Source organism: Stenotrophomonas sp. DDT-1 (assembly GCF_001580555.1).
In the GTDB taxonomy this organism is placed as follows: domain Bacteria; phylum Pseudomonadota; class Gammaproteobacteria; order Xanthomonadales; family Xanthomonadaceae; genus Stenotrophomonas; species Stenotrophomonas sepilia.
In genome coordinates, this window is record NZ_LEKR01000005.1 from 1 (window position 1) to 55,752 (window position 55,752).

The window sequence follows — 55,752 nt, forward strand, 5'->3', positions numbered from 1 at the left end:
TTCTACAATCCAGCCCGGCTACACTCGGCGCTGGGCTACCACTCGCCTAACAACTACGCCCGGCAGCTCCGGGCTGCCGCCTGAAACGGCTTCATGGCGTCCGTTTTCAGGGGGCCAGATCAGACACTCCCGCGAACCCAACCCGCCCGCCCTCTGACAGTTTCCTGCGGCCGCCCGCCACGGAAGAAAGAAAGAAGAGCAACAGCGGGTCGCGCGCTTCGCTTGCTTGGAGCGGAGCATGGCTCCGCTCTACAGAAAGCACTGCAGGATCAAACAAAAAGGACGCGGCAAACGCCGCGTCCTTTTTGTTTTTCTTCAGTTCGTCAGTAACCCACGCTCTCGCCCACCGTCACCGGGAAATGATCGGAGGCGGGACGGGTACAGATGGCGGGACCGTCCACGGCATGGATGCCGTGGCCGAGCCCCCAGGGACGGGTTTACGGCGTGTCCCGCCATCTGTACCCGCCCCGCCAAGCCATCAGCAACCCAGAGCCGCTTTGGCTTTGGCTTTGGCTTTGGCTTTGGCTTTGGCTTTGGCTTTGGCTTTGGCTTTGGCTTTGGCTCTGGCTCTGGCTTTGGCTCTGGCTTTGGCTTCTGCCCGCAGCAGGCGGACCACCGCGCGTCAGCGCGGCGCCTCCACATCCAACCCGATCGGGCAGCTCACGCCGGTGCCGCCGATACCGCAGTAGCCGTTCGGATTCTTCGCCAGGTACTGCTGGTGGTAGTCCTCGGCGTAGTAGTACGCCGGTGCCGGGTACACGATCTCGGTGGTGATCGGGCCGTAGCCGGCCGCAGCCAGCTGCGCCTGGTAGGCCTCACGGCTGGCCAGCGCGGCCTTGTACTGGGCCTCGTCGGTGGCATGGATCGCCGAGCGGTACTGGGTGCCGGTGTCGTTGCCCTGACGCATGCCCTGGGTCGGGTCGTGGCTTTCCCAGAACAGCTGCAGCAGCCGCTCCAGGCTCACCACCGCCGGGTCGAACACCACCTGCACCACTTCCGTGTGCCCGGTCAGGCCCGAGCAGACCTCTTCATAGGTCGGGTTCGGGGTGATGCCACCGGCATAGCCCACCGAGGTGCTGTACACGCCCGGCTCGGTCCAGAACTTGCGCTCGGCGCCCCAGAAACAGCCCAGCGCAAAGCGGATCTGCTGCAGGCCGGCGAAACGGTCCTTCAGCGGATGGCTGTTCACGAAGTGCTGGTTGCTGTGCAGCGGCAGCGGTTGGTCACGCCCCGGCAGCGCCTCTTCCGGGCGCGGCAGGCGCTGCTTGAAGGCGCCGATGCCGAGGATGCCCTGCCCAATTCCCAACATGATGCGCTCCTACGCCGGAAGGCCGGCAATGTCGTCTGCATCGGAAATGGGGTCGGACGGGGCCTGGCCCAAGTCCAGCGCCGCCACGATGCCCTCGGCCTGCGGCCGCGCCGCATCGGGGATGCCGACCCGCAGCACGCCAAACAGCGGCAGCTCGCCCATCCCACCCAGCAGCTGCTCTCCGAACACGAACGCGGGGATACCGGCGTCTTCCAGCGCGTGCTTGACCAGATGGGCGTCGAACAGATTGTCGGCCTTGTACACGATGTGCATGCGGCGGCTCCTCGGGACAAGGGTCCAGCATACGCCTGGGGGCTGAATGGTGGAGAGGGCGGGATCCGAGAGTTGCCGGCCAGCGGCCGGCACTACCGGAAGACGCCGGGTAGTGCCGGCCGCTGGCCGGCAACCCCGGCAGTTCTGCCCGGTACGCGCTAGACTGTTGGTCTTTCTGCCTTTCTTTTCGCCGACTCATGTCCGAGCACACCCCCGCCAGCCCCGAGACCCCCGCCGACAGCCACGAGAAGCGCGATTTCATCCGCCAGATCGTGCGCGAGGACCTGGCCAGCGGAAAGCACCAGGCGATCAAGACCCGCTTCCCGCCGGAGCCGAACGGCTACCTGCACATCGGTCATGCCAAGTCGATCTGCCTGAACTTCGGCATCGCCGGCGAGTTCAGCGGCGTCTGCAACCTGCGCTTCGACGACACCAACCCGGCCAAGGAAGATCCGGAATACGTGGCCGCGATCCAGGACGACGTGCGCTGGCTGGGCTTTGAGTGGAACGAGCTGCGCCATGCTTCGGACTACTTCCAGGCCTATTACCTGGCCGCCGAGAAGCTGATCGAACAGGGCAAGGCCTATGTCTGCGACCTGTCGGCCGAGGAAGTGCGCGCCTACCGCGGCACCCTGACCGAGCCGGGCCGTCCGTCGCCATGGCGCGACCGCAGCGTCGAGGAAAACCTCGACCTGTTCCGCCGCATGCGCGCCGGTGAGTTCCCGGATGGCGCGCGCACCCTGCGCGCGAAGATCGACATGGCCAGCGGCAACATCAACCTGCGCGATCCTGCGCTGTACCGCATCAAGCACGTCGAGCACCAGAACACCGGCAACGCGTGGCCGATCTACCCGATGTACGACTTCGCCCATGCGCTGGGTGATTCGATCGAGGGCATCACCCACTCGCTGTGCACGCTGGAATTCGAAGACCACCGCCCGCTGTACGACTGGTGCGTGGACAACGTCGATTTCGCCCATGACGACGCGCTGACCCAGCCGCTGGTCGATGCCGGGCTGCCACGCGAAGCGGCCAAGCCGCGGCAGATCGAGTTCTCGCGCCTGAACATCAACTACACGGTGATGAGCAAGCGCAAGCTGATGGCGCTGGTCACCGAACAGCTGGTGGACGGCTGGGAAGACCCGCGCATGCCGACCCTGCAGGGCCTGCGCCGCCGTGGCTACACCCCGGCCGCGATGCGCCTGTTCGCCGAGCGCGTGGGCATCAGCAAGCAGAATTCGCTGATCGACTTCAGCGTGCTGGAAGGCGCACTGCGCGAGGACCTCGACAGCGCCGCGCCACGCCGCATGGCCGTGGTCGACCCGGTCAAGCTGGTGCTGACCAACCTTCCGGAAGGCCACGAAGAACTGCTGACCTTCAGCAACCACCCGAAGGACGAGAGCTTCGGCAGCCGCGAAGTGCCGTTCGCCCGCGAACTGTGGATCGATCGCGAGGACTTCGCTGAAGTGCCGCCGAAGGGCTGGAAGCGCCTGGTGCCGGGGGGCGAAGTGCGCCTGCGCGGCGCCGGCATCATCCGCTGCGACGAAGTGATCAAGGATGCCGACGGCACCATCACCGAACTGCGCGGCTGGCTCGATCCGGAATCGCGTCCGGGCATGGAAGGCGCCAACCGCAAGGTCAAGGGCACCATCCACTGGGTCAGCGCCGTGCACGGCGTGCCGGCCGAGATCCGCCTGTACGACCGCCTGTTCTCGGTGCCGAACCCGGACGACGAATCGGAAGGCAAGACCTACCGCGACTACCTGAACCCGGAATCGCGCCGTACTGTCACCGGCTATGTCGAGCCGGCCGCAGCCAGCGCCGCTCCGGAACAGTCGTTCCAGTTCGAGCGCACCGGCTATTTCGTTGCCGATCGCCGCGACCACACCGAAGCCAAGCCGGTGTTCAACCGCAGCGTGACCCTGCGCGACACCTGGTCGGCCTGAGGACCTGCGCGGGCGCCGGGATGGCGCCCGCACGACCGCGACGATGATCACCGCCCTGTCCGCCCTGCTCTGGTTCATCTCGCAGCATCCGCTGCTGACGTTCTTTTCGGCAATGGTGCTGGCCGGGCTGGTCTCGTGGTGGCGGCGCTTTCCGGGCTACGCCATCGTGGTGTTCCCGCTGGCGATGCTCAACATGTTCCTCGGCCACTTCCTCAATGCCGCCTTCCTCAACGTGGTGGGCGAGCGTGGTGAAGCGGTGATCGTCAAGGCCGAGCGAACCAGCTCGACGCTCAACGAACAGTACATCTGGCGCTACGAAGGGGTGCTGCGTACCGCCGAGGGCCGCGATGTGGAAGTGGTGTTCCACACCAACACCGCCTCGCTGTGGCCGCTGGAAAACGCCATCCGCATCCCGGCGCGCGACCAGCCGTTCGTGGTCAAGTACACGCCGGGTTTCCCGCGCAACTTCGTCATCCTCACCAACGAATCACCCCACGGCATTGCCCAGGCCCAGGCCAGTGCGCGCGAGCGCGTGGAGGTAGCGGCGCGCAAGCTGCACTTCAGCCCGGGCAATGCCGAGTTCCGCGCGGACTATCGCCGCGAACTCGAAAGCTGGCTGCGCGACCACGGCAACGACCCGCAGCAGCAGTCCGACGCGCAGCGGTATCGCGCCGAACTTGACGCGCTCGACCGCTAGCACCAGGCCCGGCCTGGATGCTCCACCCGATCCATCCACAGGCCCGACATGACCACGACGTCCACCGCCCTCCTCCCACTGCTGCAGCAGGCGCTGCAGGACGCCAGCGTCGCCAGCCGCATCGACGGCAACGCGCTGCTGCTGGACAGCGGACTGCGCCTGACCCCGCATGCGATGGCCGCACACGCGCGCGACAACGGTGGTTGGCAGACCTCCACCGTCATCGAAAGCCAGCATCCGCTGCTGTTCGCTGACGGCCTGTTCGAGTACCAGCACGCCAACGGTACCGATGAACAGGCATCGCTGCTGGCCGGTTTCCAGGCCTGGGCCCGGGTGGACCTGGTGACCCTGCAGACCGCGATCGGCGCCAAAGACGCGCAGGGGCTGCCGATGATGGGCCTGACCTATCCGGCCGGCGCTGACGGCCAGGAACTCGAACGCACCGTGGTGCTCGGTCCACTGGCGCATTACCGCGAGCATGAGATGGACACCGGCCCCCGCAGCGAAGACGATCATGGCTCCTGCCCCTGCTGCCTGTTCACCAGGAGCATGGACGCCTTCGACGAGCTGCTGAAGGCGCGCCCGTTCCTGGCCATCCGCCTGTTCGCCTCGCGCGATGCCGATGGCCTGTGCGAGGCCGATTGCCGGGTCAATGGCCACGACTTCGCCGCCGCCCTGCCATTGCTGCGCGCGTATGCCGCCAGCTGGCCGCAAGCCGGGCTGGAGTTCCGCAAGCAGTACGTGGTGATCCGCACCGGCTCGCCCGGCTGACCCACCGCCACACCCGATACAGGCCGGTGCGGCTACACTGCGCGCCGGTTTCCCTACCAACCGCATTTTCTTCCATCCCTACGAGGCACCCCCGCGATGCTGTACGCGCAAGTCCACCTGACCCTTCCCGCCTGGATCCACGACCAGATCGACCTGGATCGTCGATATCCGGGCGATGAGGCCAAGGTCGCGCTGGCGATCGAGCTGTCGCGGTTGAACGTCGAGCACGCCAGTGGCGGCCCGTTCGGCGCCGTGGTGTTCGGCCCGGATGACAAGGTGATCGCCGCCGGCGTGAACCGGGTGATGCCGCACGCCACTTCGCTGGCGCATGCCGAGAACATGGCCTACATGCTGGCCCAGCAACGCCTGCAGACCCCGCGCCTGAACGCGGTGCTGTCGCCGGTCACCCTGGCCACCAGCTCGCAGCCGTGCTGCCAGTGCTACGGCGCCACCGTGTGGGCCGGCATCGACCGCCTGCTGATCGGTGCCAGTGCAGCCGATGTCGAGGAACTGACGCCCTTCGACGAAGGCCCGCTGCCGGCCGACTGGGTCGGCGAGCTCAACAAGCGTGGCATCGAAGTGGTGCAGGGCCTGAACCGCGACGCCGCGCGCAGCGTGCTGCGTGCCTATGGGGAAAGCGATGGCGCCCGTTACTGAAACCGGCATCGGCCTGCTGTGCCTGTGCCGGCAGGGTTTCGAGCCCGAGCTGGCCGGCGAACTGCAGTTCCGTGCCGGCGAAGCCGGTTTCGCCGGTTATGCGCGTACCCAGCGCAATGACGGCTATGTGCTTTTCATGTGCGACGAGGCCGCGGCGCTGGCACCGCGCCTGCGCTGGCGCGAACTGATCTTCGCGCGGCAGAAGCTGGTGGTGCTGGCCGAGCTGCCACAGCTGGATCCGGCCGACCGCATCACGCCGATGCTGGAGGTGCTGACCGATGCGCCGCGCTTCGGCGACCTGTGGGTGGAGCATCCCGATTCCGACGCTGGCAAGCCGTTGTCCGGGCTGGCGCGTGCCTTCGGCAACGCGCTGCGCCCGGCGCTGCGCAAGGCCGGCAAGCTCAGCGACAAGCCGAACACCCGCCTGCCGCGCCTGCATGTGGTGTTCGTCAACGGTACCCACGCCTTCGTCTGCGTGGCCGACCCGGCCGACAGCGCGCCGTGGGCACTGGGCATTCCGCGCCTGAAGCTGCTGCCCGAAGCGCCTTCGCGTTCGGCGCTGAAGCTGGACGAAGCGCTGCTGACCCTGCTGACGCCGGAAGAACGCGAGACGCTGGCCAAGCCCGGCATGCGCGCGGCCGACCTTGGCGCCGCCCCAGGTGGCTGGACCTGGGTACTGACCCGGCAGCACATGCACGTGCTGAGCATCGACAATGGCCCACTGCGCCAGCACGTGCTGGACACCGGCCTGGTCGAGCACCTGCGCGCCGATGGCTTCCATTGGCATCCGGAGCAGCCGCTGGACTGGATGGTCTGCGACATGGTCGAGCAACCGCGCCGCGTCGCCGAACGCATGGCCACCTGGTTCCGCGAAGGCTGGTGCAGGCATGCGATCTTCAATCTGAAGCTGCCGATGAAGAAGCGCTGGGACGAGACCCGGCTGTGCCTGGACCTGTTCCAGGACCAGGCCGGCAAGCCGCTGGAGGTGCGCGCCAAGCAGCTCTATCATGATCGTGAAGAGATCACCGTGCTGGCCTCGCCCCTGCGCTGATCCGTCATCGGCGGCACAGGTTGCCGGGAGTACGCTCCCGGTACCCTCTGGCAAGGAGCCTGTCATGAACCTTCCCCGTTCCGCCGTGCTGGTGGCCACCCTGCTGGCTTCGGTACCGGCGATGGCCCAGCATGGCCCGTCCACCCCTGCGCAGAGCCAGCCGCTGGGCCCGACCGGCGGCGCCATCCGTCAGCAGCCGCTGGATGCCGGCCGGGTCAGCGGCAGTGTCGATATTCCGCAGCCGGCCGGCGAGGCACAGGTGACCGTGCGCTCGCTGGAACCCAGCAGCGTGGTTGGCCAGTACCGCATCCGCTTCAGCGACCTCGACGTGAATGGCGACGGTTTCATCAGCCGCGAGGAAGCACAGGCCAATCCGGCGCTGGCCGACGAATTCAATTCGCTGGACCGCAGGCACCGCGGCAAGCTGGACCGCACCGACCTGGCCGGCTGGCTGGTGGACTGAAAAAGGGGACGGAGGGGATTAAGTCGTATGTGCACAAACGACTTAATCCCCTCCGTCCCCTTTTTGCTTCAGACGCCGGCGGCGCGCTTCCAGAACGCCTGCACCAGCGGCGGCCATCGGCCGACGCAGCCCAGCGCACGGCCCCGGGCCAGGGTCAGGTGCATCTCGTCGTTGGAAAACAGGCGGTTGATCGCATCGAAGCTGTAGGCGGCGACGTGGTTGTCGCTCCGCCGTTCGCGTGCCCAGCGCTGCAGGCGCTGCGGCGACAGCCGCGGTTGGCCGCGTCGCTCTGCCGAGGGTGCCAGCCACTGCTGCAGGGCGGCGACATCACGCAGCCCCAGGTTCACGCCCTGCCCGGCCAGCGGATGCACCACATGCGCCGCGTCACCCAACGCCAGCACACGACCGGCCACGTAGTGACGGGCCAGCTGGCGGCGCAGCGGGAATGCCGCACGCGGTGAGGCCAGCCGCAGCTCACCCAGGCGTGCCGCGAAGGCGCGGGTCAGTTCGCGGTTGAAGCTGTCCTCGTCCAGCGCCAGAACACGCGCCGCCTCGTCCTCGGGCAGGGTCCAGACGATCGAGCTGCGGCGTTCGGCCACCGGCAACAACGCCAGCGGCCCGCTTGGCAGAAAGCGCTGCCAGGCCGTGGCCTGATTGGGAAGATCGCTGTCCACGTAGGCCACCACGCCGCGCTGGTGGTAGTCATGCTTTTCAACCTCGATCCCGGCCAGCTGGCGCAGGGTCGATTCGGCACCGTCGGCGGCCACCGCCAACGCCGCTTCCAGGCGGCGCCCGTCATCCAGGCGCAGGCGCACGCCGTCCTCGTCCTGCTCCAGCGCGTCCACGCGTGCCGGGCAGTGCAGCTGCACACCCGCCGCCGGCAGCGCCGACCACAGGCGGTCCTGCAGCAGCCCGTTCTCGACGATGTAGCCCAGTTCGCGACGGCCGAAGCGATCGGCGTCGAACAGCAGATCCTCGCCACCGGCAGCGTCCCACACCTGCATGCGCCGGTAGGGCCATGCACGGGCCTGCGCGATCGCCGGCCACACGCCCAGGCGGTTCAGCAGCTGTACGTTGTCGGCAGCGAAGGCGAACACGCGCAGGTCCGGCTGTGCGGCCTGCCACGGCGCCGGTTCGCGACCGTCCACCAGCGCCACCGACAGGCCGGCATCAGCCAGCGCCAGCGCACACGCGGCACCGACCACGCCACCGCCGATGATGGCCACATCAAGACGCGCGCGCCGGCTCATGCCGCTTCTCCACGGCACAGCCGCGGCACCTCGCCGCGGAAGCCCATCGCACCACCGACCAGCATCGATTGCACCGAGGCGCGCTGCGCGGCCACCAGGCCGAGGCTGCGCAGCGGCCGCATCAGCGGCGCCGGGTTGCTGGTCAGGCGCGCCAGCCCGCCGGAGAACGCCACCGTCTGCCGGCGGTCCTCTTCGCGGCGCGCGACATAGGCCTGAAGCAGTGCATCGCTGCCGGCATCCTCATGCGCATCCTCCAGCAGTTCGGCCAGGGTCAGCGCATCGCGCAGGCCCAGGTTGAAGCCCTGCGCACCCAGCGGATGGATGGTCTGCGCGGCATTGCCGAGCAGCACCGCGCGCTCTCCGGCCAGCGCGCGCGCCAGCACCTGGATGAGCGGATACGCACTGCGCGGGCCGGATTCGAGCAGGCGGCCTGCGCGCCAGCCGATCGCGTTCTGCAGGCGTTGCAGCCAAGCCGCATCGTCCAGCGCCATCACCGCATCGGCCTGGTCGCGCGCCACACCGTGCACGGTGCCGAAGTGGCGATCACCACGCGGCAGCAGGGCGGTCGGGCCGGTATCGGTGAAGCGCTCCCAGGCGGTGCCGTCCGGCGCGCGCTGGCTGCGCACGCGGGCCACGTACAGGGTCTGCTGGAAATCATGGCGGTCGACCTCGATGCCGAGCGCGCCGCGCACGCCACTGGTCGTGCCATCGGCCCCTACCACCAGCCGGGCCAGCAGCACGCGCTCGCCGGTCTCGTCGGCCACCCGCACCTGGCGGTAGCCGTCGACCACCTCGCCCAGGCCCAGGAAACGCATCGGCCGGTATCGCCGCAGCCGCGGCAGCTCCTGCAGGCGCGCTTCCAGCGCCTGGCCGAAGTCCCGCGCCACCACCACCTGGCCGAACCACGGCCGGTCGTAGTCGGAAGCCTCCAGCTGCACCCGGCCGAAATCGCCGGCGCGGCTGACGTGGATGCGGCGGATCGGGCCCGGCGCCATCGCCAGCTTCTGCATGACCCCCAGCGCGGTCAGCGCATTGACCGTGGCAGCGGCAAAACTGAGGTTGCGCTGGTCGAACACCGCCGGCAGCTCGCCGGCCGGGCTGGCCTCGAGCAGGCCCACATCGAGGCCCAGGCGGTCCAGGGCGATGGCCAGGCTGGCACCGACCAGGCCACCACCGACGATCAGCACGTCATGTCGTTCACTCATGGTGTTCATGATACGCGCTCGCCCTGCCCGAACACCCAACATCACCCGACCTGCGCCAACCGGCGCGGCGGGCTAGAATGAAACCTGAATCCGCTCCGGGCCCGCTGCCATGTCCGCCACCGCCAACCGCGCCTTCGTCCTGTCCGTCCTCGTGCTGTTGCTGGCGGCGACCCGGGTTAACCACTTCGCGGCGATCCCCGATGCCTCCTGGGCGGTGTTCTTCATCGGTGGCTTCTACCTGGCCACGTGGACACGCTGGGCGTTTCCGCTGTTGATGGTGTTCGCCGTGCTGGTGGACTGGATCGTGATCCGCAGCAGCGGCCTGGATTTCTGGCAGCACTACTGCGTGTCGCCGGGTTACTGGCTGCTGCTGCCGGCATACTTCTCGCTGTGGGCCGGCGGCATGCTGCTGGGCCGCAACTACCAGGGCGCACGCTGGCCGGTGCTGGCCAAGGGTACGCTGCTGCTGGTGGCCTCGGTGGCGGTCTGCCACCTGCTGGCGCAGAGCGGTTTCTACTGGACCACCCGCAACGTGGCCGAGCCGACGCTGGCCGGCTGGGCGCAGAACTACGCACAATGGTTCGGCCCCTACCTGCGCACCACCGCGATCTACGTGGCGCTGGCGGCGGCATTGCAGCTGGCCGTGGAGCAGGTACTGAAGCTCCAGCAGGCCCGCCGCGACATCCGGCACTGAGCCGCGCCATGGGTCATCGCCTCTCGCGCATCTATACCCGCACCGGCGACGACGGCAGTACCGGCCTCGGCGACGGCCAGCGCGTCGCCAAGGACGACGCCCGGGTGGCGTCCTACGGCACCGTCGATGAAGCCAACGCTGCGCTCGGCCTGCTGCTTGCCACCGCGCTGCCCGAGGATGTCCGCGCGCTGGTGGTGCATCTGCAGCACCAGCTGTTCGACCTGGGTGCCGAGCTGTGCATCCCCGGCCACGCCGCTATCCACGCCGCCGATGTCTCGGCACTGGAACAGCAGCTGGACCACTACAACGCCAACCTGCCGATGTTGAAGGAGTTCATCCTGCCGGCCGGTGGCGAGGCCGCCGCACGCTGCCACCTGGCCCGCACCATCGTCCGCCGCGCCGAGCGCGAGACGGTCACCCTGGCCCGCCACGAAGCCGTGCGCAGCGAGGCGTTGCAGTACCTCAACCGGCTGTCGGACCTGTTGTTCGTGCTGGCCCGCGTACTGGCCCGCGCCGACGGCCATGGCGAAGCGCTGTGGCAGCCACAGCAGCGCCAGCGCTGAGTCGGCACGATGCTGGTCTTCACCCATCCGTCCTGCCTGCTGCATGATCCCGGCCCCGGCCATCCGGAGTGCCCGCAACGCCTGCAGCAGGTACTCGATGCCCTGCACACCGCGTTCCCCGGCCAGCTGGACTGGCGCGAGGCGCCGCCGGCCAAGTTCGGCGAACTGACCCGGGTCCACGACAGTGCCCTGCTCGACTTCGTGCTGCAGCCGCAGACCGCGCCGCTGCGCCAGCTGGACATGGATACCTGGACCTCGCCGGGCTCGGCCAGTGCCGCCGTGCACGCCGCCGGCGCCGGGGTGGCCGCGGTCGATGCGGTGATGCTGGGCGAGGACCCGCTGGCCTTCTGCGCGGTGCGGCCCCCGGGCCACCACGCCACCAGCAGCACCGCGATGGGCTTCTGCCTGCTCAACAACATTGCCATTGCCGCGGCCCATGCCCGCGACCGCCATGGGCTGGAGCGGATCGCGGTGGTCGATTTCGATGTCCACCATGGCAACGGCACCCAGGACATCTTCCAGCACGACGCCCGGGTCTCGTACTACAGCACCCACCAGGCCGGCCTGTTCCCCAATTCCGGCCTGCGCCGCGACCGCGGTGCCGGCAACCTGATGAACATCCTGCTGCCCCCGGGCAGTGGCGGTTTCCGCTTCCGCAACGTGTGGGCCGACGAGATGCTGCCGGCCATCGACGACTTCCGTCCGCAGCTGCTGCTGATCTCGGCCGGCTTCGACGCCCACCTGCGTGACCCGCAGGCCGACCTGATGCTGGAAACCGACGATTTCGCCTGGATCACCCGGGAACTTCATGCGCTGGCGCGCCGCCATGCGGCCGGCCGGGTGGTCTCGATGCTGGAAGGCGGCTATGACCTGCAGGCCCTTGCCGAGTGCAGCGTGGCCCATGTCCGGGCCCTGCTGCTGCCCCCTCCCGGCAGCGTCTCCGGATGAACCCGAGCCGGCAGGCTCCGGCGTCCTTCATTGCCCCTATGCAAGGGATGGGGCAAGCTACCGTCCGTTTTCGCCCGAATCCGAACCGCGTGCGCCGAGCCCTCCGCCTGCTTCCCCTGCCTCTGAGCATCGCCATCTGCCTGCCGGCAATGGCCGATGAAAAGCCGCTCAACTGGGGCCTGTGCCCGGCTACCGACGTGATTCCCGCGTTCACCGATGCCCCCACCCCGGTCCCGGGGCAGGACAAGGCCGCCGCCAGCGCTGCGCGCGAGCAGCAGCCGACCGACATCGAGGGTGACCAGCTGCTGGGCACGACCACCGTGCCGCAGTACGAAGGCAACGTGGCCCTGCGCCGCGGCGACCAGTTCGTCGGCACCGACAAGCTCAGCTTCGATACCGAGAGCGGCAACTACATCGCCGACGGCAATGTCCGCTACCAGGACTCCTCGATCCGCATGGTCGCCAAGCGCGCCGAGGGCAACCAGGAAAGCGACACCCACAAGATCACCGACATCAAGTACCAGCTGGTGTCGCGCCGCGGCAACGGCGATGCCGAGTCGGTCGACCTGCAGGGCGCGGTCGGCCAGATGCACCGCTCCACCTACACCACCTGCGACCCGTCACAGCCGGTGTGGAAGCTGTCGGCGCCGCAGATCGAAGTGGACAACGACGAGGGCTTCGGCACCGCCCGCAACGCCGTGCTGCGGATCGGCAAGGTGCCGGTGCTGTGGGCGCCGTACTTCAAGTTCCCGATCGATGACCGCCGCAAGACCGGCCTGCTGTTCCCGCAGCTGGGCATGTCCGGGCGCAACGGATTCGACTACGCACAGCCGATCTACTTCAACCTGGCGCCGAACTACGACGACACGTTGACCCCGCGCTACATGAGCCGGCGCGGCCTGATGCTCGACAACGAGTTCCGCTATCTCTACAACGGCGGCCGCGGTGAACTGCTGACCGCGTTCATGCCCAACGACAAGCTGCGCGACCGCGACCGCGGCCGGGTGATGTTCAGCGGTTACCACAACGTGGACAGCCACTGGCAGGCCCGCGCCAACCTGGCCTGGGTCAGCGACGAGCGCTATGTCGAGGACTTCGCCAACCGCCTGGTCGGGGTGACTGCCTCGAACCTGCAGAGCACCGTAGGCCTGTACGGCACCGGCAGGAACTGGACGGCCGGCATCATGGCCGACCGCTGGCAGCTGACCGACTACACGCTCAATGAAAGCGCGCTGCCGTACAACCGCCAGCCGCGCCTGTACCTCAACTGGGACAAGCCGGTCCTGCCGTGGCTGGAAACCGGCATCTACGCCGAGGCCGTGCGCTTCACCCACGACGACGTCAACTTCAAGTACGACGCCAGCGCCGGTGAGGATCTGCAGTACACGCGCAACGGGTACCGATGGACCGACGGCGTCGGTGTCAGTGGCGGTTCGCGGCTGGATGTGAAGCCCTACGTATCGTTCCCGATCAGTGGTGCGGCCTGGTATGTGACCCCGACCCTGGCCTACCGCTACACCGCCTATCAGCTGGACCGTGGCCTGGTGGATGGTGTGAGAGGCATCCAGGCCCAGATCCTGCGCTCGCAGGGCATCGACCCGACCACGGCCACGCCGGAACAGCTTCGGGGCAACACGTCGCCCAGCCGCAGCCTGCCGATCGGCAGCATCGACGCCGGCCTGTTCTTCGACCGCGAGACCAGCATCCGCGGCAAGTCCTTCCTGCAGACACTGGAACCGCGCCTGTTCTACCTGCGCACGCCGTACCGCAACCAGGATGAGCTGCCGATCTTCGATACCCGTGACTTCACCTTCAGCTGGGGCCAGCTGTTCCGCGACTCGCGCTATACCGGCGCCGACCGCCAGAACGATGCCAACCAGCTGACCCTGGCACTGGGCACCCGCTTCATCGACCAGACCACCGGCAAGGAACGCTTCTCGGCTGCCATCGGCCAGATCCAGTACTTCGACGAGTCGCGGGTGACCGCCGTGCCGGGTGGCCCGCCGGTGGAAAAGGGCAAGTCGGCCTGGATCGCCGATGCCAACTACATGGTCAACGACCGCTGGACCCTGAGCGCGACCTATCAGTGGGACCCCAAGTACAAGCGTGAGGACCTGGCCAGCGTCCGCGCCCGTTACCTGATGCCCAACGATGGCGTGGTCAACCTGACATACCGCCACCGCATCAACCCGGACGGCACCGACCTGCTGAAGCAGGCCGACCTGTCGTTCCTGTACCCGCTGAACCCCCGCTGGAGCCTGGTCGGCCGCTACTACTACTCGCTGGAAGACAAGGAGCCGCTGGAAATCATCGGCGGTGTCCAGTGGGACAGCTGCTGCCTGGCCGTGCGTGCGGTCGCCCGCCGTTACGTCCGCAACCGCGAAGGCGAGATGAACAACTCCATCCAGGTGGAGTTCGTGCTCAAGGGCCTGAGCTCCCTGGGGCAGGACACGGACCGTACCCTGCGCCGTGCTATCCTCGGCTACAACCGCGACGACCTCTATCTCGTGCCGCCGAGCAACACCGGGGCGACCCGGGATGACTACGATCCGAACCTGATCCCATGACCAAGCGCTTCCCCGTTCTTCTCGCCTCGCTGCTGGCGGTGTCCAGCGTGTCCGCCCCCCTGCAGGTGCTTGCCCAGGAGGCGCAGCCGCTTGACCGCATCGCTGCTGTCGTCGACGAGGACGTGATCCTGCAGAGCGAGCTCCAGCGTGCGATCGCCAACATCAAGGCGCAGTACGCTGGCCGTGAAAACCAGCTGCCGCCGGAAGACGTGCTCAGCCGCCAGGTGCTCGAACGCCTGGTGCTGGTCAAGCTGCAGGTGGCCCGCGCCCAGGGCAGCGGCATCCGTGTCAGCGACCAGGAGCTGAACCAGGCGATGAACGCCATCGCCCAGCAGAACGGTTCGAACCTGGACGCGCTGCGCCAGCGCCTGGCCCATGACGGTATCGATTTCAACGATTTCCGCGCGTCGGTGCGTGACGAGATCACCGTGCAGCGCCTGCGCCAGAGCTTCGCGCAGAGCCGCATCAGCGTCAGCGAGGGTGAAGTCGACGCCGCGCTGAAGCAGCAGGCCACGGTAGGCAACCAGTACCACCTGGCGCACATCCTGATCGCCCTGCCTGACGGTGCCAACGCCGACCAGATCGCCACCGGCCAGAAGAAGGCCGATGGCGTGAAGGCCCTGCTGGACAAGGGCGAGCTGGACTTCAACGCGGCGGCCGTGCGCTATTCGGACAGCCCGAACGCACTGGAAGGCGGCGATCTGGGCTGGCGCAGCCTGGATGAAATCCCGCAGGCCTTTGCCCAGTTGATGGAAAAGATGAAGCCGGGCGAGGTGGTCGGCCCGATCCGCGGCCCGAGCGGCTTCCAGCTGCTGAAGCTGGTGGAAGTGCGTGACAGCAGTTCCGCCGCCGGTGAGCAGACGGTCACCGAGTACCACGGCCGCCACATCCTGGTCCGCGTGGACGACAACCAGACCGATGCTGCTGCCAAGGCCAAGATCGATACCCTGCGCGCCCGCATTGCTGGCGGCGCCGACTTCCAGACCGTTGCCAGGGAGTCCTCCGAGGACAACAACAGCAAGGGCCAGGGCGGTGATCTCGGCTGGTTCCCGGCTGACGCGTTCGGTCCGGCCTTCGGCCAGCAGGTGAGTGGCCTGCAGGATGGTGGCGTCAGCCAGCCGTTCCGCACCGACGCCGGTTGGCACATCGTGCAGCGCGTGGCGACCCGCCAGACCGACGTGACCACCGACAACCAGCGTGCCCAGGTCCGCGAGACCATCGGCCGTCGCAAGCTGGAAGACGAGTACAACCGCTTCCTGCAGGAACTGCGTGGCGAAGCCTACGTCAGTTTCCGCAGCGGCGACCGCGCGGAAAACACCGCCACTCCGCCGCAGTCCTGACCGATGCGCCCCGAGCTCGCTCTGGTACCGGGCGAGCCCGCCGGGATCGGCCCGGAGCTGTGTGTCCGCCTCGTCCAGCAGCCGCGTGAAGATTGCCGGCTGCTGGCCTTCGCCGACCCGGACACCCTGCGCGCGGCCGCGGCCGCGCTGAACCTGCCCCTGCAACTGCTGCCCGAGGACGCCGAAGCACGCGCTTCGGGCGATCTGCGCCTGCGCGCCGTCCGCAACGCGGCGCCCAGCCACTTCGGCCAGGCCGATCCGGCCAATGCCAGCGCGGTCATCGGTGCCCTGCTCGGCGCCGGCCAGGCCTGCCTGTCCGGTGAGCTGCACGGTGTGGTGACCGGCCCGGTACACAAGGCGGTCATCAACGAAGGCGGCATTGCCTACAGTGGTACCACTGAACTGCTGGCCGACCAGGCCGGAGTGAAGGTGGTGATGATGCTGGCCAATCACATTGTCCGCGTGGCGCTGGCCACCACCCACCTGCCGCTGCGCGAGGTGGCCGATGCGATCACCGCGCCCAGCCTGGAACACACCCTGCGCACGGTGCATGCCGCGCTGCGCCGCGAGTTCGGCCTGCCTGCGCCGCGCATCGCGGTGCTCGGGCTGAACCCGCATGCCGGCGAAGACGGCCACCTGGGCCGCGAAGAACTGGACCTGGTCATCCCGCTGCTGCAGCGCCTGCGTGCGGAGGGCATGGACCTGGTCGGCCCGCTGCCGGCCGACACCGCCTTCCTGCCGGCCAAGCTGGCCGGTTTCGACACCGTGCTGGCGATGTACCACGACCAGGGCCTGCCGGTGCTGAAGTATTCCGGCTTCGAGCAGGCGGTGAACCTGACCCTGGGCCTGCCCTACCCGCGCGTGGCGGTCGACCATGGCACCGCGCTGGACCTGGCCGGCCGCGGCATCGCCGATCCTTCCAGCCTGCAGGCGGCAACGACGCTGTGTGCGCAGCTGGCGCGGCAACGTACACTGAGCGCATGAATTCCCCGCATTCCCCCTCCGGCCCGGTGTTCACCGCACCGGCCAAGAAGCAGCTTGGCCAGCATTTCCTGGCCGATCGCCACTACATCGACAAGATCGTGATGGCGGTCAACCCGAAAGATGGTGACCGCCTGGTCGAGATCGGACCCGGCCAGGGCGCGATCACCCTGCCGCTGCTGCGCGTGCACCCGAAGCTGACGGTGATCGAGTTCGACCGCGACCTGATCGCGCCGCTGACCGCCGCCGCCGAGCCGCTGGGCGAGCTGACCATCGTCCACCGCGACGTGCTGCGCGTGGACTTCACCGAACTGGCCGACGGCCAGCCGATCCGCCTGGTCGGCAACCTGCCCTACAACATCTCCTCGCCGATCCTGTTCCATGCGCTGGAGCATGCCGCGGTGATCCGCGACATGCACTTCATGCTGCAGAAGGAAGTGGTCGACCGCATGGCGGCTGGCCCCGGGAGCAAGGTGTATGGCCGCCTCAGCGTGATGCTGCAGGCCTACTGCCAGGTGACCTCCCTGTTCGTGGTGCCGCCGGGCGCGTTCCGGCCGCCGCCGAAGGTCGATTCGGCCGTGGTGCGGCTGGTGCCGCGTGACCCGGCCTCGATCAGCATCAACGACCACACGCGCTTCGCCGAGGTGGTCAAGGCCGCCTTCGGGCAGCGCCGCAAGACCCTGCGCAATGCCCTGAACAATGTGGTGTCCGCCGAGCAGTTCATCGCTGCCGGCGTGCGTCCCGATGCCCGCGCCGAACAGCTGGACGTGGCCGAATTCATCGCTTTGGCCAATGCCTCCTGATTACACTGCCGGTATGGAAGACGCTGACGTATATGCCATCTCCGTCGAAGTCGCGCCGCGCTTCCTCGACGATCAATCCGCGCCCGAAGACGGTCGCTTTGCGTTCGCCTACACGATCCGCATCCACAACCAGGGGCGGGTCGCCGCACGCCTGGTCGCACGCCACTGGCGCATCACCGATGCCAATGGCCGTGTCGAGCATGTCGATGGCGACGGGGTGATCGGCGAGCAGCCGCGGCTGCGCCCCGGTGAAGACTTCCGTTACACGTCCGGTGTCATGCTGGGGACCGATCACGGGACGATGCAGGGGCACTACGACATGGTCGCCGACGATGGCACCGAATTTGCCGCGCCGGTCGCACCGTTCGTGCTGGCCGTGCCGCGTACCCTGCACTGACACGGAGGCCGAACGATGAGTGTGTGGGCGATCGGCGACCTGCAGGGCTGCTACGACGTTACCCAGCGGTTGCTGGAGAAGATCCGCTTCGACCCGGCCCAGGACACCCTGTGGTTCTGCGGCGACCTGGTCAACCGTGGCGGCCAGTCGCTGGAAACGCTGCGGCTGGTGCATTCGCTTCGCGAGCACAGCGTGGTGGTGCTGGGCAACCATGATCTTTCGCTGCTGGCCGTCGGTGCACGCACCGAAGAGGAGCAGCGCAAGGTCAACCCAGACCTGCTGCGCATCGTGCAGGCCGAGGACCGCGACGAACTGCTGGACTGGCTGCGCCTGCAGAAGCTGGTGCATGTGGATCGCGAGCTGGGCTGGATGATGGTGCACGCCGGCCTGGCGCCGAAGTGGACCACGCAGATGGCAGAGAAGCACGCTGCCGAAGTCGAGGTGCAGCTGCACGGCGCCGGCTACCGCAAGCTGTTCCGCAACATGTACGGCGACAAGCCAAGCTGGGCGCCGAACCTGTCCGGCTACGACCGTTCGCGCGCGATCATCAACGTGCTCACCCGCATGCGCTACTGCACCCCGCGCGGGCGCATCGGCATCGAGGACAAGGGCACCCCCGGCACGCAGGAACAGGGACTCTACCCCTGGTTCGAAGTACCGGGCCGGGTCGAGCGCGACCTCAAGATCGTCTGCGGCCACTGGTCGGCGCTGGGCCTGACCATCACCCAGGGCGTGCACGCCATCGACACCGGCGCAGTCTGGGGCGGCAAGCTGACCGCGATCCAGCTCGATACCGACGAGCTGCGCGTGGTGCAGGTGCCGGGCCGCGATGTACCGGCACCCGTACCCCACGCCCGCCCGCCGGCGCGACCGGCGCACGAGCGCCCCGCCGCTGCGGTGCAGGGCAAGGAACAGGGCGGCGGTAACGCTCCGGCCGCCACCCCGGGCAATCGCGGCCCGCGCCGTCGTCGCCGTCGAGGTGGTGGTGGTGGTGGCTCTGCGGGCCCCGGCAACAGCAGTCCCCCGCCGCAGGCATGACGCGACGCGGCTGGGCACCATGGAGGGTGCTGCTGCTGACGCTGGCCCTGGCCAGCGGCTGCCAGCCTGCTTCGGCCCCGGCTCCCACCGGCGGCGGAAATGCCGCGGCCACGCCATCGCAGCCACAGGCGCCTTCGCCGCCACTGGTGGCTGCAGCGCGCGCGCAGATCGGCGTCACCACCCGTTACGATCCCGCCTACCAGGTCCTGTCCTATCCTGGCGGCGACGTCCCGCTTGATCGCGGCGTGTGCACCGACGTGGTGGTGCGCGCCTTGCGCAGCCAGGGCCTGGACCTGCAGGCGCGCGTGCATGAAGACATCCGCGGCAACTTCAGCGCGTATCCCGCGATCTGGGGCCTGTCACGGCCGGACCGCAACATTGATCATCGACGTGTGCCGAACCTGATGCGCTGGTTCGAACGGCAGGGCTGGCAGCAACCGGTCACCGCCCTCGCCACCGACTATGCGGCCGGTGACATCGTGGCCTGGAAGCTCAACGGCAACGGTCTGCTGCATGTCGGCATCGTCTCCGACCGGAGGCTGGCCAATGGCACACCGCTGGTGCTGCACAACATCGCACGCGGCACGCGTGAAGAGAACCTGCTGTTCCAGCACGCGATCATCGGGCACTACCGGATGCCGTAGGCCCCTGTAGAGCCGGGCCATGCTCGGCTACGGGAGGTGTCAGGCAACAGCAGCCGAGCATGGCTCGGCTCTACAGGAAACCATCCTCAGCGGCGCACGTAGTGCACGAAGCGGAACGCATAGGCGTGGCGGTCATCGGCCGGATGCGGCTCGCTGCTCACTTCCCGCCAGTCCTGCGCCTCCACCTCGGGGAAATGGGTGTCGGCGGGGACTTCGGCATCGACCCAGGTCAGGTACAGGTCGCTGGCCTGGTCCAGCAGCTGGTGGAAGATCTCGCCGCCGCCGATGATGCACAGCTCGCTGGCGCCCTCGCCTTCGGCAATCGCCTTCGCCTCGTCCAGCGACGCCACCGCGCGCATGCCCGCGAACGGCACCTGGCCGCTGCGGGTCAGCACCAGGTTGGTCCGCCCCGGCAGTACGCGGCCGATCGACTCGGCCGTCCTGCGCCCCATCAGGATCGGCTTGCCCAGGGTGAGCGCCTTGAAATGCTTGAAATCATCCGGCAGGTGCCAGGGCATTGCATTGCCCTGGCCGATGCCACGGTTGCGGTCCAACGCCACGATCATCGAGAGCTTCATGGCACTCACACCGCCACCGGCGCCTTGATCGCCGGGTGCGGGTCATAGCCGTCGATGCGGATGTCGTCGAACCGGAAACCGAACAGGTCGGTCACCTCCGGGTTCAACCACAGCTTCGGCAGCGCGCGCGGTTCACGCGACAGCTGCTCGCGCGCCTGCTCGAAGTGGTTCGAATACAGGTGCGCATCGCCCAGCGTATGCACGAAGTCGCCCACGCCCAGGCCGGTGGCCTGCGCCACCATGTGGGTCAGCAGCGCATAGCTGGCGATGTTGAACGGCACGCCGAGGAAGATGTCGCCGCTGCGCTGGTACAGCTGGCAGCTGAGCTTGCCGTCCACCACGTAGAACTGGAACAGGTTGTGGCACGGCATCAGCGCCATCTGCGAAAGCTCGCCCACGTTCCAGGCGCTGACCACCAGCCGGCGCGAATCGGGGTTGCGCTTGATCTCGTCCACCAGCCACTGCATCTGGTCGATCTCGCGGCCATCGGCGGTGGCCCAGCTGCGCCACTGCCTGCCATAGACCGGGCCGAGGTCGCCGTTCTCGTCGGCCCACTCGTCCCAGATGCGTACCTGGTTGTCTTTCAGGTAGCCGATGTTGGTATCGCCCTTCAGGAACCACAGCAGCTCATGGATGATCGAGCGCAGGTGCAGTTTCTTGGTGGTGACCAGTGGGAAGCCGTCGGCCAGATTGAAACGCATCTGCCAGCCGAACACGCTGCGGGTACCGGTGCCGGTGCGGTCGCTCTTCTCGGCGCCGTGCTCGAGCACGTGCGAGAGCAGGTCCAGGTAAGCCTTCATGCCTTGCCCTCCGCAGCCGTCACCGGTTGCGGCTGCAGCACCGGCGCGCGGCGCGACATCGCCAGCAGCACCAGGCCGAAGGCGATGAGCGGCAGGCTGAGGATCTGGCCACGGGTCAGCCAGTCGAAGGCCACATAGACGCCGTTGTCGGGCATGCGTACGAATTCGACGGCGAAGCGGAACAGGCCGTACATCAGCGCGAACAGGCCGCCGACCAGGTAACGGTGGCGCGGCTTGGCCGACACCGTCCACAGCACCACGAACATCACCAGGCCTTCCAGGAACGCTTCATACAGCTGCGAGGGATGGCGGGCGAACTGGTTCAGCGCGCCGGTGGCGAACTGCGCCTGCAGGGTCGCGTGGTCCAACTGGTTCAGCGGCGCCGGCAGGCCCGACGGGAACACCACGCCCCACGTGCCGTCGGTGTACTTGCCCCACAGCTCGGCGCCGATGAAGTTGCCGATGCGGCCGAAGCCCAGGCCCAGCGGTACCAGCGGCGCCATGAAATCCATGGTGTCGAAGAAGTGCAGCGCGTGCTTGCGCGACCACCACCAGCAGGCACCCAGCACGCCCAGCAGGCCGCCATGGAAGCTCATGCCGCCGTCCCACACCTTGAACAGCAGCAGCGGGTTGTGCAGGAAATCGCCCAGCGCGTAGAACAGCATGTAGCCGATGCGCCCGCCCAGCACCACGCCAAGCATGGCGTAGAACAACAGGTCGGAGAAGCCGTTGGCATCGACGCCCGGCAGGCGCCCGGCGGCGATGCGCGTGCGGCCCAGCAGCCAGGCCGCAGTGAAGCCGAGCAGGTACATGATGCCGTACCAGTGCACCTTGATCGGCCCCAGCGAGAGGGCGATGGGGTCGATGTCGTGGAAATAGATCATGGAAGGTGCCTTGCGGTTGAACGCCTATTCTCGGGCCAGTGCCGCCCCGGCTCAACCAAGAAGCTGGGGCGAGTTCGGCAACGCGTCATCGTTCGACCGCGTCGAGGCCGGGAAGTGCCCTTCGATCAGGCTGGAGACCTCGTCGATGGCATCCTGCAGCGCTTCCACCGGATGGGAACCACGCAGGCCCTCGCGCAGATGGGTGCAGACCCGTTGCCACTGCGCCGGGCTGACCCGGCCATGCAGGCCGCGGTCGGCGACGATCTCGATGGCATGGTCGGCCAGCAGCAGGTAGATCAGCACCCCGTTGTTGTGAGCGGTGTCCCAGGTGCGCAGGCGTGCGAAGGCATGCTCGGCGGCCTGCCTCGGGGTGACCTTGTGCCACAACGCGGCCAGCGGCAGATCGGCCTCCACCGCGAACATCACCTGACCGCCGTGGCGCTGCTCACCGGCCGCGATGGCCTCGGTGATCGCCTGCAGCGTGGCTGGCGGGAACGCGCGACGTACCGACGGCGAACATACATGGCGGAACAGACGTTGGATCATCACCAGCCTCCCGAAGCGCCACCGCCACCGGAACGGCCACCGCCGCCGCCCCAGCCGCCACCACCGCCGAATCCACCACCACCGCCGAAGCCGCCTCCCCCGCCCCAGCTGCCGCCGCCCCAGCCACCACCGCCGGCAAAGCGCCCCGGGTGGCCGGACAGCATCGCCACGATCAGGCCAACCACGCCGGCCAGGCCACTGGCCAGCAGGGTGGAGGTGAACAGGAACGCCGCCAGCGCCGCACCGGCACCGCCGAGCAGGCCGCGCAGCGGTCGCGGTACGCGCGAGAACACGCCGCGCAGGATGCTGCCGGCGAACACGCCGATGAACAGCGCCAGGAACCAGGTGTCGCCGCCACCGCCGGGCTCGCGCCCGCGATGACCGCTGACCGGGGCCGGCAACGCTTCGCCATCGATCAGCTTGACCAGCACCGCAGTTGCATCGGTGATGCCACCAGCGTAGTCGCCGGCGCGGAAACGCGGCACCAGGTATTCCTGGATGACCCGGTTGGCGATGGCATCGGGAATCGCGCCTTCAAGACCGTAACCCGGCTCGATCCGCACGCGCCGGTCGTCCTTGGCCACCACCAGCAGCACGCCGTCATCCACGCCCTTGCGGCCGATCTGCCACTGGTCGAAGACCCGCGTGGTGTACTGCGCGATGTCCTCCGGCTGGGTGGTGGGTACCACCAGCACCTGCAGCTGGCTGCCCTTGCGCTGTTGCAGGTCCAGCGCCTGCTGCACCAGTGCCTGCTTCTGCGCAGCCTCCAGCGTGCCGGTGGTGTCGACCACCGGCGAGTCCAGCGCCGGAATCGGCGCCAGCTGCTGAGCCTGTGCCGCCAGCGGCAGCCACAGCAGCAGGGCCAGCAGCGCAGTGGCCAGGCGCATCGGTCAGTGGCCCGGCTGCGGTGCCGGCTGCTGCTGCGGCGCGTTGCCGAAATCCACCGCCGGTGCGTTGGAGATCTGCGCTTCGTTGTCCACCGTGAAGTTCGGCTTGGTCTTGTAGCCGAAGATCTTGGCGGTGATCACCTGCGGGAACGAACGGATGTAGGTGTTGTAGTCCTGCACCTGCTGGATGTAGCGGCCACGGGCGACGGTGATGCGGTTTTCAGTGCCTTCCAGCTGCGCCTGCAGGTCGCGGAAGTTCTGGTCGGACTTCAGCACCGGATAGTTCTCGGTCACCACCAGCAGCCGCGACAGCGCACTACCCAGTTCGCCCTGGGCCTGCTGGAACTGCTTGAGCGAGGCTTCGTCATCGGCGTTGACGTTGATCTGGCCGACACGCGAGCGGGCGTTGGTGACTTCGGTCAGCACGCGCTCTTCCTGGCTGGCGAAACCTTTGACGGTCTGCACCAGGTTGGGCACCAGGTCGGCGCGGCGCTTGTACTGGTTGAGCACTTCGGACCAGCTGGCCTTGACCGCCTCGTCCTTCTGCTGGATGGCGTTGTAGCCGCAGCCGGACAGCAGGGAGGCCAGCAGCATCAGGGGCAGGACACGGGTGAACAGGCGCATGGCGGAGGTTCCGGGTGGGCTTGGCGCCGAGCATGCCATGGTTCGGGTGAAAGACCGGCCATCGGGCGCCGCCCCCTCCGCGGTGTGGTCCCCAGCTCGGGGTGGGCCGGGAGGGTGGGTCGGCTGGGGGCCGCTGCAAGTACGTCCATGTAAGCTCGATCGCCGCATCCATGCGGCTCACGCCCCCAGCCGACCCACCCTCCCGGCCACGGACAATTTCCTGCGCACCGCGGGAAGATCAAAAGAAAAATCAAAAGCAAAAGCCGGTGCTTCAGGCATTCGTGTCGACCAAGGTCGACACCTACCAAAGCAGAACGCCGTTCCGACCGATCGCGGCAATCTGTCGGAGGTGGGGCGGTGCGGGTTGGCAGGACCGTTGGCGCCATGGATGGCGCCATCGAGCCCCCATGGTGGGTTCACGGCGTGTCCTGCCAACCCACACCGCCCCGCCCAACCCTCAGAAAACCAGCGCCGGCTGTTGCGGTTGCTGTTGCTTCGGCGGTTGCCTTCGCCTTTAGCGGGTGCAGGGCTGCAAGCCCTGCCGGAACTCCATATCACTCAGCAGGCCTCAGCCACCGCAGTGCGGCTACGCCCCAGCCATGCCAGCAGCAGGCCCGACGCGGCCAGCAGGCCACCGGCCACCGGAATGGCGGCGTAGCCCAGGCCCGAGCTGATCACCGCACCACCCAGCGCCGCACCCACAGCGTTGCCCAGGTTGAATGCACCCACGTTGATCGACGACGCCAGGCCCGGCGCCTCGCTGGCCACCTGCATCACCCGGATCTGCAGCGGCGGCACGAGGGCGAAGGTCGCCGCACCGAACAGCAGTACACCCAGCGCCGCGGTGGCGTGGCTCATGAAGGCCAGCGGCAGCACGAACATCAGCACCGCCAGGGCAGCCAGCAGGATACGGGTGGCGCCATCGAGCGACCAGTCAGCCATGCGCCCACCGATGCCGTTGCCGAGGGTGAAACCAATGCCGATCAGGGCCAGCGACACCGCGATGAAGGTATTGGAGGCGCCGGTCAACTCGGTCAGCACCGGTGCGACGTAGGTGTACAGCGTGAACATCGCACCCGCACCAAGCACGGTGGTGGCCATGGCCAGCAGCACCTGCGGCTGCAGGATCGCCTTCAGTTCGCGGCGCACGTCCGGGCGCGGTCCCGGCGCGGACGCCGGCAGCGCGAAGCCCAACGCAGTGATCGCGATCAGGCCCAACGCCGCAGTACCGGCGAAGGACAGGCGCCAGCCCAGCTGCTGGCCGACCCAGGTCGCCAGCGGCACGCCACCGATGTTGGCAATGGTCAGGCCCATGAACATGGTGGCCACGGCAGCAGCCTGCTTTTCCTTTGGCACCAGGCTGGCGGCGACCACCGCACCGATGCCGAAGAAGGCACCGTGGTTGAGGCTGGTGACCAGGCGCGACAGCAGCAGCAGCCCGTAGTTCGGCGCCAGCGCGGACAGCAGGTTGCCGACCACGAAGATCGACATCAGCAGCATCAGCGCGGTGCGCTTGCCGAAACGCCCCATCAGCAGGGTCATCACCGGCGCGCCCAGCATCACGCCCACGGCATAGGCGGTGATCAGCATGCCCGCAGTGGGGATGCCAACGCCGACGCCGTCGGCGATGACCGGCAACAGGCCCATCGGGGCAAACTCGGTGGTTCCGATGGCGAAGGCGCCAACGGCAAGCGCCAGCAAGGCGGCTCTGGAATTCATGGGAGAGTCCTGGGGGGGCGGGAATCGGGAGTGCGTAGCCTGCGCGCTTTGCTGCGCCGGATTAAGCCTCGCCCCGGGAAAACACTGTTGATCCTGGTTCACAAGTGGAGGCCGGAACGCAGCCACAAGTGCAAAAGCCGCAGTGCCGGTGTAGAGCCGAGCCCATGCTCGGCTGCTTCCTGCCGGTCAGCCGAGCACGGGCTCGGCTCTACAAGGCAGAACGAAGAACCCCCGGCGTTGGCCGGGGGTTCGGGGTCATGCGCTTACCAGTTACCGGCGCCCGGCACGTTGTGCTCGCGGGCGCGGCGCCGCATCAGCAGGTTCAGCCACTCCACCAGCACCGAGAAGCCCATCGCGGCGTAGATGTAGGGCTTGGGAATGTGCACGTCCAGGCCATCCAGGATCAGCACCGCACCGATCAGCAGGATGAAGGCCAGCGCCAGCATCTTCACGGTCGGGTTGGCGTCGATGAAGCGGCCCAGCGGGTTGGCGGCCAGCAGCATCACCGCCACCGACAGCAGGATCGCGGCGACCATAACCGGCACGTGGTCAGCGATGCCGACCGCGGTGATCACCGAGTCCAGCGAGAACACGATGTCGATGACCGCGATCTGCGCGATCACGTAGCCGAACACGGCCGAGGTCTTGGTCGTGCTCGGATCTTCATCCTCGCCACCGGTGATCATTTCCTTGATCTCCATCCAACCCTTGATGATCAGGAACAGGCCACCAACGATCAGCACCAGATCGCGGATGGAAATGCCCATGCCGGCCACGGTGAACAGGTTCGCCTGCATGTGCGCCAGGTACGCCAGCGATACCAGCAGGCCGATACGGGTGATACAGGCCACCGCGATGCCGAGCCGACGCGCGAACGGGCGGCGGTGCTCTGGCAGCTTGCTGACGGCGATGGAGATGAACACCAGGTTGTCGATGCCGAGCACGATTTCCAGCGCGCTCAGCGTGAACAGGGTCAACCAGACATTCGGATCGGCAAGAAACTCAAGGGACATGGGAAGTCTTCAACAAGGGGGAATGAGGGATCAGCCGTATTTGCCGGCCATTGCATGCGGGACCACGACCAGCGCCCAGCACAGAAGCACGTTCATCATCAGCACGAACACCGCCGCCGAGCCCATGTCCTTGGCGCGGCCGGCCAGCTCATGGATCTCGCTGCCGTAGCGTTCGATCACCGCTTCGATGGCCGAGTTGGCCAGTTCCATCGCCAGCACCAGCAGCATCGAGCCGATCAGCAGCGCGCGTTCGACCGGCGTCTGGCCCAGCCAGATCGCGATCGGCGTCAGCAGGATCAGCAGGTAGACCTCAAGCCGGAACGAGGACTCGTGCAGCCAGGCAGCGCGCAGGCCCTGCCAGGACCAGCGGGCGGCCTGGAAGATGCGGCGCGGGCCGCGCGGCAGGTGGCCGAACTGATCAGCCACGGATGGAACATCCAGCAACGGGGGCGCGGCGCAGCGACCGCTCAGACGCACGGCAGGGAATCATGGGTGCACAGGAATAGGCAGATGGCGGCCATTTTGCCACAAGGCCGCCAACCGCAGCCCGCGCCGGCCCACTGAACGGCCTGCCAGGGGCAAGCAACGGCCCGGGCATGCTCCTATGATGGATGCCCCCCTTGCCTGCTGGAGCGCCTGATGTCCCGTCGCCGTACCTGCCTGCTGATGCTGGGCCTGCTGACTGCCGCACCGCTGGCCCAGGCGCTGAGCCCGGCCGAGTCGCCGCGGGTGCCCGAACAGGTTTCCAACGTGGCCTGGGCCGGCGACATGGCCCGCTTCGCCGGCGCCGACCAGTCCAACCCGCCGCCGCGCGGTGGCATCGAGTTCATCGGCAGCTCCTCGATCCGCTTCTGGGAGAGCCTGGCCACCGACTTCCCTGGCCAGCCAGTGTTCAACCGCGGCTTCGGCGGCTCGGAAGTGCGCGACAGCACCTGGTACGCCGACCGCATCGTGGTGCCGTATGCGCCCTGCAAGGTGTTCTTCTACGCGGGCGACAACGACCTCAACAGCGGTCGCAGCCCCGTGCAGGTGCGCGACGACGTGGTTGCCTTCGTGCAGCGCGTGCATCGCGACCTGCCGAAGACCAGGGTGGAGTACCTGTCGATCAAGCCGAGCCCGTCGCGCGCGCACCTGCTGCCGGCGATCAACGAAGCCAACACGCTGATCAAGGCTGCACTGGCGAGGCTGCCCAATACCGGCTTCACCGACATCTACACGCCGATGCTCGGCACCGATGGCCAGCCGGATGCGACGCTGTTCCGCGAGGACATGCTGCACATGACCCCGGCCGGCTATGCGATCTGGACCAGGGCGCTGGCGCCGAAGGTCAACTGCAACTGAGGGACTGCGGACGCCGGGCATGGCCCGGCGCTACTGCAACCCCATCCACGCATGGCGTGGATCTACTGAATCACGGGCAATGGGGTCGGAGGATCAGCGGAACACCACCGTGGCCTCGGTGCCCTTGCCCGGCTCGCTGGCCAGGCTGACCTTCCAGCCGAAGCGGTCGCACAGCCGGCGCACGATCGACAGGCCCAGGCCGGTGCCCTGCGGACGGCTCGGCTCGGCGCGGTAGAACGGTTCAAACGCGCGCGACAGCGCCTCGGCGGACATGCCGATGCCGGTATCGCGCACCACCACCCGGTCATTGAGCACGTGCACGTCGATACGCCCTTCGTCGGTGTAGCTGCAGGCATTGCGCACCAGGTTGCTGACCACCACCTGCAGCACCCGCGGCGGTGCGTGCAGCTGTACCGGGCCTTCGCCGTGCAGGTGCACCGATACGGGCCGGTTGCCCAGCAGCTCGTTGGCGTTGTCCACCTCGTAGCGGACGATGTCGTTGACGTCGAACACCTCGATCTGCGGTTCGACATCGGCCTCGCGGGCCAGGATCAGGAACGCGTCGATCACCGCTTCCATGTCACGGCCTGCACGCTGGATGCGCTGCAGGCTGCGGCGCAGGCGCGGCTGCAGGGTTTCATCGCCCAGGGCCATGTCGCTGGCCACGCGGATGACGGTCAACGGCGTGCGCAGCTCATGGCTGGCATCACGGGTGAAGTTGCGCTCGCGCGCCACGTGCGCGCTGACCCGGTTGGCCAGTGAATGCAGTGCGGCCGCCAGCTGGCGGGTCTCGCCCTGCATGTCCGCCGGCAGCTTGTTCGGCTCCAGATCGGCCGCTTCGGGGTGGCCCGGGTCCCAGCGCGAGACGCGCCGCGCCAGCCAGTTCACCGGCGACACCAGTCGTTTGGAGGCACGGTAGGTGACCCAGCTGGCGCCATACACCGCCAACAGGGTCAGCAGCACCGGCACGATGCCGAACCAGAACGCCAGCATCTCCGCGCGCGAGCGCAGGAACACCAGGTACAGGCGACCGGCAGGGCGCACGTCGACCAGCACCAGCTGGTCGTCCTGGGGCAGCTCGTGGAAGCCAGGCTCCAGGGTGCGCAGGTTGGCCGGCAATGACAGTGCCGACTGCCCGCTTTCCAGCAGGTAGCCGCGGATGTTGTGGGTGTTGGGCGGCGGTTGCACCGGCGACGCCTCGTGCAGCGTCCAGTAATAGGCCGCTTCCTCGCGCAGGGCGGCGCCGACCAGGCTGTGCTTGATCACCAGCGAGACCAGCCAGGCACCGAGCAGGATGCCCAGGCTGGCCAGGACTGCCTGCAGGATGAAGGCGATACGGATCTTGCGCGGCAGGCCGTGCGGCATTGCGGGGTCCCGGTCAGAGCGCTGCGATTATAGGCAGCGCGCTGCGCCGTCGTCGTGCACGGAGGATGACCGGCGGCAACGCCGGCCGGTCATCCGTGCCCGGTGCGGGGTCGTTGCCCGGCCGGGCCTGATGCTGCACAGGCCGGGGCCCGATCAGGCCATCGGCTGGGCAATATCGGCAATGCGGTAGCCGGCGCTCTGCACGGTGTGCAGCAGCGGACGGTCGAACGGCTTGTCGATGATCTTGCGCAGGTTGTACAGATGGCTGCGCAGGGTGTCCGAATCCGGCAGGCCATTGCCCCAGATCTCGCGTTCGATCTCCTGGCGGGTGACCACGCGCGGCGATTCGCGCATCAGGATGGTCAGCAGGCGCAGGCCGATCGGCGACAGCTGCAGCTCGGTGCCGGCACGGGTAGCCCGCATGCTGACCGGATCAAGGACCAGGTCGGCGACCTTCAGCACCTCCGAACCGACCTGGCGGCGTTCGCGACGGATCAGCGCGCGCAGGCGGGCTTCCAGCTCCTGGATCGCGAACGGCTTGGTCAGGTAGTCATCGGCGCCGAACCCGAGGCCGGTGAGCTTGTCGTCCAGCGTGTCGCGTGCCGTGAGCATCAGCACCGGCGTGGACTTGCGCGCATCGTTGCGCAAGCGACGGCACACTTCGATGCCGTCCAGGCGCGGCAACATGAGATCGAGCACCACGACGTCATAGCTGTTCTCCGCCGCGAGGCGGTAGCCATCCAGGCCGTCCTGTGCATAGTCGACTTCGAAGCCGCGACCTTCCAGGTATTCCCCGATCATCTCGGAGATGTTGCGGTTGTCTTCGACCACCAGCACCAAGCCGGAGGTCTCCTTCGTCTGACGCATGTGATTCCCTCTAACTTCAGCTTTGTGAAACATGCCGGATCGACGGTGGACGCGATGTGAAGTTCCGTCAAGAGGTACACAAACGGTTCAGAGCAGCGGCCTGAGCAGCGGCCAGACGTTGTCCAGCACCTTCGGCTGCGCCTGCGCCGTGGGGTGCAGGCCGTCGGCCTGCATCATGCCCGGCTGCAGGGCCACGCCCTCCAGCAGGAACGGCAGCAGCGGCACCTTGTACTGCGTGGCCAGCGCCTTGTAGGCCGCGGCCAGGCGCTGGCGGTAGGCCGGTCCGTAGTTGGGGGGCACGTCGATGCCCAGCAGCAGCACCTTGGCGCCGGCCTTCTGGCTGGCCTGCACCATTTTTCCCAGGTTGCCCTGCACCTGCGCCGGGGTCAGCCCGCGCAGCGCGTCATTGCCGCCCAGCGCGATCACCACCACGGTCGGCTTCTCCCTGGCCAGCAGGCCCGGCAGGCGGGTCAGCGCGCCGGCGGTGGTTTCCCCGCTCATGCTGGCGTTGACGATGCGCGCCGGGGTTTTCGACTGCTGCCTGACCCGCTGTTGCAGCAAGCTGACCCAGCCGGCGTCGGCAGGGATATTGTGGGCGGCACTGAGGCTGTCGCCGAGCACCAGCACGGTGCCGGCCGGACCTTTGGCACAGGCCAGCCCCGGCAACAGCAGGAACCCTAGCAGCAGCACCATCATCGCGCCGGCTCGCCGGCTCCATCCCGTCTTGCGCATTGGAGTCTCCTCATCGACAGCCTGTCCCCCCGCAGCGCGCCCGTCGCCATCGCCGTCGACCAGGTCGGCAAATCCGTGCAAGGCCCGGAGGGTGAAGTCCACATACTGGACAACATCACCCTGACCGTCCATGAAGGCACCAGCGCGGCCATCGTCGGCGCCTCCGGTTCGGGCAAGACCACCCTGCTCGGCCTGCTGGCCGGGCTGGACCTGCCCAGCCGCGGCCGCATTGCGCTGTCGGGCCAGGACCTGGGCGACCTCGATGAAGAAGCGCGGGCCCAGCTGCGCGCGCGCGAGGTTGGCTTCGTGTTCCAGAGCTTCCATCTGCTGCCGGCGCTGACCGCCGCCGAGAACGTCGCGTTGCCACTGGAGCTGGCCGGGCGCGAGGATCGCGCGCGGGTCGATGAAGTGCTGGCCCAGGTCGGCCTCTCCCATCGCGCCCGCCACTACCCGCGCCAGCTGTCCGGTGGCGAGCAGCAGCGCGTGGCACTGGCGCGTGCCTTCGTCACCCGCCCGCGCATCCTGTTTGCCGACGAACCGACGGGATCGCTGGACCATGCCACCGGCCAGCACGTCAGCGACCTGCTGTTCGACCTCAACGCCGGCAGCGGCACCACCCTGGTACTGGTCACCCACGACCTGCGCCTGGCGCAGCGTTGCCAGTACATCCACCGCATCGATGACGGCCGCCTGCTGCCGGTCGAGCGTGGGGCACAGGCATGAACGTGCTGCGCCACGCGTGGCGCGCACTGCGTCGCGAGGCGCTGGCCGGCGACCTGCTGACGGTGTTCGCCGCACTGGTGCTGGGCGTGGCGGTGATGACCGCGGTGGGCACGCTGGTGAACCGGGTCAACCTGGCGCTGACCGGCAGCGCGGCGGAAATGCTCGGTGGCGATCTCGGCATCGCCGGGCGTGATGACCCGCCGCAGGCATTCGCCGACGAGGCACAACGGCGTGGACTGGCCTACACCCGCATCGCCAGCTTCGGCAGCGTGCTGTTCAACGGCGATGCCAGCCAGATGGCCAGCATCAAGGCGGTGCAGGCGGGCTATCCACTGCGCGGCACGCTGCGGGTACGGGCCACGCCCGGCGGGGCGCTGATCGCAGACGCCGGCATGCCGCCCAAGGGCCAGGCCTATGCCGACCCACGCCTGCTGCAGGGGCTCGGGCTGAAGGCCGGCGATGATCTCGAGTTCGGCGCCGGCACGCTGCGCATCGCCGGCATCATCGAGGCCGAGCCCGACACCGGTGGCGACCTGCTGACGCTCTCCCCCACCCTGCTGGTCAACCGCGCCGACGTGGACGGCACGGGACTGCTCGGCCCGGGCAGCCGCATCAACTACCGGCTGATGTTCGCCGGACCAGCCGATCAGGTTGCCGCGCTGCGCCAGTGGTTGCTGCCGCAGGTGAAAGGCCTGCGCCTGCTGAGCGTGGATGACACCCAGCGCGGCGTGCGCCAGGCCTTCGACCTGGCCGGCCGCTTCCTCGGCCTGAGCGCGCTGCTGGCGGTACTGCTGGCCGGCGTGGCCACGGCGCTGGCGGCCAACCGCTTCGCCCTGCGCCGCATCGACCAGGTGGCGATCCTGCGCTGCCTGGGTGCGCGCCAGCGCGACATCCTGCTGGGCCTGGCACTGCAGCTGCTGATGCTGGCGGTGCCGGCCTGTGCGCTCGGCATCGGCCTGGGCATGGCCGCGCAGGAAGGCCTGGTGCAGGTGCTGGGCAGCCTGGTGCCGCAACGCCTGCCGTTGCCCGAGGCGATGCCTGCGCTGACCGGCGCCGGCATCGGCCTGCTGCTGCTGTTCGGCTTCGGCCTGCCGCCACTGCTGCGCCTGCGCGGGGTACCGCCGATGCGCGTGCTCAACCGTTCCTTCGCCGCCCTGCCGCCGGCGTCGTTGCTGGCCTATGTGGCAGCGCTGGCGGCCAGCCTGCTGCTGGCGGTACAAGTCACCGGCGACCTGAAGCTGGCGTTGTGGGTGCTGGGCGGCCTGGCCGCGCTGGCGCTGGCCGCCGGTGTGGTCGGCTTCGTGCTGCTGCAGCTGCTGCGCGGCCTGCAGCACCGCCTGCACGGCCACTGGCGGCTCGGCCTGGCCGCGCTGACCCGGCGCCGGCTGCTCGCGGTGATGCAGCTGGTCGGGCTGTCGCTGTCGCTGTGCGCGCTGTTGCTGCTGGCGGTGACCGGCCCCGGCCTGCTGCAGCAATGGCGCGAGCGACTGCCTGCGGATACGCCGAATTACTTCCTGATCAACATCCAGCCCGAGCAGCGCGACAGTGTGCTGGCCGCATTGCGTGGACTGGGCGCCAACGACGCCAGCATCGAACCGATGGCCACCGGACGGCTGATCGCGATCAACGGCAAGCCGCCGCTGCGCGTAGACCGCGAGCCAGGACAGGACGGGCAACCGGCCCAGGGCGGCCAGCGCGATGACGATGACGAGAACCGGCCACTGAACTTCAGCTGGCGCAGCACCTTCCCGCCGGCCAATACGCTGGTCAATGGCACGTTCTGGAAAGCCGACAGCACCGCGCCGGAAGCTTCGGTGGAAATCGGCTGGGCCAAGCGTTACGGCGTGTATCCGGGCGATCGCATCACCATTGCAGTGGGCGAGCAGGAACGCGAGTTCACCGTCACCAGCGTGCGCAAGGCCGACTGGAACACCTTCCGGCCGAACTTCTTCGTGTTGCTGAACCCGAATGCGGTAGGCGACACCCCGCACAACCTGCTGTCGGCCTTCCATCTGCCGGCCGGCAAAGCGGCGGGCCTGGGCGAACTGGTACGCGCGCAGCCGAACCTGTCGCTGCTGGACGTGGATGCGGTGATTTCGCAGGTGCGCGATGTGATGGAGCGCGTGGCGCAGGCGGTGCAGCTGGTGATGGTGTTCAGCCTGCTGGCCGGCGTGCTGGTGCTGCTGGCCGCACTGCAGGCCACCGCCGGCGAGCGCCGCTACGACAGCGCGGTGCTGCGCACGCTGGGCGCGACCCGGCGCCAGCTGCGTGGCGCGGTGCTGGTGGAGTTCGGCGCGCTGGGCACGCTGGCGGCGATGCTGGCGGTGGGCGCGGCCGCTGCGATTGGCGTGGCGGTCTCGCAGAAGGTGTTTGAGCTGCCGTTGCTGCCGCCCTGGCCCGGCCTGCTGATCGGCGGCGTGGTCGGCATCGGGTTGAGCCTGTTGGCGGGTTGGTGGGGTACGCGGGCGATCCTGCATACGCCGCCGGCACTGGCGTTGCGCGAGGCCTGAGGCGGTTGCGCCTCCGGATGGCGTGCCGAGCAAGCCCGGCCCCACCGGCAGCCGGTGGATGCGGTGCCGGGTACGCCCGGCACCCATCTCCATCGCGGCGATCAGCCTTCCTTCGGCGCCTTTTCCACGTACTTGGCGAAGACCTCGTCGATCTGCGCGTCCTTCACCTGCTTGCCGGACTGGATCGCTTCGGCCTGGGTGAACAGCGGAATGATCATCGCCATGCCATCGATCCTGGTCTTCAGGTGCACGCCCGGGGCCTGACCGAGGAAGCCGTCCCAGCGCTGGCGCACCTTGGCCCAATAACCTGCAGTGGCTTTCCAGTAGTTGCGCGCCGGGGTGAAGTCGACCTCGGTTGTCTTGACGTAGTCGTTGAAGCCGAACTCGCGGGCGATCTCCACCTGGCTGCCGTCGGCGTTGCGCTGCACCTTGGTGTTGAACTGCTCGTGGGTCCAGCCATTGGGCGTGAGCGTGTGGCGGTTGACCACGGCCAGCGCGTTGTAGTCGCTGCGCTTGGTGTACTCACGACGCGGCAACGGGCGCCAGCTCAGGTCGCTGGTCCAGCTCGGCACGTCGTTGGTGTACGTCCATTTGCCGGTGCCACAGTAGCGCGGTGCATCGCTCACTTCATACACGCACTGGGTCCAGGCGCCCTGGTTCACCGCTGCGGGAATGCGGCGTACCTGCCAGGTCTGGTCGGCGCTGAACTCGAAACGGCTGGGCGCTTCGTAGACCCAGTCCTGGCGCCAGTGCTTGGTGATGTGGCCGCTCTTCTCATCGAGCAACAGGTGCTGCAGCACGATGCGCTGCGGGGTGTCCTCGACCACGATGACCACTTCGCTGCCGCCGCTGCGCATCGCCGGCGCACGCTCGTAGCCGGGCTTGAGCAGCACGGTCTCGTCGAACGCGAAGTCGACGGTGTACTCGCCCTGCATGGCCAGGATGCTGTCGTGGTCGCGGGCGATGTCGGAGAGCTGCGCGCTGGCCACGCCGCTGGCAGCGAGCAGCAGCATGACGCTGGCTGTCTGGAACTTCATCGGGTCTTCCTTCGGGGTTGCAGGTTCGTTGAGAGGCCGTCCAGGGCCGTCGGGCGTTCCATCAGGAAAGGATCACAGGCGGATCAGCGGCAGGTCGCCGGGGATACGCGGTGCCGGCCGGCGCGCGGCGTCGGCGCAGCAGCAATCGTCGATCGCCAGCTCGCCTTCGGCACCTTCCAACCGTGCGATGCGACGCGCGGTGGCCGCGCCCAGCGAGGACAGGGTCGACAGGCTGGCCGCCAGGGTGCGGCCCTCGTCCGCGGCATGCAGGCGCAGCGAGCACAGGCGCCAGCGCTGGCCACCGAGGTGCCCGGCCAGGCGACGCCACAGGCGTTCGCCGACACTGCCATCGCGGTCGTGCTGCGGGCCCGGCGGCAGCGCCGCGACCAGCCGGTCCCAGGCCAGGAAATCGCTGTCGGGCAGCAGGTACAGGCGCCACACGCAGCGGCCGCGGGCATCAAGGAAACACAGGCTTTCGCGTATGCCCTCGCTGTCCACGCCCTGGCAGGCGTGCACGCGCACCGCCTGGCGCCAGCCACCCAGCTCGTTGCCGTCGGCGTGGTACAGGCACAACACAGTGCCGAGCGTGGCCAGCTGTGCCGGGGTCGGCCAGGCCGCGCTGCCCTGCACGGCGATGGCGTCATTCCTGCGTGCGGACAAGGCTCGGCTCATGAGGTCACCAGGAAACGGCGAGGCTGGCGGAAAGGGTGCGGCCCGGGCTGGTGTAGCGATCCAGCACACGGCTGGTCGGCGACAGCGTCGAACCCACGTTGGACCAATCGATGTAGCGCTTGTCGCCCAGGTTGAACACGCCGACGTTGAAGGTCGCGCCCGGGGCGAAGTTCCAGTGCGCCATCAGGTCGGCCACGCCGTAGCCGGCCGGGCGGTACACCGTCGCTGCAGTGACGCGGTCCTTGCGCTTGACGAAGGTACCGGCCAGTTCGACGCCCCAGGCGTCGGCGTCGTACATCAGGCCGACGGTGCCGCGCAGCGGGTCGACCGAATCCAGCGGAGTGTCCTCGGTCTTGTTGTCACCGCGCGACCAGGCCACCGAGCTGCGCAGCGCCCAACCCTGGAGCGCCGGGTTGATCTGACCGAAGTCAACGCCAGCCTTCAGTTCAGCACCGTAGATGCGCGCATCGGCGATGTTGCGCGACTGGAACACCATCAGGCCCTGCGCGTTGGTACCGACCAGCGACTGCGACTCGATGAAGTCCTTGTACTCGTTGTAGTAGCCGCTGACGCTGACGTAGGCGGCCGGTGACAGGAAGCGCAGGCCCAGCTCCAGGCCGTCGCTGGTTTCCGGCTTCAGGTCCGGATTGGGGATGGCGGTGTAACCGAAGGCGAAGTTGGTGAAACCGAGGTTGACGTCGTTGTACGGCGGCGAGCGGAAGCCACGCGAATAGCCGGCGAACAGCGACCATTCGTCGGTGAAGCGGTAGACCATGCCCAGCTTCGGCGAGACGCTGGTCTTGGTCAGCCGGGCCACCGCAACGCCGGGATTGTCGTCGGCGAAGATGCTGTCCACTTCCGGCTTCAGTTCGTAGCGGTCCACGCGCACGCCCGGCACCAGCGACAGCTTGCCGCCGGACATGCGCATTTCATCCTGCGCATACAGGCCCAGCTCGGTGGTCTTGCTGATCGGGAAATCGCGTACCGGGAAGGCGTCGGGCAGGATGGTGGTGCTGGTCTGGCCATTGGCCAGAACCTGATAGCCATCGCGCTTCTGGCGGATCTCGGTACGCGCGCCTTCGAAGCCGTAGGTGAGCGCATGTTCGACACTGCCGGTGCTGAACGCCTTGTTGAATTGTGCCTGCAGGCCGTACACGCGCTGGTCGAAGTTGAACTCGCGGTGGCGGCGGCTGCGGTTGGCGCGGTCCTCGTCGGTGATCTGGTTGGTCTCGCTGTGCTGGATATACAGCTGCCAATGCAGGCTGTCGGCGAAGCCCTTGTCCAGCGCATCCATTTCATGGGCGAACGACACGCGGGTACGGTTCTGCGTGTCGCGCGCCTTCATGCCGGTGGTGGTGGTGCGGTCGATCGAGGACAGCACGTTGGTATCGGTGGTGTCTTCGTTGCCTTCCACGGTCAGGCGGAAACGCTGGTCCTCGCTCGGTGCATAGACCAGCTTGGCCAGGCCACTGCGACCGTCGCGGTCCTGCGGATTGGGCGCGGTACGGGTGTTGTCGAGGCTGCGCACATCGCCCTTGTTGCCGGTTTCCTGGCCCTGGCGATGGTTGATGTTGACCATGCCGCTCCAGTGTTCGCCGCCGAACGCGCTGGTCACGCCGCCGAGCAGGCCCTTCCACTCACCGTCGTAGCCGAACTTCAGGCCGACGTAGCTGTCCTTGCCATCCTTCAGGTAATCGGCCGGATCCTTGGTGACGAAGGCCACCACGCCGCCGAGCGCATCGGACCCGTACAGCGAACTGGCCGGGCCGCGCACGATCTCCACGCGCTTGAGCGTGTCCAGATCGGTGAAGTTGCGGTTGGCGTTGGAGAACGAGCCGATGTTGAAGCTGGTGGGCATGGCGATGCCATCGGTCTGCACGCGCACGCGGTTGCCGTCCAGGCCACGGATGCGGATGCTGCCAAGACCGAAGCGCGCGGCGCTGCGGCTGACCGACAGGCCCGGCTCGTAGCGCAGCAGATCCTTGATGTCCTGCACCAGGTGCCGGTCCATCTGCTCGCGGTCGATGACATCGACGGTGGCCGCCACGTCACTCACTGCCCGCTCGGTGCGGGTGGCGGTGACCTGCACGCGGTCGAAGTCGCGCGCATCGGGCGCGGCGGTGGCCGCGGCAGCAGCATGGGCGGACAGCGGCAGGGCCATCCAGACGGCGAGGCAAAGGGCGGTAGGGCGGGTCATCGGGTTCGTTCGGTCAGGCAGGGGACCCCCCGGTTACCGGCACACCCGGGAGGTGCACGCGGTAGACCGAGGGGGAGAGAGCGGGCGCGGACGGGTCGCCCACCCTGCCGGCCCTGCCGGCAGGAGGGAGGGAGGCGGGCGACCAGGCCGCGGTTACTTGGTCAGGATCAGCTTGTCGTTGCTGGTGTGCCGCAGGCGGTAGAAGCGGTCGCCGTGCTGGATCAGGATTTCACGACGGCCCTTGAGCAGGGCTTCGCTGTCGATCACCTCTTCCGGCGGAACGACACGGACCGGGCGATCGCGGAGGGTCAGCGTTTCGGGGCGCAGCAGTACAGGTTGAGCATTCATGAGCATCTGGACTCGTGCGAGGGACGAGTCAAATGATAATGATTCTCAGTTGACAATCAACAACCATTCTCAATTTGATTGATGGGATTAATGATCGAATTCGAAAATTCAATAGGTGTCATCAATCAAAAGATGGCGCGGCGCTTTTGTAGAGTCGAGCCATGCTCGACTGCTCCTGGCACCGTCGCCTGGCAACGCCCGCGCTGCGCGCGGAGTCGAGCATGGCTCGACTCTACAAAGACCTGGTCAACCTGAAGTCCAGCATGGCTCGACTCCGCAAAGGGCTGTCAGGCGAAGACGGCCTCGACCTGCGCCCAGCCAGCCGCATCGACCTGCTCCAGCACCTCCAGCGCCTGCAGGTTCTGCAGCAGCTGGCTGACCCGGCTGGCGCCGAGGATCACGCTGGAGACGTTCGGATTGCGCAGGCACCAGGCAATCGCCAGCGTGGCCGGGGCGTGGCCCAGCTCACGCGCTGCTTCGCTGAAGCGGCGCACCTGGGCCAGGCGGGCCTCGGAGTCGTCACCCAGCACCAGCGCCTGCAGCCACTCCATGCCCTCGCGGCCCAGCCGCGCATCGGCCGGAATGCCCTGGTCGTACTTGCCGGTCAGCAGGCCCGAGGCCAGCGGCGAGAAGATGGTGGTGCCCAGGCCGGCACCGGCATACAGCGGCGCATACTCGACCTCGACGCGTTCGCGGTGCAGCAGGTTGTACTGCGGCTGCTCCATCGACGGGCCCTGCAGGTTGCGCGCCTGCGCGATGTCCAGCGCCTGCTGGATCTGCGCCGCCGACCACTCCGAGGTGCCCCAGTAAAGGATCTTGCCCTGCCGCACCAGCGTATCCATGGCATGCACGGTCTCGGCGATCGGCGCGTCCGGATCCGGGCGATGGCAGTAATAAAGGTCCAGGTAGTCCACCCGCAGGCGCTTGAGCGCGGCATGGCAGGCGTCGGTCACATGCTTGCGCGACAGGCCGCGCTGGGTTGGCCGTGGGTCCCTGGCGCTGCCGAAGAACACCTTGCTGGAGACACAGATGCCGTCGCGCGGCAGGCGCAGGTCGGCGATCACATCGCCCATCACCTGTTCGGCGCGGCCGTTGGCATAGCCCTCGGCGTTGTCGAAGAAGTTGACGCCGTGGTCCCAGGCGGCAGCCACCAGGTTGCGGGCCTCGTCGCGCGGGATCTGGTCACCGAACGTCACCCAGGCGCCGAAGGACAGGGCGGAAATCGGCAGGCCGGTGGAGCCCAGGCGGCGGTATTGCATGCGAATCTCCTGCTGCGGGCCCGCATCCGGGCCGGGATCGAGCCCCATTCTACCTGCCGCCGCCGGCCGCAAGCCCTTGCCGTTGCTGGCCTGATCGGTACCGATGGGCGCGCGCACGCTGCTTTTTCTTGCCCCGGCCCCTGCCCTGCACTAGGCTTCCCGTTTTTCGCGACGCCCCAGGGGAGTCACTCACATGGTCGAAGGTTTGGGCAGGATCGGCTTCGGCCTGTTCGGGTTGGCGGTGCTGATCGGCATCACCTGGTTGTTTTCCAACAACAAGCGTGCGGTTGACTGGAAGCTGGTTGCCACCGGTATCACCCTGCAGATCGCCTTCGCGGCGCTGGTGATCCTGGTGCCGGGCGGGCGCGACGTGTTCGATGCGCTGGGCAAGGGCTTCGTCAAGGTCCTGAGCTTCGTCAACGAGGGTTCGGGCTTCATCTTCGGCTCGTTGATGGACACCAAGAACTACGGTTTCATCTTCGCCTTCCAGGTGCTGCCGACCATCATCTTCTTCTCGGCGCTGATGGGGGTCATGTACCACCTCAACGTCATGCAGGCGATCGTGCGCGTGATGGCCTGGTCGATCACCAAGGTGATGCGCGTGTCCGGCGCGGAAACCACCAGCGTCTGCGCCAGCGTCTTCATCGGCCAGACCGAGGCGCCGCTGACCGTGCGCCCGTACATCGCCAGGATGACCCAGTCCGAGCTGCTGACCATGATGATCGGCGGCATGGCCCACATCGCCGGCGGCGTGCTGGCGGCCTACGTGGGCATGCTCGGCGGTGGCGACCCGGTGCAGCAGGCCTTCTATGCCAAGCACCTGCTGGCGGCGAGCATCATGGCCGCACCGGCCACCCTGGTCGTGGCCAAGCTGCTGATTCCGGAAACCGGCACCCCGCTGACCCGCGGCACGGTGAAGATGGAAGTCGAGAAGACCTCCAGCAACATCATCGACGCGGCCGCTGCCGGTGCCGGTGACGGCCTGAAGCTGGCGCTGAACATCGGCGCGATGCTGCTGGCCTTCATCGCCCTGATCGCACTGCTGAACGCCCCGCTGACCTGGATCGGCGATGTGACCGGCCTGGCCGCTGCCATCGGCAAGCCGACCAACCTGTCGACCATCTTCGGCTATCTGCTGGCCCCGATCGCCTGGGTGATCGGCACGCCGTGGGCCGACGCCACCACCGTCGGTTCGCTGATCGGCCAGAAGGTCGTGATCAACGAGTTCGTGGCCTACACCGAGCTGTCGCAGATCGTGAACGGCCAGGTGGCGGGCGTGAGCCTGTCCGACGAAGGTCGCCTGATCGCCACCTACGCGCTGTGCGGCTTTGCCAACTTCAGCTCGATCGCGATCCAGATCGGCGGCATCGGCGGCCTGGCGCCGGAACGTCGCCACGATCTGGCCAAGTTCGGCCTGCGCGCGGTGTTGGGCGGTACCATTGCCACCTTCATGACGGCGACCATCGCCGGCGTGCTGACGCACTTCAGTTGAACCCCTGGTTGAGAAAAGATTTCCTATGAGCAGCAGTGTCGTTGTCGTCGGTTCCTTCAATGTCGATCACGTGTGGCGGTGCGAGTCGCTGCCGGCACCGGGTGCGACCATTGCCGGCCGCTACAGCACCGGCCCCGGTGGCAAGGGCTTCAACCAGGCGGTCGCGGCCTGCCGCGCCGGCGCCGACACGCACTTCGTGTGCGCGCTGGGCGATGACGCCGGTGGCGCCACCGCGCGCGAACTGGCCGCGCAAGATGGCTTCGGCCTGATTGCCGAAGCCAGCAGCGAGCCGACCGGCACTGCGGGCATCTATGTGGACGCGCGCGGCCGTAACACCATCGTGATCGGCCCGGGCGCCAACGCCGCGCTCAGCACCGACTTCCTGCAACAGCAGCAGGCATTGCTGACCGGCGCCAAGGTGGTGCTGGTACAGCTGGAATCGCCGGTGCAGACCATCGAAGCGGCGCTGGCCACGGCCCGCGAGGCCGGTGTCACCACCGTGCTCAACACCGCACCGGCCGACGCGCCCTCGACCATCGGCCTGCTCAAGCTGGCCGATGTGATCACCCCGAACGAGACCGAGTTCGCCGCGCTGCTCGGCCGCCATGTCGGTGAGCGCGTGGATGCCAACGATGTCGCCGCGCTGGATGGCGCCAGCCTGCATGCGCTGTGCCGCAAGCTGGTCGGCAACGGTACCGTGGTGGTGACCCTGGGTTCGGTGGGCGTGTTCGTCTCGCATGCCGACGAGAACCTGCGCGGCGATACCCAGCCGTACTACCGCGTCGGCGCCGAGCAGGTGCAGGCCATCGACACCACCGGTGCCGGTGATGCCTTCAACGGTGCGCTGGCCGCGTCGCTGGCGCAGGTGGCCGACGCCCCGTTCGCCCGCCACGTGCGCTTTGCCAACCAGTTCGCCGGTCGCTCGACCGAGAAGGAAGGCGCTGCAGCGGCGATGCCGCGCTTCACCCCGGCCGACGCCGAAGCCAAGTAATTCCACGCCACGCGTGGATGACAAGGCCCAGGTGCACAGGCACCTGGGCCTTTCTTTTGCACATTGCCCAGCCCCTGCGACCGCCTGTCGCATTGCCCACATCCTGCCCCTCGCTCACGATCCGCGCAGCTTCCTTGCACGGGCAGGACATGGACGGATTCCCCTGGTTGCTGGTCGCGGCCGCAGGCAGTGCCGCTGCGGCGCTGCTGCATATCGGCTGCATCGCCTTCGGCGCCGCGTGGTACAGATACTTCGGTGCCGGCCAGCGCGTGGTCCGGCTCGCGCATGCGGGGCACTGGTGGCCACCGCTGATGACCGCCGGCATCACTGCCGTGCTGGTGGCCTGGACCCTGTACGCACTGGCCGCCGCGGGCTGGCATTCGCCGCTGCCGGCCAGCCGCCTGGTCCTGCCCGCCATCGCTGCCTTGCTGCTGCTGCGCGCCGCGATGGGCTTCGGCCTGGCGCTGTTCCGGCCGGGGTACAACGGCCGGCGCTTCTGGGTGGTCAGTTCGCTGGCCTGCCTGGGCCTGGGGCTGGCCTTCGCCCTGGGTACCCGCCAGGCCTGGCAGAGCCTGGGTTAGCCACCTACCATCGCCCGCCCTTGGGGGCGGCGGAAGCAACCGTCAAGCATCTGCTGATGCCGGTACGGCATGAGGTCGGTGCCGATCGGCCTGAACCCGGGGCCCGCCGACACCGCCCAGGCCGCGCCCGCGCTCTACAATGGGCGCATGCAGATCGGCCCGTACACCATTGCCCCCAACGTCGTGCTGGCGCCCATGGCCGGCGTCACCGACAAGCCCTTCCGCCTGCTGTGCAAACGGCTGGGCGCGGGACTGGCCGCCTCGGAAATGACCATCAGCGACCCGCGCTTCTGGAACACGCGCAAGTCGATCCACCGCATGGACCATGACGGCGAACCGGCACCGATCAGCGTACAGATCGCCGGCACCGAGCCGCAGCAGCTGGCCGAAGCCGCGCGCTACAACGTCGACCACGGCGCGCAGATCATCGACATCAACATGGGCTGCCCAGCCAAGAAGGTGTGCAACGCCTGGGCCGGCTCGGCGCTGATGCGCGACGAGCAGCTGGTGGCACGCATCCTCGAAGCCGTGGTCAACGCGGTGGACGTGCCGGTCACGCTGAAGATCCGTACTGGCTGGGATTGCGACCACCGCAATGGCCCGGTCATTGCCCGCATTGCCGAAAACAGCGGCATCGCCGCGCTTGCCGTGCACGGCCGCACCCGCGACCAGCATTACACCGGCCAGGCCGAGTACGCCACCATCGGTGAGATCAAGGCCGCACTGCGCATTCCGGTGATCGCCAACGGCGATATCGATTCGCCGCAGAAGGCCGCCTACGTGCTGCAGCAGACCGGCGTGGACGCGGTGATGATCGGCCGTTCCGCACAGGGCCGGCCGTGGATCTTCCGCGAAGTGGCGCATTACCTGGCCACCGGCGAGGAACTGCCGCCGCCATCGCTGGCGGAAGTGCGCGACATCCTGCTCGGCCACCTGCATGCGCTGCACGCGTTCTACGGCGAACCGCAGGGCGTGCGCATCGCGCGCAAGCACCTGGGGTGGTATGCCAGGGACCGGCCGGAGAATGCCGCTTTCCGTGCGGTGGTCAACCGTGCCGAAGACCCGCAGAGCCAGATCGCGCTGACCACCGAGTACTTCGACCGCCTGATTGCCGGGGAACCGGCGCTGCCTTCGGCGGCCTGAGCCGCCAATCCTGCGTTTCCGGACAGTCGAGCCTGCTCGACGCTACAAGAGCCCGCCCCATGACCCCGCCGATTTCCTCCCCGACTTACCTGCACGGGTTCTCCGGCACCGAGCAGCAGCGCCTGATGACCCAGGCGCGCCTGCTGGAGTCGAGCATCTTCGGCCAGATCGACTACAGCGGCGCGCGGCGCCTGCTGGAAGTCGGCAGCGGCGTGGGTGCGCAGACCGAGATCCTGCTGCGCCGCTTCCCCGAGCTGCACGTGACCGGCGTGGACCTGAGCGAGACCCAGCTGGCCACCGCGCGCGAGAACCTGGCGCGCACGCCGTGGTGCAGCGACCGCTACACCCTGCAGCAGGCCGATGCCGGTGAGCTGCCATTCGAGGCGCGCAGCTTCGATGCGGCATTCCTGTGCTGGGTGCTGGAACACGTCCCCTCCCCTGCCCGCGTGCTGAGCGAAGTGCGCCGCGTGCTGGCACCGGGTTCGCCGGTCTACATCACGGAAGTGATGAATGCCTCGTTCCTGCTCGACCCGTACTCGCCGCACATCTGGCGTTACTGGATGGCCTTCAATGACTTCCAGTACGACCATGGCGGCGATCCGTTCGTCGGCGCCAAGCTGGGCAACCTGCTGCTGGCCGGTGGCTTCCGCGACGTGCATACCGAGATCAAGACCATCCACCTGGACAACCGCGAACCGGCGCGTCGCAAGACCATGATCGCGTTCTGGGAGCAGCTGCTGCTGTCGGCGGCCGACCAGCTGCTGCAGGCCGGCTCGGTGGACGAGGACACCGTGGAAGGCATGCGCCGCGAGTTCCGCCTGGTGCAGAACGACCCGAATGCGGTGTTCTTCTACTCGTTCGTGCAGGGCCGCGCCACGGTGTATTGAGCCGGTGTTCTGCTGCCGATTGAGGGCGTAGAGCCACGCCATGCGTGGATCCACTGATCAATGCACGGCGGTGTGGTCGGCCGCGCCCGGCACCGCCGCCGGCTCCTGCCAGATCCGCTGCCACATCGCCGCCAGGCGGCGACCAGCGTCGGCACGCGCGGCGGGACTGCTGTAGTCCACCCGCACCTGCTCGGGAACGATCGCCCGCCACTGCCCGTCGGCCTGCCCGGCCACGACGAAATTGAAGGTGTAGTCCGGCTCCAGCCCCATACGCAGGTCGCTCAGCACCAGCCTTCCGTCCACGACCTGCGCACGCATGAAGCCACGGTTGAACCATTGCAGCTGCTGCACCGCCGGGATGGCCTGCGCTTCGCGCAAGGCCTGTACGTTGGACGCATGGCCTTCGAACCGCATCGGCCCGTGGTCGGCCAGCAGCGAACGGTCAGCCACCACGTAGCCGCTGGGTGTCATCGCCACCACCCGCCACAGCAGGGTGTTGAACGGCATCGGCACCGAGAAGCGCGGCGCATCGCCCAGGCCCATCGCGGCCAGGCTCTGCTGCGCGGCCCGATCGACCTGCGCCTTGGCGATCAGCCCCCAGCCCAGGTAGCCACTGCTGAGCAGCAACGCCGCGCCCAGCACCTTGCCCGCCCAGGGCCGCGCACGACCGAACCAGGCCAGCACGCAGCCCAGCAGCAGCCACACCGTGTAGCCGGGGTCGATGATGAAGACGCTGGAGCCCATGGTTGGGTGTGGCCGCAGCGGCCACCACAACTGGGTACCGTAGACGGTGAACGCATCCAGCACGGGATGGGTAACCAGCGCCAGCTGGATCGCCCAGAACCAGCGCAGCGGTGACTGCGCGACGCGGCCGTTGCCGAAGCGCTTGAACAACCACCAGATCAGTGCGGCCACCCAGGGCAGCACCAGCAGCGAATGGCTGAAGCTGCGGTGTTCGGTCATGTTCGCCACCGGGTCGGCCGCAGTGAAGCCAAGCCACAGGGCGTCGAGATCCGGCAAGGTGCCGAGCGCGGCACCGGCCAGCAGGGCCGCGCGGCGATGGCCGGGCGGAGCGATGGCAGCAGCGACTGCGCCACCGAGCACGATCTGGGTCAATGAATCCATGGGCCGATGCTAGCGGCTTGCGCGCGGTGTATGTAGAGCCGAGCCCATGCTCGGCTGCTCTTCGTTGCGCGTAACGTCAGCCGAGCATGGACTCGGCTCTACAGCGGGACGGACGCGGGCTATGCCGCTTGCGACAACCGCGCGCCGGGCAGTTCCAGCAGGGTCTGGCCGCTGTGGTCGAGCAGGCGCAGCGCGCCGTCGTGGTCTTCGACCAGCGCGGTCAGGCTTTCCACCCAGTCACCATCGTTGGCATAGACCAGGCCATCGCGTTCGACCAGCGCGGCGCGGTGGATATGCCCGCAGACGATGCCGTCCAGGCCGCGTCGACGCACGTCGTCCAGCCCGGCCTGCACGAAACGCTCGATGTAGCGTTCAGCGGCGCCACTGCGCTTCTTCAGGAACTCCGACAGCGACCAGTAGCGCATGCCCAGCCGCCGCCGCACTGCATTCAAGGCCTGGTTGCCGGTGAGGATGCGGTAATACAGCCAGTCGCCGAATTTTTCCTGCAGGCCGCCGAAGTGGGTCACGCCGTCATACTCGTCGCCGTGCGCGACCAGCAGCCGGCGGCCATCGGCGGTCACGTGGATGGCGCGGCGGCGCACCTGCATCGCCGGCAGCATCAGACCGCAGACCTGGCGCAGCGAAGCATCGTGGTTGCCCGGAATGTAGATGATCTCGGTGCCGGCACGGCGCAGCGCGTGCAGCGCCTGGATGACCTCGCTGTGCGACTGCCGCCAGGTGGCACGGCGGTGCGCCATCCACCACAGGTCGATGATGTCGCCCACCAGGTACAGCCGTTCACAGCGCAGCTGCGAGAGGAATCGCGCCAGCTCGGTGGCATGGCAATGGCGCGAGCCCAGGTGCACGTCGGAGACGAACACTGCGCGCCGGCGCGGCGACAGGTTCGCCAGCGTGCTCATGCCGGCGTCCCCGCGTCGCGCAGGTAACGTTTGCGCTTGTTCGGCCGGACCGCGCACAGGTCCACCTCGATCAAGCCGTCGATCGAATCGCTGAAGTCAGGGTCGACGCCGAACGCAAGGAAACGCGCGCCTCCGGGTTCGCACAGATCGGTGTACTGGCGATACAGCGTCGGCACACTGGTGCCGAGTGCGTTCAGGTTGGCCTTCAGCACGTCGAACGCGGCGCCTGCATCCAGCTCGCCGAAACTCGGCGGCGCAGCGAAGTACTGGAAGGGGCGGTTCGATTCGGCCAGGCCCGCGCTACCGCTGTAATAGCGCTGGTAGTACGCCACCAGCTGCTCGCGTGCGTCGCGCGGCAGCGCCGCACTGATCGACACCGCGCCGAACAGGTAGCGGATCCCCGGCCGGCACTGCAGGTAGGCACCGATGCCCTGCCACAGGTAGTCCAGGCTGCGGCTGCCCCAGTAATCGGGCACCACGAAGCTGCGGCCCAGTTCCAGGCCCTCGGCGATGTGGGTGATGGCATCGTCGGAATAGCGGAACAGCGACGCGCTGTAGAGCCCGGACAGGCCGTGCCGGGCCAACGCGTGGGCACCACGCATGATCCGGTACGCGCCAGCGATGCGCTGCGCGGCGGCGTCCCAGATCACGATGTGCTCGTACTGCGGGTCGTAGTTGTCGAGGTCACGGCTGCGGCCGGTGCCCTCACCCACCTGGCGGAAGGTCAGTTCGCGCAGGCGGCCCAGTTCCAGCAGCAGTGGCGAATCGGCAGTGCAGGTGGCCAGCAGGATCTGCTTGCCGTCGGCGGTCTGGCCCAGCTGGGTGGCGGCAGCAATGCCAGCGGCGACCTGCGAAGGTGGCACCGGGGCGGCCAGCGGCTCAGGGCCCGCGCAGGCAGCGGCATTGCCGGCCGCGCCATTGCGGCCCAGCGCATAGAGTGCGCGGCGTACCGCCAGCAGTTGGGCACCCGGGTCACCGCCATCGCCCAGCCGCATCGGCTCGCCGATGCTCAGCCGCAGCGGGCGGCCACGACGGGTGAACATCTCGCGCGCCAGCAGCGCGGTACCGGCCGGCTTGAACAGGGTCGAGGCGCCATAGAACAGTGCCGAGTTGCGCGCTTCCACCCGCACCGGCAGCACCGGTGCACCGGCGGCGCGGGCAAAACGGACAAATCCCCGCTGCCAGCGGCCATCGCGGATGCCGCGCAGCGACAGGCGCGAGACCTCGCCAGCCGGGAACACGATCACGCACTGCTCGGCGGCCAACGCCTGCTCCACCGCATGCAGACTGCCGCGCTGCGCCTTGCCGCCCAGGATGCGCACCGGCAACAGCAGATCCTGCAGCGGAGCGATCGCCCCCAGCAGGTCGTTGGCCACGATCCGCACATCGCGGCGGATACGGCCGACTGCGTCCAGCAAGGCCAATGCGTCCAGCGCCCCGGAAGGGTGGTTGGCGACAATCAGCAGGCGGCCGGTGGCCGGAATCTTCGCCAGCGCAGCCGGATCCACCTGGTACTGGCCACCGATGAACTCCAGGCCGGCGGCGACGAAACCGAAGCCGCGCAGGCCTGAGCTGCGCTGCAGGAAGGCTTCGATCTGGTCCAGGCGCGACCAGCGGCCGACGCTGCGCAGCAGCGGCCGTGCCAGCTGGCCACGGCGGCCATGGAACCAATCGGGGAAACGTTGCTGGAGACGCTGTTCGAGTTCCTGCATGGCGGATCCACTGATGCCCGGCGGCCGGATTGGCCGACAGCCTGCGCCCGGCAGGCGGCAGCCAGATGGCGGTTTCGGGGCAGAACGATGACGGCCGGCCCTCTTGACGGCCGGGTCGCGGCCTGCGCGGTCGGGGGTTGGGCAGCCCCGTCTGTTGTCACGCTGGTGGAACACTAGGCCTCGAGGCTGGCCCCCAATCCCGTCGTGACGGCCCCTGCCGGGCCTACGCGGGCTTAACCACCGGCAACCGGTACGGGTTCACAATGCACAGGCGGCGCACCCCGTGTATCATGCGCGCCCATCTTTCCATCCGAATCAAGGGATATTACGCCTGATGTCCAGCTATCTCTTCACCTCCGAGTCGGTCTCCGAAGGCCATCCGGACAAGGTTGCCGACCAGATCTCCGATGCGGTGCTGGACGCGATCCTGACCCAGGACCAGCGCGCCCGCGTGGCCTGCGAGACCATGGTCAAGACCGGCGTTGCCATCGTGGCCGGTGAAATCACCACCAGCGCCTGGATCGACCTGGAAGCGCTGACCCGCAAGGTCATCACGGACATCGGCTACGACAGCTCCGACGTCGGCTTCGACGGCGCCACCTGCGGCGTGCTGAACCTGATCGGCAAGCAGTCGCCGCACATCGCCCAGGGCGTGGACCGCAAGAAGCCGGAAGAAATGGGCGCTGGCGACCAGGGCCTGATGTTCGGCTATGCCACCAACGAGACCGACAGCTACATGCCGGCCGCGATCCACCTGTCGCACCGCCTGGTCGAGCAGCAGGCCAAGATCCGCAAGAAGAAGAACTCGCCGCTGTCGTGGCTGCGCCCGGACGCCAAGAGCCAGGTCACCCTGCGCTATGAAAACGGCGTGGTCTCGGCCATCGACGCCGTTGTCCTGTCGACCCAGCACGCCCCGGGCATCAAGCAGAAGGACCTCATCGAGGCCGTCCGCGAAGAGATCATCAAGCCGGTGCTGCCGGCCAAGTGGCTGCACAAGGGCACCAAGTTCCACATCAACCCGACCGGCAAGTTCGAGATCGGCGGCCCGGTGGGCGACTGCGGCCTGACCGGCCGCAAGATCATCGTCGACACCTACGGCGGCTGGGCCCGTCACGGTGGTGGTGCTTTCTCCGGCAAGGACCCGTCCAAGGTCGACCGCTCGGCCGCCTACGCGGCCCGCTACGTCGCCAAGAACGTGGTTGCCGCCGGCCTGGCCGACCGTTGCGAAGTGCAGGTCTCCTACGCCATCGGCGTGGCTGAGCCGACCTCGATCTCGGTCACCACCTTCGGCACCGGCAAGATCAGCGACGACAAGATCGAGAAGCTGATCCGCAAGCACTTCGACCTGCGCCCGTACGGCATCATCAAGATGCTGGACCTGATCCACCCGATGTACCAGCAGACCGCGGCCTATGGCCACTTCGGCCGCAAGCCGAAGGAGTTCAGCTACCTCAACGGCGAAGGCGAGACCGTCAACGCCACGGCCTTCTCCTGGGAGAAGACCGACCGCGCCGCCGCCCTGCGCGCCGATGCGAAGCTGAAGTAAGCAACACGAAGGGCCGCTCACGCGGCCCTTCTGCTTTCTGTAGAGCCGAGCCCATGCTCGGCTTTCTTTTTCCTGCGACAAGAGCAGCCGAGCATGGGCTCGGCTCTACAAGAGCTACGCCACGCCGATACAATCGCCCCATGTCGACCGAACTGAAAACCCACCAGCTGTCCATGACCGTGCTGATGTCGCCGGAGATGGCCAATTTCTCCGGCAAGGTCCACGGTGGCGCGATCCTGCGGCTGCTTGACCAGGTGGCCTACGCCTGCGCCAGCCGCTATGCCGGCAGCTACGTGGTCACCCTGTCGGTGGACCAGGTGATGTTCCGCCAACCCATCGCGGTGGGCGAGCTGGTCACGTTCCTGGCCTCGGTGAACTACACCGGCACCTCATCGATGGAGATCGGCATCAAGGTGGTGGCCGAGGACATCCTCAAGCGCAGCGTGCGCCACGCCAACAGCTGCTTCTTCACGATGGTGGCGGTGGACGAGGAAGGCCGGCCGACGCCGGTACCGCCACTGCAACCGGCCACCTCCGACGAGAAGCGCCGCCAGGCCGCCGCACAGATCCGCCGCCAGCTGCGCCAGGAAATGGAACAGCGGCACCTGGAACTGCTGGCGTCGAATCCGCCGTCGCCGGAGGAGTGAGGGCGTGCGGGGCACGCCCCGCACCCACCGAGGCAGGTAGCGCCGGGCCATGCCCGGCGGATACGCATCACCCGGTGTTCTGCACACCCTGCGAAACGCCGTTCACGCACGCCACCAGGGCGCGCAGCAGATCGTCATCCTCGCGCCCGCTGGCCCGCCAGCGCTGCAGCAGATCCACCTGCAGCACGCTGATCGGATCGACGTAGGGATTGCGCAGGCGGATCGACAGCGCCAGCCGCGCGTCGTGGTCCAGCAGCGTCTTCTGGTCCATCAACGCCAGCAGCCAGCGCCGCGTGAGCTCCAGTTCGCGCTGCACCTGCGGGAAGAAGCGCCCGTGCAGTTCACCCGACAACAGCGAGAACTGCTCGGCGATGGTGATATCGCCCTTGGACAGCACCATCGCGATGTCATCCAGGAAGGTACGGAAGAACGGCCAGTCCCGCGCCATATCGCGCAGGGTCTGTTCGTGGCCGGCATCGACCGCGGCCTGCAGGCCACTGCCCACGCCGTACCAGCCGGGAATCACCGCACGCGCTTGGCTCCAGGCGAACACCCAGGGAATCGCACGCAGGTTGCCCAGCGCTGCGTCCTGGCCGAGCCGGCGCGACGGCCGCGAACCCAGCGTCATCCGCTCGATCACGTCGATCGGCGTGGCGGTACGGAAGTAATCCATGAAACCGGGCTGGCCGACGAACGCGCGATACACCTCGCTGCTGGCCGCAGCCACCGCATCCATCACCGGCCGCCAGTCATCCTCGCGCGGCTCGGCGGCACGCGGGCGCAGGCTGGCGCGCAGCACTGCGCCGGTGGCCTGTTCCAGCGAGCGCAGGGCCAGCGCGCGGATGCCGTACTTGCGATGGATCACCTCGCCCTGCTCGGTCACCCGCAGGCGGCCATCGATGCTGCCGCGTGGCGACGCATCCACGGCGTGGGTGGTCTTGCCACCACCACGGCTGATCGAGCCGCCCCGGCCATGGAAGAAGGTCAGGCGGATGCCGGCCTCGGCCGCCACCTCCAGCAGTTCCACCTGCGCGCGCTGCAGGCCCCAACGCGAAGCAGCAATGCCACCATCCTTGCTGCTGTCCGAATAGCCCAGCATGACCATCTGAACATCATCGCGTGCACGCAGGTGCGCGCGGTACACCGGGTCGGCCAGCAGGTCACGCAGGGTCGCCGTACCGCGCTTGAGGTCATCCACCGTCTCGAACAGCGGCGCGATATCCAGCGGTACTAACCCGTTCTCTTCCACCAGGCCGCCACGGCGTGCCAGCGCCAGCACCGCCAGCACGTCGCTGCGGTCGTGTGCCATCGAGATGATGTAGCTGCCCAGTGCATCCCCGCCATGCCGCGCACGGGCATCGGCCAATGCAGCGAACACGGCGTCGAGCCGCCGGTTGCCTTCGTCGTCGCCTTCCGGCAACGGCACCTCACCGCTGGCATGCGGTGCCAGCAGGCGCGCGCGGCCCAATGCATCCAGGCCCTCCCACGCCGGGTCGCCGCCCAGCACCGCCGCCAGCGCGCGCGCATGCACGCTCGATTCCTGGCGCACGTCCAACCGCGCCAGATGGAAGCCGAACGTCTTCACCCGCCACAGCAGGCGTTGTACGGCGAAGCCACCGGCATGCTCGCCGCGGTTCGCGCGCAGGCTGTCGAGGATCAGCTGCAGGTCGTCGATCAGTTCATCCGGGCCGGCGTAAGCGCCCTCGCCGTCTTCCAGCGTGGCCTGCAGGCGTGCGCGCATGCGGTCATTGAGCAGGCGGTACGGCATGTCGGCATGACGCGGGCGCGACTGCACCTGCGGCAGCAGCTGCTGGTACTGCGCCACGCGTGCCTGCAGCGAATCACTCACACCCACCCGCTCGGTAGACTGGCTGAGCAGGCTGGCCAACTGCAGCAGTTCCTTCTGGTAGCGCCCCAGCACTGCCTGCCGCTGCGCATCCAGCGTGTTGCGGATGGTGGTGGCATCCACATTCGGATTGCCATCCATGTCGCCGCCTACCCACGTGCCGAAACGCAGCAGGCGCGGCAACGGCAGTTCTTCACCGTAGGTATCGCGCAGCGCCTGCTGCAGCGATTCGTACAGCACCGGAATCACCCGGTACAACACCTGCACCAGATAGAAGCCGACATGTTCGCGCTCGTCATCCACGGTGGGCCGCACCGGCGAGGAGTCGGTGGTCTGCCACGAGGCCGTCAGCGCCATGCGGAAGCGCGCGGCGTCGGCCGCGGCCTCACCTGGCGTGCGCTGGCCGTCGAGGTTGTCGACCAGGCTGGCCACCATCAGCTGCTCTTTTTCCAGCAGCGCGCGGCGCACCGCTTCGGTCGGGTGCGCGGTAAACACCGGTTCGATATCGATGCGCGGCAGCCACTGCGCCAGTTCGTCCAGGCCCACGCCCTGCGCCTTCAGGTGCTGCAGCGCGTCCTGCAGCCCATCGGGCTGCGCACCTGCGGTACCGGCGCGCTGATAGTCACGGCGACGGCGGATGCGATGCACGCGCTCGGCGATGTTGACCACCTGGAAGTACGTGCTGAAGGCCCGCACCATGGTCTCGGCCTGCTGCGGCGTGCGCCCGGCCAGCCCTTCGGCCAGCTCCGACAGTGGTGCCTGGTTCTCGCGGCGGGCGATGGCGCGGGTGCGCACGTCCTCGACCTCGTCGAGGAAAGCCGCTGATACCTGCTCGACCAGCAGGTCACCGACCAGTGCGCCGAGCCGGCGCACGTCATCGCGAAGCGGAAGATCGGGAGAAGCAAACTCGATGCTGCTGCGGTACTCGTTCATCGGCGACGCACAGGCCTCGGTCAACGGATCCAGGTCCCAAGCCTAAACCAGATTGCGCACGATGCTGCGACGCAAAAATGGTTTCATCTGCACGTATCCATGACGGACGCAGCCGAGCATGGGCTCGGCTCTACAAGCGTCGTGGCGCGTGACACCGTGTAGCGCCCGAGCCCATGCTCGGGCGGCGGCGCAGCCGCACAGGCGGCCCCTGTTGCAGGGGCCGCCCTCATGCAGGTATCAGCGCTTCTTCTTCGCCTTGCCCTGCTCGGCCGGGCCGATGGTCTGCTCCAGCCAGCGCTCGCTCTCGGCCAGCATGGTCATGATCGATTCGCGTGCGCGGTAGGCATGCGATTCGTTCGGCAGCATCACCAGCCGCGCAGTACCACCCAGGCCCTTCACCGCGGCGAACATGCGCTCGCTCTGGATCGGGAAGGTGCCGGAGTTGTTGTCGTCCACGCCGTGGATGAACAGGATCGGATCCTTGATCCTGTCGGCGTAATTGAACGGCGCCATCTTCTGGTAGACGTCCTGCGCCTGCCAGTAGTTGCGCTCCTCGGCCTGGAAACCGAACGGGGTGAGCGTGCGGTTGTAGGCACCGCTGCGCGCGATGCCGGCCTTGAACAGGCGGGTGTGCGCCAGCAGGTTGGCGGTCATGAATGCACCGTAGGAGTGGCCACCGATGGCGATGTGCTCGCGATCGGTCACGCCACGGCGCACCACCTCATCCACCGCTGCCTGCGCGTTGGCCACCAGCTGTTCGATATAGGTGTCGTTCGGCTCCTTGTCGCCCTCGCCAATGATCGGCATCGACGGGCTGGCCAGCACCACATAGCCCTTGGCCAGGAACGCCTGCGGGCCCCAGTAGCTGACCGCATTGAAGCGATACGGCGAATCGGTCACCTGGCTGGCCGCAGCCGCGCTCTTGAACTCACCCGGGTAGGCCCACATCAGCAGCGGCCGCGGGCCGTCCCGCTTCGGGTCGTAACCCGGCGGCAGCAGCAGGGTCGCGGTCAGGTCGATGCCATCCTTGCGCTTGTAGCGGATCTGCTCCTTCTGCACGCCCTTGAGCTGTGGGAGCGGATGGGCGAAATGGGTCAGCGCGCGCGGTGCGGCACCGGCATCGGCCAGCGGCTGCACGTAGAAGTTGGCCGGTTCGTCCGGGCTCTCGCGGCTCAGCAGCAGCGAATTGCCCTGGTTGTCCAGCAATGCCACCGGCAGCGAATAGCTCGGCGCCTGCGAATGGAACAGGCGCGTCGCCTTGCCCGTGGCGATGTCGAAGCGGTCCACGAACGGGCGGTCGCCCTCCGGCGATGCACCGGCACCGGCCAGGTACAGGCTGCTGCCATCGGCGGTGGTCTGCAGCAGCGAGCGCCCGCGGTCGTCGCTGGACAACAGCGGACGGCCCGGATCGGAATAGCGGTCCTGCGCGTCACGATCCCACAGCAGGCGCGGCTCGGCACCGGCGTTATCCGGGGCGATCAGCCAAGTCCTGGTCTTGCGCGTCTTCCACCACGACTCGGTCAGCAGGGCCAGGTCGCCACGGCCCCAGTTGATACCCACCAGACGGCTGCCGAGCTGGGCCAGGGTCACCGGCGGCTTGTCGAACGGCGCGGCCTGCATCAGCACCGCATCGCGCACCTTGGCCTCCCGGTTCGGATCACCACCGTCCTGCGCTTCGGCCCAGACCAGGGTGGCATCGGCATCACCGCGCCAGCTGATGTCGCGCACGCCGGTCACTTCGGCGTCGTTGCCGGTCGGCAGGCCTTCCACCAGCGGGCGCACCGCCACGGTATGCACCAGCTTGCCGGTGGCACGGTCGATCACTTCAATGCGGCGCGGAAAACTGCTTACCGGCACCACGTAGGAGTACGGACGCTGCACCGGCTGGCGCAGCACGAAGCGGCCGTCAGGCGACACCGAGAAGCCCATGAAGATGCCGGCCGCACCGATCGCGCGGGTACTGCCATCCAGGCCGACTTCCATCGGCTGGGTAGTAGCGTAGTAATCGAACTGGCGAGCGTCGGCTTCGTTCTTCAGCAGGTCCTGGTAGGTGCGGATCGACACCACGCCGCCGCCCTGGCGGGTCTGCTGCACGGCAGGGCCGGTCGGGACGCCGTCGGCGGCCGGGGCTGGCCCCAGGTTGGCCGGGCGGGTGAACACCACCAGCCCGCGGCTGTCCGGCAGCCACTGGTAGCCGCTGCCGATCACCGTGTTCAGGCCGGCAACCAGG

The 55,752-nt window shown here is 67.9% G+C and carries 51 protein-coding genes and 1 pseudogene (1 of these 52 only partly in view); 26 read left to right on the forward strand and 26 right to left on the reverse strand.

Annotated elements, in window-relative coordinates; translation table 11 throughout:
• Nucleotides 1-622: 622 nt before the first annotated feature.
• Together msrA and AB839_RS03725 are read right to left on the reverse strand one after the other, a co-directional pair.
• Complete coding sequence (msrA, locus tag AB839_RS03720; protein ID WP_032953954.1) at nt 623-1,288, reverse strand: peptide-methionine (S)-S-oxide reductase MsrA; 666 nt, start codon at nt 1,286-1,288, stop codon at nt 623-625.
• A gap of 30 nt (nt 1,289-1,318) precedes the next feature.
• Nucleotides 1,319-1,582, reverse strand: coding sequence for a DUF2007 domain-containing protein (locus AB839_RS03725; protein WP_061478337.1), 264 nt, complete (start codon nt 1,580-1,582; stop codon nt 1,319-1,321).
• Between the two features lie 197 nt (nt 1,583-1,779).
• On the opposite strand from AB839_RS03725, the gene AB839_RS03730 reads away from it, so the two are divergent.
• The 6 genes from AB839_RS03730 to AB839_RS03755 all read left to right on the forward strand — a co-directional run bounded on the left by AB839_RS03730 (nt 1,780) and on the right by AB839_RS03755 (nt 7,167).
• The gene (locus tag AB839_RS03730; RefSeq protein ID WP_061478338.1) at nt 1,780-3,528 is read left to right on the forward strand and encodes a glutamine--tRNA ligase/YqeY domain fusion protein; all 1,749 of its coding nucleotides are present in this window, start codon (nt 1,780-1,782) and stop codon (nt 3,526-3,528) included.
• 43 nt (nt 3,529-3,571) lie between these two features.
• Nucleotides 3,572-4,225 (forward strand): hypothetical protein, encoded by a 654-nt coding sequence (locus AB839_RS03735; protein WP_061478339.1) that lies wholly within the window; start codon nt 3,572-3,574, stop codon nt 4,223-4,225.
• Nucleotides 4,226-4,273: 48 nt separating this feature from the next.
• Nucleotides 4,274-4,996: a DUF6348 family protein gene (locus AB839_RS03740; protein ID WP_061478340.1), complete on the forward strand. Its 723-nt coding sequence runs from the start codon at nt 4,274-4,276 to the stop codon at nt 4,994-4,996.
• Nucleotides 4,997-5,092: 96 nt separating this feature from the next.
• A complete protein-coding gene (locus tag AB839_RS03745; RefSeq protein WP_005415358.1) occupies nt 5,093-5,653 on the forward strand; it encodes a nucleoside deaminase in 561 nt (186 codons plus the stop codon).
• Nucleotides 5,637-6,704, forward strand: a complete 1,068-nt coding sequence (rlmM, locus tag AB839_RS03750; protein ID WP_061478341.1) for a 23S rRNA (cytidine(2498)-2'-O)-methyltransferase RlmM — start codon at nt 5,637-5,639, stop codon at nt 6,702-6,704. Before AB839_RS03745 ends, rlmM begins: the two co-directional genes overlap by 17 nt.
• 64 nt (nt 6,705-6,768) lie before the next feature.
• Nucleotides 6,769-7,167 carry a hypothetical protein gene (locus tag AB839_RS03755; protein ID WP_061478342.1) on the forward strand — a complete coding sequence of 133 codons (399 nt, stop codon included), beginning with the start codon at nt 6,769-6,771 and terminating at the stop codon, nt 7,165-7,167.
• A 68-nt stretch (nt 7,168-7,235) separates the two neighbouring features.
• Here AB839_RS03755 and AB839_RS03760 read toward each other — a convergent pair whose 3' ends face one another.
• Nucleotides 7,236-8,417 carry a UbiH/UbiF family hydroxylase gene (locus AB839_RS03760; protein WP_061478343.1) on the reverse strand — a complete coding sequence of 394 codons (1,182 nt, stop codon included), beginning with the start codon at nt 8,415-8,417 and terminating at the stop codon, nt 7,236-7,238.
• A complete protein-coding gene (gene ubiH, locus AB839_RS03765; protein WP_061478344.1) occupies nt 8,414-9,622 on the reverse strand; it encodes a 2-octaprenyl-6-methoxyphenyl hydroxylase in 1,209 nt (402 codons plus the stop codon). The genes AB839_RS03760 and ubiH overlap by 4 nt, the downstream gene beginning before the upstream one ends.
• A 109-nt stretch (nt 9,623-9,731) precedes the next feature.
• On the opposite strand from ubiH, the gene AB839_RS03770 reads away from it, so the two are divergent.
• The 10 genes and pseudogenes from AB839_RS03770 to AB839_RS03815 all read left to right on the forward strand — a co-directional run bounded on the left by AB839_RS03770 (nt 9,732) and on the right by AB839_RS03815 (nt 19,597).
• Nucleotides 9,732-10,316 carry a hypothetical protein gene (locus AB839_RS03770; protein WP_061478345.1) on the forward strand — a complete coding sequence of 195 codons (585 nt, stop codon included), beginning with the start codon at nt 9,732-9,734 and terminating at the stop codon, nt 10,314-10,316.
• An 8-nt stretch (nt 10,317-10,324) separates the two neighbouring features.
• The gene (locus AB839_RS03775; RefSeq protein ID WP_061478346.1) at nt 10,325-10,879 is read left to right on the forward strand and encodes a cob(I)yrinic acid a,c-diamide adenosyltransferase; all 555 of its coding nucleotides are present in this window, start codon (nt 10,325-10,327) and stop codon (nt 10,877-10,879) included.
• Nucleotides 10,880-10,888: 9 nt separating this feature from the next.
• Entirely contained in the window at nt 10,889-11,827 is a 939-nt protein-coding gene (locus tag AB839_RS03780; RefSeq protein WP_061478347.1) for a histone deacetylase family protein, read from the forward strand.
• A gap of 89 nt (nt 11,828-11,916) precedes the next feature.
• On the forward strand, nt 11,917-14,394 hold the full coding sequence (gene lptD / locus AB839_RS03785; protein ID WP_082783289.1) for an LPS-assembly protein LptD: 2,478 nt from the start codon (nt 11,917-11,919) through the stop codon (nt 14,392-14,394).
• A pseudogene (locus tag AB839_RS03790) lies at nt 14,391-15,719 on the forward strand (peptidylprolyl isomerase); the annotation flags it as partial. The gene lptD and the pseudogene AB839_RS03790, both read left to right, overlap by 4 nt.
• Before the next feature lie 18 nt (nt 15,720-15,737).
• Nucleotides 15,738-16,718: a 4-hydroxythreonine-4-phosphate dehydrogenase PdxA gene (gene pdxA / locus AB839_RS03795; RefSeq protein WP_061478349.1), complete on the forward strand. Its 981-nt coding sequence runs from the start codon at nt 15,738-15,740 to the stop codon at nt 16,716-16,718.
• A complete protein-coding gene (gene rsmA / locus AB839_RS03800; protein WP_061478350.1) occupies nt 16,715-17,518 on the forward strand; it encodes a 16S rRNA (adenine(1518)-N(6)/adenine(1519)-N(6))-dimethyltransferase RsmA in 804 nt (267 codons plus the stop codon). Before pdxA ends, rsmA begins: the two co-directional genes overlap by 4 nt.
• 13 nt (nt 17,519-17,531) lie before the next feature.
• A complete protein-coding gene (apaG, locus tag AB839_RS03805) occupies nt 17,532-17,915 on the forward strand; it encodes a Co2+/Mg2+ efflux protein ApaG (RefSeq protein WP_008268668.1) in 384 nt (127 codons plus the stop codon).
• Between the two features lie 15 nt (nt 17,916-17,930).
• On the forward strand, nt 17,931-18,953 hold the full coding sequence (locus AB839_RS03810; RefSeq protein WP_061478351.1) for a symmetrical bis(5'-nucleosyl)-tetraphosphatase: 1,023 nt from the start codon (nt 17,931-17,933) through the stop codon (nt 18,951-18,953).
• Nucleotides 18,950-19,597, forward strand: coding sequence for a DUF1287 domain-containing protein (locus tag AB839_RS03815; protein WP_061478352.1), 648 nt, complete (start codon nt 18,950-18,952; stop codon nt 19,595-19,597). Before AB839_RS03810 ends, AB839_RS03815 begins: the two co-directional genes overlap by 4 nt.
• An 86-nt stretch (nt 19,598-19,683) precedes the next feature.
• Here AB839_RS03815 and AB839_RS03820 read toward each other — a convergent pair whose 3' ends face one another.
• From AB839_RS03820 to AB839_RS03860, 9 genes are all read right to left on the reverse strand, one after another.
• On the reverse strand, nt 19,684-20,175 hold the full coding sequence (locus AB839_RS03820; protein WP_061478353.1) for a dihydrofolate reductase: 492 nt from the start codon (nt 20,173-20,175) through the stop codon (nt 19,684-19,686).
• Nucleotides 20,176-20,180: 5 nt separating this feature from the next.
• Nucleotides 20,181-20,975 carry a thymidylate synthase gene (locus tag AB839_RS03825; RefSeq protein WP_061478354.1) on the reverse strand — a complete coding sequence of 265 codons (795 nt, stop codon included), beginning with the start codon at nt 20,973-20,975 and terminating at the stop codon, nt 20,181-20,183.
• A complete protein-coding gene (lgt, locus tag AB839_RS03830) occupies nt 20,972-21,859 on the reverse strand; it encodes a prolipoprotein diacylglyceryl transferase (protein WP_061478355.1) in 888 nt (295 codons plus the stop codon). Before lgt ends, AB839_RS03825 begins: the two co-directional genes overlap by 4 nt.
• Nucleotides 21,860-21,910: 51 nt before the next feature.
• Nucleotides 21,911-22,405: a TPM domain-containing protein gene (locus AB839_RS03835; protein ID WP_061478356.1), complete on the reverse strand. Its 495-nt coding sequence runs from the start codon at nt 22,403-22,405 to the stop codon at nt 21,911-21,913.
• The gene (locus AB839_RS03840; RefSeq protein WP_061478357.1) at nt 22,405-23,292 is read right to left on the reverse strand and encodes a TPM domain-containing protein; all 888 of its coding nucleotides are present in this window, start codon (nt 23,290-23,292) and stop codon (nt 22,405-22,407) included. Before AB839_RS03840 ends, AB839_RS03835 begins: the two co-directional genes overlap by 1 nt.
• Before the next feature lie 3 nt (nt 23,293-23,295).
• Nucleotides 23,296-23,916, reverse strand: coding sequence for a LemA family protein (locus AB839_RS03845; protein WP_005415338.1), 621 nt, complete (start codon nt 23,914-23,916; stop codon nt 23,296-23,298).
• Nucleotides 23,917-24,474: 558 nt separating this feature from the next.
• Nucleotides 24,475-25,635: an MFS transporter gene (locus tag AB839_RS03850; RefSeq protein ID WP_061478358.1), complete on the reverse strand. Its 1,161-nt coding sequence runs from the start codon at nt 25,633-25,635 to the stop codon at nt 24,475-24,477.
• A gap of 263 nt (nt 25,636-25,898) precedes the next feature.
• Nucleotides 25,899-26,648, reverse strand: a complete 750-nt coding sequence (locus AB839_RS03855; protein WP_061478359.1) for a TerC family protein — start codon at nt 26,646-26,648, stop codon at nt 25,899-25,901.
• A 30-nt stretch (nt 26,649-26,678) separates the two neighbouring features.
• Nucleotides 26,679-27,074 (reverse strand): diacylglycerol kinase, encoded by a 396-nt coding sequence (locus AB839_RS03860; protein WP_061478360.1) that lies wholly within the window; start codon nt 27,072-27,074, stop codon nt 26,679-26,681.
• Nucleotides 27,075-27,287: 213 nt separating this feature from the next.
• On the opposite strand from AB839_RS03860, the gene AB839_RS03865 reads away from it, so the two are divergent.
• Nucleotides 27,288-27,989, forward strand: a complete 702-nt coding sequence (locus AB839_RS03865; RefSeq protein WP_061478361.1) for an SGNH/GDSL hydrolase family protein — start codon at nt 27,288-27,290, stop codon at nt 27,987-27,989.
• A gap of 93 nt (nt 27,990-28,082) precedes the next feature.
• On the opposite strand, the gene AB839_RS03870 is transcribed toward AB839_RS03865, so the two are convergent.
• The 3 genes from AB839_RS03870 to AB839_RS03880 all read right to left on the reverse strand — a co-directional run bounded on the left by AB839_RS03870 (nt 28,083) and on the right by AB839_RS03880 (nt 30,953).
• Nucleotides 28,083-29,354 carry a HAMP domain-containing sensor histidine kinase gene (locus AB839_RS03870; RefSeq protein WP_061478362.1) on the reverse strand — a complete coding sequence of 424 codons (1,272 nt, stop codon included), beginning with the start codon at nt 29,352-29,354 and terminating at the stop codon, nt 28,083-28,085.
• Nucleotides 29,355-29,507: 153 nt separating this feature from the next.
• Nucleotides 29,508-30,221 carry a response regulator transcription factor gene (locus tag AB839_RS03875; protein ID WP_002811889.1) on the reverse strand — a complete coding sequence of 238 codons (714 nt, stop codon included), beginning with the start codon at nt 30,219-30,221 and terminating at the stop codon, nt 29,508-29,510.
• Nucleotides 30,222-30,308: 87 nt separating this feature from the next.
• A complete protein-coding gene (locus tag AB839_RS03880) occupies nt 30,309-30,953 on the reverse strand; it encodes an arylesterase (protein WP_061478363.1) in 645 nt (214 codons plus the stop codon).
• A 75-nt stretch (nt 30,954-31,028) separates the two neighbouring features.
• On the opposite strand from AB839_RS03880, the gene AB839_RS03885 reads away from it, so the two are divergent.
• Nucleotides 31,029-31,676, forward strand: coding sequence for an ATP-binding cassette domain-containing protein (locus AB839_RS03885; RefSeq protein ID WP_061478364.1), 648 nt, complete (start codon nt 31,029-31,031; stop codon nt 31,674-31,676).
• A complete protein-coding gene (locus tag AB839_RS03890) occupies nt 31,673-34,186 on the forward strand; it encodes an FtsX-like permease family protein (protein ID WP_061478365.1) in 2,514 nt (837 codons plus the stop codon). The genes AB839_RS03885 and AB839_RS03890 overlap by 4 nt, the downstream gene beginning before the upstream one ends.
• Nucleotides 34,187-34,287: 101 nt before the next feature.
• On the opposite strand, the gene AB839_RS03895 is transcribed toward AB839_RS03890, so the two are convergent.
• The 5 genes from AB839_RS03895 to AB839_RS03915 form a co-directional block, all read right to left on the reverse strand.
• Nucleotides 34,288-35,223: a DUF6607 family protein gene (locus AB839_RS03895; RefSeq protein WP_061478366.1), complete on the reverse strand. Its 936-nt coding sequence runs from the start codon at nt 35,221-35,223 to the stop codon at nt 34,288-34,290.
• Nucleotides 35,224-35,295: 72 nt separating this feature from the next.
• Nucleotides 35,296-35,895 carry a hypothetical protein gene (locus tag AB839_RS03900; protein WP_061478367.1) on the reverse strand — a complete coding sequence of 200 codons (600 nt, stop codon included), beginning with the start codon at nt 35,893-35,895 and terminating at the stop codon, nt 35,296-35,298.
• Between the two features lie 4 nt (nt 35,896-35,899).
• Nucleotides 35,900-38,056: a TonB-dependent hemoglobin/transferrin/lactoferrin family receptor gene (locus AB839_RS03905; RefSeq protein WP_061478368.1), complete on the reverse strand. Its 2,157-nt coding sequence runs from the start codon at nt 38,054-38,056 to the stop codon at nt 35,900-35,902.
• Between the two features lie 189 nt (nt 38,057-38,245).
• Nucleotides 38,246-38,440: a hemin uptake protein HemP gene (locus tag AB839_RS03910; protein ID WP_005412278.1), complete on the reverse strand. Its 195-nt coding sequence runs from the start codon at nt 38,438-38,440 to the stop codon at nt 38,246-38,248.
• 287 nt (nt 38,441-38,727) lie between these two features.
• Nucleotides 38,728-39,699: an aldo/keto reductase gene (locus AB839_RS03915; RefSeq protein WP_061478440.1), complete on the reverse strand. Its 972-nt coding sequence runs from the start codon at nt 39,697-39,699 to the stop codon at nt 38,728-38,730.
• A 193-nt stretch (nt 39,700-39,892) separates the two neighbouring features.
• Between AB839_RS03915 and AB839_RS03920 the strand changes: the two genes are divergently transcribed.
• The 5 genes from AB839_RS03920 (at nt 39,893) to AB839_RS03940 (ending at nt 44,793) form a co-directional block, all read left to right on the forward strand.
• Entirely contained in the window at nt 39,893-41,191 is a 1,299-nt protein-coding gene (locus AB839_RS03920; RefSeq protein ID WP_061478369.1) for a nucleoside transporter C-terminal domain-containing protein, read from the forward strand.
• Nucleotides 41,192-41,216: 25 nt separating this feature from the next.
• The gene (locus AB839_RS03925; RefSeq protein WP_010481872.1) at nt 41,217-42,182 is read left to right on the forward strand and encodes a ribokinase; all 966 of its coding nucleotides are present in this window, start codon (nt 41,217-41,219) and stop codon (nt 42,180-42,182) included.
• A 149-nt stretch (nt 42,183-42,331) separates the two neighbouring features.
• Nucleotides 42,332-42,763: a hypothetical protein gene (locus AB839_RS03930; RefSeq protein WP_061478370.1), complete on the forward strand. Its 432-nt coding sequence runs from the start codon at nt 42,332-42,334 to the stop codon at nt 42,761-42,763.
• Between the two features lie 147 nt (nt 42,764-42,910).
• Nucleotides 42,911-43,906 carry a tRNA dihydrouridine synthase DusB gene (gene dusB / locus AB839_RS03935; RefSeq protein WP_061478441.1) on the forward strand — a complete coding sequence of 332 codons (996 nt, stop codon included), beginning with the start codon at nt 42,911-42,913 and terminating at the stop codon, nt 43,904-43,906.
• Between the two features lie 59 nt (nt 43,907-43,965).
• Nucleotides 43,966-44,793 (forward strand): class I SAM-dependent methyltransferase, encoded by an 828-nt coding sequence (locus AB839_RS03940; RefSeq protein ID WP_061478371.1) that lies wholly within the window; start codon nt 43,966-43,968, stop codon nt 44,791-44,793.
• 57 nt (nt 44,794-44,850) lie between these two features.
• On the opposite strand, the gene AB839_RS03945 is transcribed toward AB839_RS03940, so the two are convergent.
• The 3 genes from AB839_RS03945 to AB839_RS03955 form a co-directional block, all read right to left on the reverse strand.
• Nucleotides 44,851-45,918, reverse strand: coding sequence for a metal-dependent hydrolase (locus tag AB839_RS03945; RefSeq protein ID WP_061478372.1), 1,068 nt, complete (start codon nt 45,916-45,918; stop codon nt 44,851-44,853).
• A 119-nt stretch (nt 45,919-46,037) separates the two neighbouring features.
• Nucleotides 46,038-46,838, reverse strand: coding sequence for a UDP-2,3-diacylglucosamine diphosphatase (locus AB839_RS03950; RefSeq protein WP_061478373.1), 801 nt, complete (start codon nt 46,836-46,838; stop codon nt 46,038-46,040).
• The gene (locus tag AB839_RS03955) at nt 46,835-48,550 is read right to left on the reverse strand and encodes a lysophospholipid acyltransferase family protein (protein WP_061478374.1); all 1,716 of its coding nucleotides are present in this window, start codon (nt 48,548-48,550) and stop codon (nt 46,835-46,837) included. Before AB839_RS03955 ends, AB839_RS03950 begins: the two co-directional genes overlap by 4 nt.
• A 334-nt stretch (nt 48,551-48,884) precedes the next feature.
• On the opposite strand from AB839_RS03955, the gene metK reads away from it, so the two are divergent.
• The gene (metK, locus tag AB839_RS03960) at nt 48,885-50,096 is read left to right on the forward strand and encodes a methionine adenosyltransferase (protein WP_005408103.1); all 1,212 of its coding nucleotides are present in this window, start codon (nt 48,885-48,887) and stop codon (nt 50,094-50,096) included.
• A 140-nt stretch (nt 50,097-50,236) separates the two neighbouring features.
• On the forward strand, nt 50,237-50,743 hold the full coding sequence (locus tag AB839_RS03965) for an acyl-CoA thioesterase (RefSeq protein WP_005415314.1): 507 nt from the start codon (nt 50,237-50,239) through the stop codon (nt 50,741-50,743).
• Nucleotides 50,744-50,810: 67 nt separating this feature from the next.
• On the opposite strand, the gene ppc is transcribed toward AB839_RS03965, so the two are convergent.
• On the reverse strand, nt 50,811-53,522 hold the full coding sequence (gene ppc / locus AB839_RS03970) for a phosphoenolpyruvate carboxylase (protein ID WP_061478375.1): 2,712 nt from the start codon (nt 53,520-53,522) through the stop codon (nt 50,811-50,813).
• Nucleotides 53,523-53,759: 237 nt separating this feature from the next.
• On the reverse strand, nt 53,760-55,752 hold the 3' portion of the coding sequence (locus AB839_RS03975; protein WP_061478376.1) for a prolyl oligopeptidase family serine peptidase. It continues 524 nt past the right edge of the window; only the last 1,993 of its 2,517 coding nucleotides appear in the window; its start codon lies beyond the right edge, outside the window; the stop codon is at nt 53,760-53,762.

What these genes read in the sequence shown, in the direction of transcription:
- pdxA (WP_061478349.1), top strand. Translation starts at nt 15,738, where the DNA reads ATGCGCCCCGAGCTCGCTCTGGTACCGGGCGAGCCCGCCGGGATCGGC.
- AB839_RS03965 (WP_005415314.1), top strand. Translation starts at nt 50,237, where the DNA reads ATGTCGACCGAACTGAAAACCCACCAGCTGTCCATGACCGTGCTGATG.
- AB839_RS03820 (WP_061478353.1), bottom strand. Translation starts at nt 20,175, where the DNA reads ATGAAGCTCTCGATGATCGTGGCGTTGGACCGCAACCGTGGCATCGGC.
- AB839_RS03870 (WP_061478362.1), bottom strand. Translation starts at nt 29,354, where the DNA reads ATGCCGCACGGCCTGCCGCGCAAGATCCGTATCGCCTTCATCCTGCAG.
- AB839_RS03880 (WP_061478363.1), bottom strand. Translation starts at nt 30,953, where the DNA reads ATGCGCAAGACGGGATGGAGCCGGCGAGCCGGCGCGATGATGGTGCTG.
- ubiH (WP_061478344.1), bottom strand. Translation starts at nt 9,622, where the DNA reads ATGAGTGAACGACATGACGTGCTGATCGTCGGTGGTGGCCTGGTCGGT.
- ppc (WP_061478375.1), bottom strand. Translation starts at nt 53,522, where the DNA reads ATGAACGAGTACCGCAGCAGCATCGAGTTTGCTTCTCCCGATCTTCCG.
- AB839_RS03780 (WP_061478347.1), top strand. Translation starts at nt 10,889, where the DNA reads ATGCTGGTCTTCACCCATCCGTCCTGCCTGCTGCATGATCCCGGCCCC.
- AB839_RS03745 (WP_005415358.1), top strand. Translation starts at nt 5,093, where the DNA reads ATGCTGTACGCGCAAGTCCACCTGACCCTTCCCGCCTGGATCCACGAC.
- AB839_RS03920 (WP_061478369.1), top strand. Translation starts at nt 39,893, where the DNA reads ATGGTCGAAGGTTTGGGCAGGATCGGCTTCGGCCTGTTCGGGTTGGCG.
- AB839_RS03810 (WP_061478351.1), top strand. Translation starts at nt 17,931, where the DNA reads ATGAGTGTGTGGGCGATCGGCGACCTGCAGGGCTGCTACGACGTTACC.
- AB839_RS03940 (WP_061478371.1), top strand. Translation starts at nt 43,966, where the DNA reads ATGACCCCGCCGATTTCCTCCCCGACTTACCTGCACGGGTTCTCCGGC.
- AB839_RS03815 (WP_061478352.1), top strand. Translation starts at nt 18,950, where the DNA reads ATGACGCGACGCGGCTGGGCACCATGGAGGGTGCTGCTGCTGACGCTG.
- AB839_RS03900 (WP_061478367.1), bottom strand. Translation starts at nt 35,895, where the DNA reads ATGAGCCGAGCCTTGTCCGCACGCAGGAATGACGCCATCGCCGTGCAG.
- AB839_RS03840 (WP_061478357.1), bottom strand. Translation starts at nt 23,292, where the DNA reads ATGCGCCTGGCCACTGCGCTGCTGGCCCTGCTGCTGTGGCTGCCGCTG.
- AB839_RS03855 (WP_061478359.1), bottom strand. Translation starts at nt 26,648, where the DNA reads ATGTCCCTTGAGTTTCTTGCCGATCCGAATGTCTGGTTGACCCTGTTC.
- metK (WP_005408103.1), top strand. Translation starts at nt 48,885, where the DNA reads ATGTCCAGCTATCTCTTCACCTCCGAGTCGGTCTCCGAAGGCCATCCG.
- AB839_RS03760 (WP_061478343.1), bottom strand. Translation starts at nt 8,417, where the DNA reads ATGAGCCGGCGCGCGCGTCTTGATGTGGCCATCATCGGCGGTGGCGTG.
- rsmA (WP_061478350.1), top strand. Translation starts at nt 16,715, where the DNA reads ATGAATTCCCCGCATTCCCCCTCCGGCCCGGTGTTCACCGCACCGGCC.
- AB839_RS03905 (WP_061478368.1), bottom strand. Translation starts at nt 38,056, where the DNA reads ATGGCCCTGCCGCTGTCCGCCCATGCTGCTGCCGCGGCCACCGCCGCG.
- AB839_RS03775 (WP_061478346.1), top strand. Translation starts at nt 10,325, where the DNA reads ATGGGTCATCGCCTCTCGCGCATCTATACCCGCACCGGCGACGACGGC.
- AB839_RS03890 (WP_061478365.1), top strand. Translation starts at nt 31,673, where the DNA reads ATGAACGTGCTGCGCCACGCGTGGCGCGCACTGCGTCGCGAGGCGCTG.
- AB839_RS03825 (WP_061478354.1), bottom strand. Translation starts at nt 20,975, where the DNA reads ATGAAGGCTTACCTGGACCTGCTCTCGCACGTGCTCGAGCACGGCGCC.
- AB839_RS03730 (WP_061478338.1), top strand. Translation starts at nt 1,780, where the DNA reads ATGTCCGAGCACACCCCCGCCAGCCCCGAGACCCCCGCCGACAGCCAC.
- AB839_RS03770 (WP_061478345.1), top strand. Translation starts at nt 9,732, where the DNA reads ATGTCCGCCACCGCCAACCGCGCCTTCGTCCTGTCCGTCCTCGTGCTG.
- AB839_RS03850 (WP_061478358.1), bottom strand. Translation starts at nt 25,635, where the DNA reads ATGAATTCCAGAGCCGCCTTGCTGGCGCTTGCCGTTGGCGCCTTCGCC.
- AB839_RS03925 (WP_010481872.1), top strand. Translation starts at nt 41,217, where the DNA reads ATGAGCAGCAGTGTCGTTGTCGTCGGTTCCTTCAATGTCGATCACGTG.
- AB839_RS03915 (WP_061478440.1), bottom strand. Translation starts at nt 39,699, where the DNA reads ATGCAATACCGCCGCCTGGGCTCCACCGGCCTGCCGATTTCCGCCCTG.
- AB839_RS03955 (WP_061478374.1), bottom strand. Translation starts at nt 48,550, where the DNA reads ATGCAGGAACTCGAACAGCGTCTCCAGCAACGTTTCCCCGATTGGTTC.
- AB839_RS03725 (WP_061478337.1), bottom strand. Translation starts at nt 1,582, where the DNA reads ATGCACATCGTGTACAAGGCCGACAATCTGTTCGACGCCCATCTGGTC.
- AB839_RS03755 (WP_061478342.1), top strand. Translation starts at nt 6,769, where the DNA reads ATGAACCTTCCCCGTTCCGCCGTGCTGGTGGCCACCCTGCTGGCTTCG.
- AB839_RS03945 (WP_061478372.1), bottom strand. Translation starts at nt 45,918, where the DNA reads ATGGATTCATTGACCCAGATCGTGCTCGGTGGCGCAGTCGCTGCTGCC.
- AB839_RS03950 (WP_061478373.1), bottom strand. Translation starts at nt 46,838, where the DNA reads ATGAGCACGCTGGCGAACCTGTCGCCGCGCCGGCGCGCAGTGTTCGTC.
- AB839_RS03910 (WP_005412278.1), bottom strand. Translation starts at nt 38,440, where the DNA reads ATGAATGCTCAACCTGTACTGCTGCGCCCCGAAACGCTGACCCTCCGC.
- apaG (WP_008268668.1), top strand. Translation starts at nt 17,532, where the DNA reads ATGGAAGACGCTGACGTATATGCCATCTCCGTCGAAGTCGCGCCGCGC.
- AB839_RS03740 (WP_061478340.1), top strand. Translation starts at nt 4,274, where the DNA reads ATGACCACGACGTCCACCGCCCTCCTCCCACTGCTGCAGCAGGCGCTG.
- AB839_RS03930 (WP_061478370.1), top strand. Translation starts at nt 42,332, where the DNA reads ATGGACGGATTCCCCTGGTTGCTGGTCGCGGCCGCAGGCAGTGCCGCT.
- lgt (WP_061478355.1), bottom strand. Translation starts at nt 21,859, where the DNA reads ATGATCTATTTCCACGACATCGACCCCATCGCCCTCTCGCTGGGGCCG.
- rlmM (WP_061478341.1), top strand. Translation starts at nt 5,637, where the DNA reads ATGGCGCCCGTTACTGAAACCGGCATCGGCCTGCTGTGCCTGTGCCGG.
- AB839_RS03895 (WP_061478366.1), bottom strand. Translation starts at nt 35,223, where the DNA reads ATGAAGTTCCAGACAGCCAGCGTCATGCTGCTGCTCGCTGCCAGCGGC.
- AB839_RS03735 (WP_061478339.1), top strand. Translation starts at nt 3,572, where the DNA reads ATGATCACCGCCCTGTCCGCCCTGCTCTGGTTCATCTCGCAGCATCCG.
- dusB (WP_061478441.1), top strand. Translation starts at nt 42,911, where the DNA reads ATGCAGATCGGCCCGTACACCATTGCCCCCAACGTCGTGCTGGCGCCC.
- AB839_RS03865 (WP_061478361.1), top strand. Translation starts at nt 27,288, where the DNA reads ATGTCCCGTCGCCGTACCTGCCTGCTGATGCTGGGCCTGCTGACTGCC.
- AB839_RS03875 (WP_002811889.1), bottom strand. Translation starts at nt 30,221, where the DNA reads ATGCGTCAGACGAAGGAGACCTCCGGCTTGGTGCTGGTGGTCGAAGAC.
- AB839_RS03835 (WP_061478356.1), bottom strand. Translation starts at nt 22,405, where the DNA reads ATGATCCAACGTCTGTTCCGCCATGTATGTTCGCCGTCGGTACGTCGC.
- AB839_RS03845 (WP_005415338.1), bottom strand. Translation starts at nt 23,916, where the DNA reads ATGCGCCTGTTCACCCGTGTCCTGCCCCTGATGCTGCTGGCCTCCCTG.